Here is a 57671-nt window from a genome sequence, read left to right on the forward strand (position 1 = left end):
TCCAACGGCCGACCCAAGAAGGACCGGCGATGATGTTTAATCAGGTCAAGGGATTTGCTGGTACCCGGGTGTTGACGGGATTGATGGCCAGCCGTAAACGTGTCGGGCTGATGTTCCACCACGATGCGCGCACGCTGGGGCAATTCTTAAATGACGCCGTGGAACATCCCGTGCCGCCGGTGATGGTCGATGACGCACCGGCGCACGAGGTCGTGCATCGGGCGACCGACCCGGATTTTGATATTCGCAAGTTAGTGGCGGCGCCGACCAATACGCCAGAAGACGCCGGCCCGTACATCACGGTGGGCGTGGTGCTGGGGTCGAACAAGGCCAAGACTATGAGTGACGTGACGATTCACCGGATGGTCTTAGAAGACAAGGACAAACTGGGTATCTACATTATGCCGGGCGGCCGCCATATTGGCGCGTTTGCCCAAGAATATGAGGATGCCAATGAACCGATGCCGGTGACCATCAACATCGGGTTAGACCCGGCCATTACCATCGGTTGTACCTTTGAGCCGCCGACCACGCCGCTGGGCTACAACGAACTGGGCGTCGCCGGGGCCATTCGCCAAGAGGCGGTCGGCTTAACACCCGCACTGACGGTCGATGAAAATGCGATTGCCCGTTCTGAATTTACGCTGGAAGGCGTCATCTTGCCCCACGAGCGGATTCAAGAAGACATCAACACCCACACGGGCAAGGCGATGCCGGAATTTCCAGGCTATGATGGTGATGCCAACCCAGCACTGCAGGTGATCAAGGTCACGGCCGTTACCCATCGGGAGCATCCTATCATGCAAAGTGTCATCGGTCCTTCCGAAGAACACGTCAGCATGGCCGGTATTCCTACCGAAGCCAGCATTTTAGAGCTGACCAACCGCGCCATTCCCGGCAAGGTGTTGAACGTGTACAATCCGCCGGCTGGTGGTGGTAAGCTGATGACCATCATGCAGATCCACAAGGCAGATGCGGCCGACGAGGGGATTCAGCGGCAAGCGGCGCTCCTGGCATTTTCGGCCTTTAAGGAGCTAAAGACGGTCATTTTGGTCGATGAGGATGTCGATATCTTTGATATGAACGACGTGATGTGGACTGTGAATACGCGCTTCCAAGCAGATCAGGACTTGCTGGTCTTACCCGGGATGCGCAACCACCCGCTCGATCCTTCCGAACGGCCGGCCTATGACCCTAAGTCGATTCGGACCCGGGGAATGTCGTCCAAATTGGTCATCGACGGCACCGTGCCGTTTGATATGAAGGACCAATTCGTACGCGCCAAGTTCTTGGACGTGCCGGATTGGCAGAAGTATTTAAAGTAAAGGACTGATCGGAAATGAAGAAGATTGTAATTGGCGTGACCGGTGCTTCCGGAACGATTTACGCGCTCGACCTGTTGAAAAAATTGCAGGCGATGCCCGACGTGGAGACCCATTTGGTCATGAGTGCCTGGGCCAAACAAAATTTGGCGTTGGAAACGGACGCCACGTTGGCCGACATCAAGAGCCTAGCCGACGTCGTTTATAGTGACCGCGACCAGGGCGCTGCGATTGCCAGCGGGTCGTTTCTAAGCGACGGCATGATCGTCGTGCCCGCCAGCATGAAGACCGTTGCCAGTATCGCCTATGGCTTTGGTGAAAATCTGATTGCCCGCGCGGCCGACGTGACCATCAAGGAACAGCGCAAATTGGTGATTGTTCCCCGCGAGACGCCGCTGAGCGTGATCCATTTGGAGAATCTGACCAAGCTGGCTAAGTTGGGTGCCCAGATCATTCCACCGATCCCCGCCTTTTACAATCAGCCGCAGACCATTCAAGACCTGGTCGACCACCAGACCATGAAGGTGTTGGATGCCTTTGGGATTGCTGTGCCCCAGGCCAAGCGTTGGGAGGGAGATTAACCGTGCCTAAATTTCACGTGACGCAAGAAAATTACACGATCACCGCGGAGCTGACCGTGATTGGCCAGGATCTCCTCATCGTGGTGACCGGTGGCAGTAACCCCCACATCGGTGACGTGACTACGTTGACCCGCACCACGCCGCTGCACACGGTGAAGTTTCCCAGCCATGATGGCCGCTTTCACAAGGATAATTTTGTTGGCGAGCGAATCGCCAGGGTGGTGCAACCGGTGTTGCCGGGCAGCTGCACCATCACTGCCGGCATTCACGTCAACCAGATCACCAAGGCCCAAATTGCGGCGTCGGCACCGATGGGAGAAGCGTTGGGCCACCAAATCGTGGACTGGTTGGCGACACATCCGGTGAACGCCCCCGCGCCGGAATACTACAGCGATTCGGAGCAGCCCCAGTGAGATTAGTGGTCAATCTGTAACACACCTGCCCGCCGACCAAGCGTATAATTGGGAGTAACAAATGGGCTGGACCCGTTTGCCATCGGGGAGGATTCAGATATGAAAAAATTGTTAATGGAGCTGGCCGTGCTGGCCACTGCGGCTACGGTCGGTGGCGGTCACCTACTGACACCCACCACGGCGCAAGCCAAGGCCAAAACGACCTTAAAGGCGCTGCCGAAACGCTACCGCCACACCTGGTATCACTACGCCAACGGGAAATTATCCACGCTGAAATTTAGCGCGAAAGCAATTTCCGGGCGGACCTACTACGCCGGCGAGCACCACGCCGTCAACTATCTGGCGCACATTCACGCGCACAAGCTGACGACCACCAAGTTCCGGCGCCACTTCACCTGGAGCACGGCCACCACGGTGCGGGCTCATCGCAGTCAGTGGCTCAACGTCCGGGGCTGGAATCAGGTCATGGGCGACGGGGACTTTTACCGGGTCATGACCAAGACGGTCGGTGGCAAACGCGTACCAGTCCTAAGCCAGGCCGGGGGTGCCGGCGTCTGGACGGCGGCTCACTATTACACCAGCAAACACGTGGCCAAGCAGCGGGGCACCAAGCATTTTAGCGGCGAGGTCTATTACAAATAAGCATTGCGGTATAATTTTGTTGCACTGGCTGATAGGGCAGTTGGCGGACGGTAGGTGACCAGCTCAAGTTGTGTTGCGGAAAAGAATTAGTTTCAGCATAATGTATCAGTGAACGCCATGCCAGCTGGGATGGCGTTTCGCTGGATTAAGGGGGAATTTTAACGTGCGAGTGAACGTTTTACAACAGACGCCGGACGAGGGCCCGGGTGCCATTCAGAGCTGGGCCAACGCCAATCGGCATGAACTTTACGTTTACCACCCGGCTGAATTCGGCCAGCTGCCGACCGCCACGCAAACGGACCTGTTGGTGGTCTTGGGCGGACCGATGAGCCCCAACGATGACTTGCCGTGGATCAAGGCGGAACGGCAGCTGATTCAACAGCTCCTGGACGCCCACAAGCCCATCTTCGGCGTCTGCTTTGGCGCGCAACAAATCGTCAAGCAACTGGGTGGGGCCGTTCATGCGGCGCCAGCCAAGGAAGTGGGGTGGGCCCCGGTCACCCGGCAGAGTACCGTGATTCCAGGTGTTCCGCCAACCGTGACCGTCCTGCACTGGCACGAAGAGATGTTTGACCTGCCGCAAGGCGCGCAGTTGCTGTTCTCCAGCGCGCACCTGCGCAATCAAGGTTTCCTGTTGGGCGATAACGTGCTGGGTCTGCAGTTTCACCTGGAGCCCTTAGCAAATAACGTCCGAGAAATGGTGGTCAACGACGGTGATTACGCGGCGGGCTCCGTCTTGAACCAGACGCCGCAACAGATCTTGGATTATCCGGAATCGGTTGAAACGGAGTCGCTGACTTTTCGGCTATTGAATTTTATTACCAAACGGCATGCGACGGCGGGAAACGGCGTACTGAGCTAATTTGCAAACGCAATTGATCTTCATAAATAGACTAGCGGCAACCCTTTCAAGTGGGTTGCCGCTTTTGTAAACAAAAGAAAAAGGTAAAAATGAGCTTGCATTCACATCCCAATGTGCTATATTAATGGTGCAGTGATTGAGCACTCACTCAACTTTATTAGTTAGGGGATGATCTCATGCGGCAAAAGACTTATCGCACCTTTCATGATGATCTGGTAACTAGTCGCCATCAAGATTGGCAACTGCCGGCTGACTACGATTGGCGGTTGCCTGGACGAGCTTGGCAGCGGCGGTGGTTTCGGCGACTGGCCAAGGGTATCAGCCGGTTATACGTTCACACGCATGCCATTACGATCAAGAACGGGTGGCGGCTGACCACCGCTGGTCCCTGTGTGGTTTATGGCAATCATACCCAACCGACCGGCGACGTGTTATTGCCGTTGTATCTGGGGGCAACCCAGCGCTTTAATGTGTTAGCTAGTCCAGCAAATCTAGGGATTCCGGTGATTGGGCCGTTGACAGTATTCGGTGGGGCCGTGCCTACGCCGCAAACGCTGACCCAGATGCGGGCGTTTCGTCACGCGGTTCATCAGAAGTTGGCAGCGGGGGAATGGTTGATGGTGTATCCCGAGGAACATGTTTGGCCTTACTATCCCGGCATCCGACCGTTTAATTCGGGGGCTTTTCATTTCCCAATCGGCGAGCGGGTACCCGCTTACACCATCACTGTGACCTATCGTCGTCGCTGGTTACGCCACCCGCGGCAGGTCGTGTACGTTGACGGTCCGTTTCGACCTGATCCGCGGTTGTCACCGAAACAGCAACAGCGACAACTAGCGCAGATGGTCACGGCTTGCATGGCCAAACGAACCGCCACGACCAACGTCAGTTATGTACATTATGAGGAGGTGTCGCGATGAACATTTTATACTGTGGGGATGCCCGGATGAAACAGGGGCTGTTAATTTCCATTTTGTCACTGCTGAAACGAGTGCCGGAACCGCTTAACATCACCATTTTGACGGCGCACATGCACAGCGATACCCGTCAGTTTTTACCACTGACTGCCACTACGGCCGAAGGGCTGAATCGGTTGGTCAAACGTACGAATCCAGCTAATTGTGTTACCCGTGTCGATGTGACGGCATTGGTGCGTCAAACGCCACCTACCGCCAATCGCAATACGATCTTTACTCCGTGTTGTGTGTTGCGGTTGTACGCAGATCAGGTGCCGAGCTTGCCGGATCGCCTATTGTACCTGGATACAGACGTGATTTGTCGGCAAGATCCGCGCGCAATGTACTACCAAGACTTGAGCGGCATTGAATTTGCGGGTGTGCTGGATCATTATGGGCGGTGGTTTTTCCATCGCCACTGGCCGCGTGGGGATTACGTCAACTCGGGCGTCTTGTTGTTGAACTTGGCAGAGATTCGACGAACGGGGCTATTTGCCCGGAGTCGGCAGTTGTGCCAAGTCCAAGAAATGTTCATGCCGGATCAGTCAGCGTTACATCAACTGGTCACGCGTCAGCGGTTATTGCCGCGTCGCTACAATGAACAGCGACGCCTGCACGCCGAGACCATTTTTCAGCACTTCACCACCAGCTTCCGGTTCTTCCCCTGGGTCCACACGTTGACGGTCAAGCCGTGGGAGGTCACCGCCATGCATGATCGACTGAAGCTACATGAGTACGATGATATTTTAACCGACTATCAAAAAATAATTACTAACTTGTAAAAGGAGTCCTTCCCAATGACAACGACCACAATTCCTGTTTTCTTTTCCATCAATGATGCCTATGCCCCTTACCTTTCCGTTGCGATGACGTCGATCATTGCCCACGCCGACCCGACCAACCACTATGAGTTGATCATTCTGTGCGATGATCTGTCTACCGCTAATCAAACAAAACTGGGGCAACAGGCGACAGCCAACGTGACAATCCAATTTGTGCCCATGCAAGATAGCTTAAAGGCGCAACTGGGCGGTGAACACATGAAACTACGGGGTGACACCTTTACCCTAACGATTTATTTCCGGTTATTTATCGCCGCCATGTTCCCGCAGTATGACCGAGGCATCTATTTAGACGCTGATGTGGTTACGACCACGGATCTGGCCGACTTGTTTGACCAGCCGCTTGGGGATAATTTAGTAGGGGCCGTGGCGGATACATTTGCCGCAGACAATGCTCAAAGTGTGGCCTATGTGACCCAGCATTTAAAGCTGCCGATTGCGGATTACTTCAACTCGGGCGTGATGTTACTGAATCTAAAGCAAATGCGCGCAGAACATTTTAACGAAAAATTCGTCCATTGTCTGACCGACTACCGGGTTGATTTTATTGCGCCTGACCAGGATTACCTGAATCTCTTGTGTCGCAACCGGGTCTTGAAAATCGACCGTGCCTGGAACGTCATGCCGACGAGCCAGACCCGCGTCAGTGTGCCTAAGTTGGTGCACTACAGCCTATTTGGCAAACCCTGGTACTATGCCGACGCCCAAAACGGAGATTACTTCTGGGACATTGCCCCACAATCCCCGTACTATGCCGAAATCAAGGCGATTCAGCGGGCCTACACGGACGCTGATCGGGCTCAAGACCGTGTCACTGAACAAGGATTGTTGGGCCAATTAGAAACATTTGCCAGCCAGAATCGCAGCCAACTAGACCAAATGGAAAGGGAGTTGAGCTAAATGATAATCGGTGGGATGAAACAACAAGTGGTGGCTAACATTGAGCGCGACGCCGCGGCGGGCCAATTTAACGCCAAAGTGGAGGTGGCCGATCCCACCTTGACCAAAGATCAGCAACAAGACCTCTTGCGTCAGTACTTGGCTCGGCGTGACACACTGACGTATCGCATGAATAATCACGTATCCCGGCGTGTCGCCAATCTGGCCACGCGATACTTCAATCGACGCACGAAAATCCACGGTCTGGAAAACCTGCAAGGGGTAACCGGGGGCGCTATTGTCACCAGCAATCATTTCAATCCCTTGGACAACACGGTTGTGCGCAAGACGATGCGGGCTGCCGGGCGAAAGCGGTTATTCATCGTCAGTCGCGATACCAATCTAGAAATGGGAGGACTGATCGGGTACTTGATGACCTATTACGATACGATCCCCATCAGCGATGATAAAGAATATGCTGGACGCGTGTTCCCGCAATTGGTCGAACAGGTGCTAGCCAAGCGGCAATTTCTGTTGATCTATCCGGAACAAGAGATGTGGTTCAACTATCGTAAGCCCCGGCCAGTCAAGCGCGGCGCCTACTACTACGCGGCTAAGTTCGGCGTGCCGGTCGTTTCGTGTTTCGTGGAGATTCGCGACCTGCCATTGGTGGACAACGCCGAATTCGACCAAACACGTTATGTGATGCACGTACTGCCGACCATTTATCCAGACCCGCACTTGTCGGTTCGTGAGAATAGCCGGCTCATGATGGCGACAGACTATCAACAAAAGAAGGCCGCTTATGAAGCTGCGTATGGCAAGCCTCTGACCTATCAAGCAGAACCCGATGACATCGCTGGCTGGCGGGGAAAGCGGACGTGGCTAGCCGCTAGTCAATCAAAAACGGTATAATGAGTTAAATAACACCGTTGGACGGTTAGCAGAAGATGGAGCGACAGTCATGAAAAAGAGTGAACAACAGCGACAAAATATTATCGACGTGGGGCGACGATTATTTGCCCAGCAGGGGTACGCCGGAACGTCGACGCGACAAATCAAGGAGCAAGCAGGCATCGCAGAGGGCCTATTGTATTATTACTTTCCTAAGGGGAAGCGCCAACTGTTGGATGCCATCGTGCACGAAGGCGTCGATCAGCGGATGCGTGTGGCCAATGCACTGCTGGATGATTGGGACAATACACATATCGAAGAACACATGATGGCTTTGTTCGATGGCATAACCCAAGTCGTTCAGGACGAAGTGGGTTACCAATCATTGTTAATTACGGTGCGGGAGCGGCAGTTGTTGTCAGATGAGCAATCTGCTTGGCTAATTCAGGCCTTTGATGGTGTGCAGACGCGACTCACGACGGCACTGCAGAATCTTGAGACGAATCGTCGTCCAGCGGACCTCGCAACGTTGGCTCAGACCTTGATGTCGCTTTCTGTCAAGGCACTGTTCGAGGAGTTGTTGTTGCGCAATCACCGGTATCTGTCAGCTGCCACGCGCGACCAGGTGGCCCAGCAGGTTCATCTGGTACTGCAAGTGCTGTAGCTTAAAAAAGTCCCTCAATTTTACAAACGAAATTCACTGGTCATTTGTGACCGCTTTTTCGTGAGTTTAAGGAATTCTTAGCATTTCACACAAAGCAAAAAATGCATCGGTAGCGTCTAGAAACGCTGCGGATGCATTTTGGTTTACCCAAAACTAAAGGGTGAAAGATAAGAATTGGCTAGAAGTATTGTTACTGGGCGACTCATGGCATTGGGATTAGTTGTTGACCGCTTCATGTTAGGACCTGGCCGCCGCAGGCACCTAGTTTCACCAATTTCAGGTGTCAGAACCCCGCCATTCTGGCAATTAACGCTTTAATTTCAGGTTCAAACCTCAGTTAAGGACTTATACATTGCGGTAGCAGTGCGGGCCACGTGGAAAACTTCAGGATTGTGAAAAAAACGAAAAAGGGTTGCCCCCCGTGGCTAAGGGGGTCGCGCGTCGTCAAGCACCCAATTTTAAAAGAGTGGTCCAAGCAGCTGGCCTCATTTCCTGGTATAATTTCTACCGGTACCGACAAGAAATCCGTAAAATCGCAAAAAAACGCTATTGGTAGTACAAAAAAGGACTATCTTAACAAGATATTGTGGGTTTGTCGCGGCTAAAAATGATAAGATGGAACCCTGGAAAACGGTTTCAGAAAGGCGGTGAACGGGGCAATGCGTGTGGGTATCTTTGACGAATTAACTTTTTTCAGTCGGTTACACCCCTTGGTGGCGGCCATTTATTTCGTTGAACTCTTCACATTATTGCTGATTTTCAACCACCTGGTGCTCACGTTGGCGTTGTTTGTGGGGCTGTGCGGCCTGTGCGGCTGGTATTTTGATTGCCAAAAGGTCTGGCGTACCCTCAAAGGGGTCGGGTCGCTGATGGCGATGATCTGGCTATTCAACGTCATCTTGAATCAGACCGGGCGCCCGTTGTGGGTCGGTCACCTGGGCAGCTTCACGGTGCGCATCACGCAAACCGCGGTGCTCTACGGGGTGACGATGGCCTTGTCGCTGGGGGGCATGATTCTTGCTTTTGTCTTGTTCAATGGCGTGATCACCACGCCCAAACTCAGCTACTTGCTGTTTCCGGTGGTGCCGCGCTTGGCAATGCTACTAACGATTTCGCTGCGCATGGTCAACCTGTTTACGCAGAAATTTCGGCGGCTGGTCATGCTGCAAAAGACCCGCGGCATCGTGGTGAGCGAAGGCGCCTGGCGCGGGCGGCTGCAAAAGACCGGCCAACTGCTGCGCATCCTGCTGATCGACTCCGTGTCTGCGGCCATGGAAACGGCGGTGTTGATGGAAGCGCGCGGCTTTGGCGCCAAGAAACGCAGTCATTACCAGACCTTCCGTTGGCAGGCAATGGACGCCGTCTTTGGCGTGGTCAGTCTGATCGTCTTTGCAATCATCGTGGGTCTGCGCCTGCACGGTTGGGGCTGGACCGGCGACATCACGCAGTTTGGCGTGTTGGGCTCAGGCGATTGGTGGGCCGGCTTAATCATGATTGGCTTTATTAATTTACCATTGATGGGTGAGGTGGGATACCGACTATGCGAGAACTAATCAAAAGTACACACCTGACCTTCACGTATGCGGGTCAGACCGTGCCCACGTTGACCGACATTTCCCTGGACATTCATCCGGGTGACTTTGTCACGGTGGTCGGCGCGACTGGGAGCGGCAAGACCACGCTGCTCAAACAATTGAAGACTGAACTCAAACCGGCGGGCATTCAGCAGGGCCAGGTGACCTACCAGGGGACGCCAGTAGCGGATTTGACCGGCGACGTGAGTGCACAACAGCTGGGCTACGTGGCCCAGGATCCTCAGGTGCAGCCCATCATGGCGACCGTGATCGAGGAGCTGGCGTTTCCCTTGGAAAATCTCGGGTACGCGACGGCCGCGATGAATGGTCGAATCGCCGAGGTGGCTAACTTCTTGGGCTTGAATTCACTCTTACATACGCCCGTGCAAGACTTGTCGGGGGGACAACTCCAGCTGGTCAACCTGGCCTCAGTGCTGGCATTGAAGCCGCAGGTCATTTTGCTAGATGAACCGACCGCGCAACTGGACCCGACCACGGCGCAAAATTTCCTCAATATTTTACAGCAGGTGCATGACGAACTGGCCATCACCATCATCTTGACGGAGCACCGATTGAGTCGGGTACTGGCGTTGGCTAACCGGCTGGTGTTGTTGGAACACGGCCGCTTGGCCTACGACGGCCCCGTGTCGGCGGGGTTGGTCCGCATGCACGCGGAGCCGACGTTGCGACCGTTCGTGCCGCCGGTGCCCGCGTTTTTCCTGGCGCATCACTTGCCAGTGGCCGAATTGCCACTGACGGTGACGACTGGGCGCCAGGTCATCGCCCAACAGGCCTGGCGGTTTGCGGCGGTGCCGTCACCGCAGCCCCAACCCAGCCCGCCGTCCAGCGACTTCAGTCTGACGGCCAAGGGCGTGTCCTTGCGTTATCCGACGACCGGCGACATCTTGCATCAGGTCGATTTGGACGTCACGCCGGGTAGTTGGCTGGCGATCATTGGTAAAAATGGCTCGGGCAAGTCCACGTTGCTGAGTGTCTTGGCGGGCCTGCGCAAGCCCCAACATGGTAAGGTCAAGCTCGACCAGCAGGTGGTTTGGAAGATGAAAAATCACGACCGTCTGCAGCGGCTGAGCTTCCTGTCGCAGAACCCGACGGAGCAATTTAGCGGCGAGACCGTCACCGAGGAATTGACAGCCCAGGCCAAATTGGTGGGAGTCGACGCAACGGAGCGGGTGCCGCAACTGCTCACGGACCTGCAATTGACCGCAGTGGCCGACCACAACACGTTTGACCTCAGCGGGGGGCAGCAACAGCTGGTCGGCTTGGCCTTGGCGTTGATCACCCAGCCGCAAGTCTTGTTGCTAGATGAGCCGACCAAGGGATTGGATCCGGCGACCAAGCAGCTGGTTGGGCGGTTCTTGCAACGCTTCCACGAAGATGGGCTGACGATCATCATGGCCAGTCACGACATGGATTTCTGCGCGGCATTTGCGGACACGTGTACGTTTATGTTTGACGGCCGGCTCAATCAGCCGCAACCGACGCGGCAATTCTTTACGGACAATTTCTTGTCCACGACGGCGATCAACCGGTTGTTGCGCCAGCAGGTGCCGACCGCCTTGTTCAGCCGCGACGTCACGCAAGTCGCCATGAAAGGAGGTGAGAAGGATCGAACAGCGTAGTTGGTGGAAAAATAGTTGGACCCTAGTCGTGCCGGTGGGCTTGATGCTGCTGGTATTGGCGGGGATGTTGCTGGTGAAAGGCCATCACTTTGTCATCTTTAGCTTTGCCTGCTTGGCTTGCAGCCTGTTGCCAGCCTATTGGCACTTTGAAAAGCGGCAAATGGGCACGCGCCTGTTGGTGTTTCTGGCGGTGATCGTGGCGCTAGGGGTCATTGGCCGGGTGCCGCTGGCGGCAATTCCCAACGTGCAACTGACCAGTTTCGTGGTCATCGTCAGCGCGATTACCTTGGGGCCAGAACTGGGCTTCGTTTCGGGGTCGATGATGGCACTGGTCTCCAACCTGTTCTTGGGTCAAGGCCCGTGGACGCCGTGGCAAATGTTGGCCTGGGGCCTGATGGGCCTGACGACCGGTTTGATTGGGCGGACGCCGCTGAAAAATAAGGTCTGGGTGATGGTCGTCTGGGGCGCCTTGTGGGGCTTTTGGTTCGGCTGGATCATGGATCTGTGGTATGCCCTGGCCTACGTTCGGCCGTTGCGTCCCGCCAGCTTCTTCCTGTCGTTTGCTGCCAGTCTCATGTTTGACGCGCTTCACGCGGCAACCAATGCCGTGAGTCTGTTACTGTTGTATCACCCGTGGCGAAAACTGATGGATCGGTTAGTCACGAAATATAATATTTTATAAAGGGGATATTTTTCATGTTGAACAATAAGTTAATTGCTGCTTCATTGACCGCCGTTATGGCTTTAGGGGCCGTCGTACCTGTCATGGATGTCAACGCCGCTAGTGTCAAGGTCGCTTCCAAGAAATCACAAAAGAGTAAACAAAAAGCGCTCTATACATACGCGAAAAAAATGATGAAACAAAACAAGGATGGGGTCAACGGCACAGCCAAGATCTTTAGCAAGTCCGCTTTCCCAACCACGGGGGCCGCTTCGGGTTACTCTGATTTCCTGTTAGGCTTGAAGAAGCAAGGCTACAAGTTCTCCAAGGCCAACAAAAAGTTGATCAAGAAGAACCTGGTCATCAACAGCAAGAGTGATCCCGCAACCTTGGCTACGGCCATCATTGGCCTGCAAGCTATTGGCGTTAACCCGACTAAGTACAAGCCAGCTGGCGCCAAGAAGAACATGAACCTGGTTAACAAATTGTACAAGCAATCCATGTCCAAACAAACGGTCAATGTGCAAAGCCAAGCCTTGATAGCCGTTTCTTCCAACAAGACCTTCAAGAAGCCTAGCAAGGCCAAATTCTCCAAGAACTCATTGAGCTTGAAGATCGCTAAGAACAAGCAATCCAACAACGGTTGGGCTTACAACAACACGGCTGCCAGCGTCGATGCTGATACTACGGCCACGGCAGTGACTGCCATGATGATGAGTAAGAGCAAGAACAAGACGGTCAAGAAGGCCGAAGTGGCTGGTCGCAACTATTTGAAGAAGAACATCTACAAGAGTGGGGCCTTTGGGTACACTTACAACGGCAAGGAAAATCCTAACGCCAACTCGACGGCCGAAGGTATTTTGGCGTTGAGCACGACCAAGACGTCTTACAAGTTCGTCAACAAGAAGGCCATCAAGAAGGGCCAAACGGCAACGCCTTTGAAGGCCATGTTCAGTTACGTTAAGGCTGACGGGTCTATCAAGGATGCTTACAGCATGGTCTTGGCTTACGGTCAAGTGAGTGTGGCAGCGAGCGCTTACCACAATGGTAACTACAGCAAGAAGTTAGTTTACACGTTCAAATAATCAATCATAGAGTTAAGGGGTAGTTGGCATGAAGAAGACCAGGTGGATCATCGCGGCGGTCGTCGCCACCATCTTAGTGATCGGCGGCGCGCTGGCGTTTCAACAGAGTCGCCAAACGCAAGCGGCGGAACCGGACACGGCGGCAGTCGCCACCAGTTCGTCATCAACGTCGTCGTCATCAGCAAGTACGACGAGCAGTTCGGTAGCGAAGAAGGAGCATCAAAAGGCGTCGTCGTCCAGCAAGAAGGCGGCTACCAAGGCGAAGACAACCTCGTCATCAACGGCGGCCACGACGCATCACGCCACGGCAGCCAGTTCGTCGGCGGCCACCAGCGCCAGTGCAACGACGACCAGTAAGCGGGCCACTAAGCACCACACGAGCTCGCCAGCACGGACGACCAAGCACCACGCAACTACGGCCACGACAACCAAGTCAGCCACCAAGAAGAAGAAGTCATCAGCAGCGACCGCACACTTAGTGGTCAGCGGCTACAAGAAGACCTTCTTCGATGGTAAGGTCAAGGTGAACAGCAAGTCCAACGCGTTCACGGTGCTCCAATCATCCAAGCTCAAGATCAAGGCCCAACAAGGCGTGGTCGTCTACGTCAGCAGCATCAACGGCCTAGCCGAAAACGACGTCAAGGTCGGCAGCGGCTGGAAGTACCGGGTCAATGGGAAGTTTATTGATCAGGCGGCTAATAAGAAGGCTGTTAAAGCCGGGGATAAGGTGCATTGGTACTTTACGACTAAGGGATACTGAGTAATCAATTAAGTTATATTCAACTAATAAAGAGGCTTCCGAACAGTGCTTTGACCCGTTCGGAAGCCTCTTTAGTTAATGTAGAATCATTTTAGTGGGCATAGTTCATGTAGACCCATTGAATCACTGATTTATTTTGGACCGAGACCTCATCAACGGATTGGAGGAGCTGTTGACCATCGACGGTAAACACCCAACCACGAGTGCCGGCGGAATCGGTTAAGTCACCGATCTGGGTCACGTAAGTCGTACCATCGTCGGTGTCCGACCGGTAGATAATATCGCGGCGCTTGAAGTAATTACGGGTGACATCGTATACCGAATCAGAGGATTGCCAGTCAAGATCACGGGGAATCGTGTAAACCTTTTGAATGGCATGGTTGCGCTGCCGAAATTCGGACGGCGTTAAGTGCGTTTTGCGTTTGAATATTTTGGTGAAATAGCTGGTCTGCGCAAATCCCAATTGAGCAGAAATCTGATTGATGGGAATGAACGTGAGGGCCAACTGTTCTTGCGCCAAGGCAATCTTTTGGTTGTTGACGTATTCAACGAAGCTCACGTGTAAATATTTTTTGAACAAGCGACTCAGATACGACGGTGAGAGGTAGGCGGCCTCCGCGACTTCATGTAGAGACAGGGCATGTTGAATGTGTTGATGAATGTATGCGACCGCTAACTTAATGCTTTGGTAGGCATCGTCATTGCTAATGGGCTGGCCATCGATCATGGCTGTGGCCATGGTGAAATCGGCCGAGGTCGAACGGGGGTGGCTGTTGGCCGGAAACATTAAATGGTTAAAGTAGTTCAACTGCTTGATTTGATTGGGTTTAAGTGGTTCCCAGACTTGGATGGGCACATCCGCTTGAGCAAACGCCTGATGCAAGACATCAGTGAGGTAGGTCCGTGCCAGTTCAAGTCGTTTTTGAGACACGCTGCTGGCATCGCACAGCATTAGTCCCCAGAGCTGGTTTTCCCAACTGATAGGGAAGAGGGCAAAGCTGGTCAGATCCTCGTCGGCCAGGTTACTTCTGATGGCGGAATCATTTAGAAAAACCAGATTATTTTTAAGTAAAATACCATTGAACCCGTAGCACAAGGTCTTGATCTGCGTAAGACTGGTGAATTTGGCCAAAGCTTGGGCCAGGTCACGATAGTTTTCTTGAGTTGGTGAAAAATTAGGCATAAAAGACCCTCCTCGGTAAAGTGGTAGAGTCCCCATTGACTCAGCGATGTATCCGTTAACATCTAAACAAATTGTAACGAAAAAATAGTACTATTTCAAGATTTTACAAAATAATGCTGGTACTTTCTTGTATTGGTGGGCAAAAAGTACCAATACGAATAGTTTCAAGCGCCACGTGAAACAAATAGAGAGTCAATCCAATATGTTTTGGATTTGACTCTCTATATTGAAATCTGAAATGAAATACAGTATTTCAAAATAATCTCAAGGTTAGGGAGGATAAAACTTTCCGGTGAACAAATGAGATTTCAGCAGGTAACGCATGAAGTACTGTCAAAAGGTACTTAGTAGGCTACAGGAGTATCAGCTGGTTTATTATTGATTAAATTACAGTTATTATCGAAAGCCTTTAGTACCATGTTCCGTACAGCATGCGTCGTGTAAAATGCCGTATGTGGTGTTACCAATACATTAGACCGGTGAATTAAATTTTCTAGACGTTTGTCAGGGAAATCTTTGTGGCGCCAATCTGCATTGAAGATACCAACTTCATCTTCATAAGTATCCATAACAAAACCGAAGATTTTGCCACTATCCAAAGCCTTGATAACAGCATCTGTATCAACTAAAGCACCACGTGAACAATTGACTAAGACAACATCATCTTTCATCTTACTAATGGAATTGCTGTTAATCATGTGAGTGTTATCTTTAGTGGCAGGGACATGTAGAGAAATAACATCGGATTTTGCGTAGAGCTCATCCAGCGTGTCAACGTAATAGCCTTTTTGCTTTAATTCCGGATTCTGATAAGTATCGAAAGCGATCACTTTGGCACCAAAGCCTTCCATGATTTGCATGTAGACACGACCAATGTGTCCCGTTCCGATGACGCCGACAGTTTGATCACGAACTTCTCGACCAATAGTTGGCGCCCAGCGAAGATCACCATTTTCGATTTTTTCATCCAAGACCTTTGTCTGACGTAAAACTCTAGCTGTTTGAATTGCTGCATGTTCAGCAATAGCGTTTGGTGAGTAGACAGGAACGTTGGTGATTTCGAACCCAAGTGCCTTTGCCTTATCTAAATCAATATTATCAACACCGACATTACGAAGTGACATCTTAGTAATGCCTAGATCAGCCAAAGCTTGAAGGGTCTCAGCAGTGTAAGAAAGCTGTTGATAGACAACTACTCCGTTAGCATCTTTAGCATATTTAGCAGTTTTTTCTGTTAATAATTCATCCGTGTATCCTACTTCGATTTCTGGATGAGCCTTTGCCCATTCCTTAACGTAGGGTTCTTCATCTTTACGAATACTAAAAGCGAAAATTCGTTTCTTTCCATTTGAATTAAAGCTTTTAGTTTCTGGTTCATCAACCTGTGATTTTGATTCAGAAAGGACTTGTTTAACGACTTCTCTAATAAGATCTTCATTTATATCTGACATTAAATATTCCTCATTTCCATTGTTCACTTGATATTGGATCGAAAGTGAACAATTTTAAGTATAAATATTAACTGTAAATCAATAAGATATCGGTAAGGGCAAGACATTCAGCAAGTAAGAAAGGAATTCTCTAAATTTGCTGAGATTACTCTAATGACAGCTATTATCGATTATTGTGCCGTGTAACCACCGTCAACTAAGAACTCTGACCCAGTGCTAAATGAGGATTCATCAGATGCTAAGAAAAGAGCCATGTTTGCTACTTCTGACGGTTCGGCCAGACGCCCCATTGGATGTAGTGAAACTAAATGATCTTTAACCTTAGGATCAGTCTTCTCGAGGTTTTCAACTAATGGTGTATTTACGTATCCAGGATGAACCGAATTGATTCGAATAGCATACCCCTCACGTGCGCAATGCAGAGCAGCCGATTTAGTCAAAAGGCGAACGCCACCCTTAGAAGCATTATATGCAAGTAAATCGGGATCACCGATCAGTCCTTCAACAGAACAAAGGTTAATAATGGAGTTCTTTTCATGGTTGTTCTTCATGGATTTAATACCATATTTCACACCCCACATGGTACCTGTTAAGTTAACGCCGATCGTGGAATTCCAGTTCTTTTCATCCATTTTTTCAATATCAGAAAAGACACCAATTCCGGCATTATTGACGATGATATTGATTTTACCAAATTTATTGATTGTAGCTTTGATAATGCGTTCCCAGTCATCCTTTTTGGAAACATCTTGTTGCATGAATACTAGACGATTAGGGATTAACTCTTTTTCTAGTACGTCACCAGCTTCTTTTTCGATGGCAGTGAAGACAACCTTTGCGCCTTCTTGAGCAAAGCGTTCGACAATAGCCTTTCCAATACCCTTTGAACCACCGGTTACTAATGCAACCTTACCTTGCAAGCGTCCCATTATAAAGCCTCCGTTCTATAGTTTGTTACAAAGGTATTATATAGCATGCAATTATCGTATGTAAAGCGCTTTCTTTTCCGGTATGTCAGGCATTTCTGTAAAGTAACTATAAGAAATTATGATAGAAATTGACCTGAATACTGCGTAAAGCCTTGGAGAAGGGGAAAGTAATAAGTTAAAATGTCAAAAATTTTTGAGGTGCATAACTTCACTTGCAAGAGATATTTATTTCGTTAGTTATGGAATTTGCTTGCAATCAATTAGCGAATTTATTCACGTTACTAGGCCGAAAGAATAATTATTCGGGTAAAATGTGCAATTAACTGACAATTTAGGAAATATGAATGTAAATCCACTGAATAACAGTTTTATCTTTGACGTAAAGTTCACTTGGGAAGATGGGAGGTTGAATACCATCAACAAGAAAAACCCACCCGCTAGCGTTTCCAAGTGATGAAAGATCTTCAATCGCGACAATACATGGACGACCATTAACATCTTTTTCTTTTAAATCGATTCCTTGCTGTTGAAAGAAACGTTTTGAAGCTGCATAGACAGAAATATTGTCGTTCCAAGTCAAGTCACGATAGATTGTGTAAATTTTTTTAGAGCCGCTATAGTGTTTACGGAATTGTAAAGGAGTGAGATTTGTGGTTTCTTTGAAAACCTTATTAAAATAGTTTGCCCTAGAAAATCCTAAGTTATTTGCAATGCTATTAATAGATTGCGTAGTCGTCATTAATTTGTTTTGAGCTAAGGTGATTTTTCTAAGTCGAATGTAGTCAGAGAAATTGATCTTAAAATTTTCCTTGAATAGGCGGCTTAAATAAGCTGGAGAAAGGTAAGCATTGTTGGCCACGGTGAGTAGGGTAAGCTTTTTTGTGATGTTCTGATCTATATAATTTAAGGCAATGTCAATGTCATTAACACCTTTGTTTCGGGCAGTAATGGGAGATGTACTGTTCTTAATCGGTACCAGAGGGGTAGCGTTATGTGAATTGTTGATGAGCAGATTAAATAATTGTAGATTTTGATTAATTTCATCTTTAGTTAGGGGGGACAGTATAAGGACCCGTTGATAATATGTGCTCAAAACCTCATTTGCGACGCTTTCCAATGATTTTTGATTTAATGATAGCATATTGACTGTAATATCACTCTTGTCAGCAAGGAATAAGCCATTGAGTCGATCATTAGTCACGATGGGAAAGAAAATCAAATTCTTTTTCTTTTCAAAGTAGTTGGTTGAGTTAGTTGGATCAGCGAGAAGGCCCTCGCTGGTTATTACATGAAGCGTAGGGTCGATAAAAGCAATACGAATTTTAGTTAATTGAAAAAATAAAGATATAATTTGTTTTATTTGGGTGTATTGCTTTTCTTGTGAATTTAAATTCATAAGAAAATCTCCTTTCGTTGATCACTAGCTTTGTTACTATCTACACAATAAGATATTTTTAATTTTAAAGCAAATAATTGTCATAATTTAAGCTGAATATTTGTAAACTTGCATATTATATATCCTAATCTGTTCAGGAAAATTTGAATCACTTGTTATATAATAGCCGTGTAGCAAAAAAGTAAGCGCTTTCAAGCGTATTGACTTTAGGAGGGTTTCCTTATGGAACAAGAAGCACTTGGAATGATTGAAACAAGAGGTTTAGTACCTTCAATCGAAGCAGCGGATGCTATGGTCAAAGCAGCAAATGTTAGTTTAATTGGCCAACAAAAAATTGGAGCTGGTCTTGTAACTGCCATGGTTCGTGGTGATGTTGGTGCTGTGAAGGCTGCTGTAGATGCTGGCGTTCAGGCAGCAGGAAATGTTGGCGAAGTTGTTTCTAACTACGTCATTCCACGTCCTCACACAGACGTTGAGAAGATTCTTCCACGTAAGGAATAAAGAATGATCTAGTGAAATTGGTTCTTATTTTGTTTGAGTGGAGGACAAATAAGGACCTTTTTAGTAATAAACGTTATGTCTGAAAACTCCCTGTTACAAATTATTAGGAGGCAGTCTCATGATTGACTTTTTGAATTCCACCAGCGTAGCACCAGAATTTGTGGGTGCAGACAAGGCTGGGGATACGATTGGGTTATGCATTCCCAATGTGGATCCGCTACTCCTTGAAAAAATGCATGTGAAGAAAAAGTATTCAGTTATTGGTATCGTGAGTGATCGTACCGGTGGTGGCCCCCAACTATTTTCGATGGATGAAGGGATCAAGTCAACAAATACAGAATGTATTGATGTTGAATGGACAAATGATACTAAAGGTGGAGGCGGCCAAGGTTGCATGATTGTAATTGGTGGCTATGATCCATCTGATGTTCGTGAAGCAATCAAGGTTACATTTAAAAACTTACACCGGTACTTCGGTGATGTTTACGGTAATGATGCTGGCTATGTGGAACTTCAATATACCGCACGAGCAGCCGGATGCTTGGTAGAGGCTTTAGGTGCTGAAGAAGGAAAAGCGTTTGGCATTTTAAACGCTTGTCCTGCTGCTGTGGGTATCGTAATGGCGGATACAGCATTAAAAACAGCGGGCGTGAAAATTATTTCAGTTGCCACTCCGAGTCATAATGGTAGCCCCTCTAATGAAGGGACATTGACTATTAGCGGTGAGTCGGGTGCCGTTCGACAGGCGATTATCGCCGGTCGCGAACGTGGATTAGAGTTATTAGGACAAATGGGAGATAAACCAGTAAATGATTATCCCTCCTACATTCAGTAAAAACTTTATTCTAAGGAGGATTACTTAATGAAACGTCAAAAGAGATTCGAAAAGCTTGAACAGCGGCCGATCAATAAGGATGTCATTGTTAAGGAATGGCCTGAAGAAGGCTTTGTTGCGATGAAGAGCCCCAATGATCCTGAACCGAGTATTAAGGTCCAAGATGGGGTTATTGTCGAAATGGATGGGAAAAAACGTGAGGATTTCGACCTGATTGACATGTATATCGCAAATTATGGGATCAATATTGCCAATGCTGAAAAGGTTATGGCAATGGATTCTACAAAAATTGCTAAGATGTTGATTGATCCTAATATTTCTCACAAGGAAGTTTTGAAATATACAACGGCTATGACGCCGGCCAAGGGCCAAGATGTTATTAATCAATTGGATTTTGGCGAGATGATTATGGGTGCCAAGAAGATGCGTGAGCGGAGAAAACCTGCTAACCAAAGTCATGTCACTAATTATATTGATAATCCAGTTGAATTGGCTGCCGATGCAGCTGAAGCAGCTCTTAGAGGATTTGCTGAAGAGGAAACGACGACTGCTGTTAGCCGGGACGCACCTTTCAACGCGCTTTCTGTCCTAGTTGGATCGCAGACGGGACGTCCAGGTGTTTTGCATCAATGTTCAGTCGATGAAGCTACGGAGCTACAATTAGGGATGCGTGGATTGACGTCGTATGCTGAAACTATTTCTGTTTATGGTACGGATCGTTCGTTTACTGATGGGGATGACACGCCTTGGTCTAAAGGATTCCTGGCATCTTGCTATGCCTCTCGGGGAATTAAGATGCGTTTCACATCTGGTTCTGGTTCAGAAGTATTAATGGGATATCCTGAAGGTAAGTCGATGTTGTATCTAGAAGCTCGTTGTATTTTGTTGGCAAAGGCTTCCGGAGTTCAGGGATTACAAAATGGCTCACTTAGTTGTATCTCAATCCCTACCGCTGTTCCGAATGGATTGCGCGAAGTATTAGGTGAAAACTTATTGTGCATGATGTATGATCTGGAATCTGCTACTGGTAGTGACCAATCGTTTTCACATTCTTCAATGCGTCGTACTTGGAGATTTATGGGTCAGTTCATTGGTGGTACTGACTTTATTTGCTCTGGTTATGGTGCAGAACCTAATCCGGATAACACGTTTGCTGGATCTAATGAAGATGTCTACGACTATGATGATATTCACTTCCTATCACGGGATTACGGTCAGTCATTTGGGATCCATTCCATTAAAGAGGAAGAAGCGATTAACGTACGTCGGAAAGCTGCTAAAGCCTTACAGGTAGTCTTTAAGGGACTAGGATTACCGTCTATTACTGATGAAGAAGTTGAAGCAGCAACTTATGCGGATGTTCATGAAGATATGCCAAAACGTGATAAGGTCGCTGATATGAAAGCGGCACAAGACATGATGGACCGTGGTATTACTGCTGTTGACGTAATTAAAGCATTGGCTGATGGTGATGTTAACGACGTCGCTGAGGCTATCCTTAATTTACAGAAACAAAAAGTGGTTGGTGATTATTTACAAACCTCGGCGATCTTCGATGAAAACTGGCATGTTGAATCTGCTGTTAATGAGGGCAATGACTACATGGGACCAGGAACTGGTTATCGGTTGTATGATGATCCAGATGAATGGAAGAAGGTAACAGATATTCCTCAAGTTATCGATCCAGAACACTTTGATATGTAGGAGAGGAGGGTTATTTTATGACTGATATTGATGAAAATTTAGTTCGTAAAATTGTTCGTGAGGTTTTATCACAGACGCAGACTGATCAATCTATTGATTTTCAAAAGAAAGCACCAGCTGTGACGGATGCTGAGAATACATCTAGTAACGAAAGTGCAGTTCCAGAAAATAATGTTGACTGGTTTCAACCGGTAGGCTTGGCCCAACCAGGATATTCCAAGGATGAAATTGTAATTGCAGTGGCTCCAGCCTATGCAACGGTTCTAACTAAGACAGAATCGGGAGTTTCTCACAAGGAAGCTTTGCGTCAGGTGATCGCAGGGATTGAAGAGGAAGGCCTTAAAGCACGAGTGATTAAAGCTTATGATACGTCTGACGTTTCATTTATGGCGGTTGAAGCCGATCATTTGTCTGGGTCTGGTATCTCAATTGGTATTCAGTCAAAAGGGACGGTAATTATTCATCAGAAGGACCAAGAGGCGTTAAACAATTTGGAACTATTCCCAGAGGCTCCTGTCATTGATGAAAAGATGTTCCGTCAAATCGGCAAGAACGCAGCGCGTTATGCAAAGGGTGACTCTCCAGAGCCAGTTTCTCAGCCAAATGATCAAATGGCGCGACCTAATTTCCAAGCAATTTCTGCCATCTTACATATTCGTGAGACCCACCAGGTTGTTGCTGGTAAGTCGGCAGAAGAGATTAAAGTCACACTTTAAGGAGGGATATTGATGAGTGATATTAACGATTTAGTTAAGAGTATTTTGAAACAAGTTAATCAGTCGGATGGTGTGACGACCACAACTGATTCTCATAGCGAAAAGCAGTATGGTGTTGAAGATTATCCGTTGTATGAACAACACCGCGATATCATCAAGACGCCTTCTGGTAAGTCACTTGGCGAAGTAACTCTGGATGACATTAAAAATAATCGAATCGACCGGAAGGATTTACGGATTACAGCTGAAGCACTTAAGATGCAAGGTGATGTAGCCGGAGATGCTGGACGTAAAACGCTTCAGATGAATTTTGATCGGGCGGCTGAGCTAACTAAGATTCCGGATGATCGCTTATTAGAGATGTACAACGCTTTGCGACCATATCGTTCTACAAAGGATGAATTATTAGAGATCGCCGAAGAACTGAGATCGAAATACGATGCAACTATTTGTGCAAATTGGTTTGAGGAAGCTGCAAAGTATTACGAGAGCCGTAAGAAGCTCAAAGGAGATAAGTAGTAGAAAGCCGAAAAGGGTGTTTAGGGATGGCAATGGAAAATGTGATTGGCGTTGATATTGGAAATTCATCAACCGAAGTTGCACTCGCTCGTGTTTCTGATAGTGGTGAGGCTAGCTTTATTGGCTCTGGTATAGCTGCAACGACAGGGATTAAGGGTACTAAGGAAAATCTCGTTGGTATCCGTGATGCACTTAATCAGGTGCTGGATAAAACTAATTTGTCAATTCATGATATTGATTTAATTAGAATTAACGAGGCTACTCCAGTAATCGGAGATGTAGCAATGGAAACGATTACTGAGACAGTTGTTACGGAATCCACCATGATTGGCCATAATCCTGATACGCCGGGTGGCATTGGAACGCAGTCTGGTATTACAATACCAATTTTAGAATTGGCTAAGGAACAAGATAAGGATCGAAACTATATTGTTATTGTGCCAAAAGAAATCGATTTTGAAAATTGTGCAAAGTTGATTAATGCATATGTTGCTGCTGGGTACAAGGTTGTTGCGGCAATACTTCAAAATGATGATGCGGTTCTTGTTGATAACCGCTTAACCAAGAGAATTCCAATCGTTGACGAGGTTGCTTTGATTGACAAGGTGCCAGTTCATATGCTAGCGGCCGTTGAAGTCGCCGGTCCTGGTCAAGTTATTTCTCAGCTTGCTAATCCATACGGAATTGCCACGTTGTTCAAGCTGGACTCAGAGGAAACTAGAAATATTGTTCCAGTTTCGCGAGCACTCATTGGAAATCGGTCAGCCGTTGTCATCAAAACGCCCGCGGGCGATGTGAAGGCACGAGTCATTCCTGCCGGAAATATTGTTATAAATGGTGAAAATGGAAAAGAAGAAGTCGGCGTCTCAAGAGGCGCTGAAGCGATTATGAAAAAAATTTCTAATTTTCGTCATATTAAAGATATTACCGGTGAATCTGGGACAAACATTGGTGGTATGTTAGAAAAAGTTCGCCAAACTATGGCAACTTTGACCGGAAAGCAGAATAAGGATGTTGCAATTCAAGATCTATTGGCAATTGACACGCAAGTACCAGTTAAAGTTAAGGGAGGACTGGCTGGAGAATTTTTAAATGAGTCCGCCGTTGGTATCGCAGCAATGGTTAAGTCTGATCACTTACAAATGGAAGTGATTGCAAAGTTAATTGAAAAAGAACTCAACGTTAAGGTCGAGATAGGTGGAGCTGAAGTAGAGTCAGCGATTCACGGTGCTCTGACGACACCGGGAACTTCAAAGCCGATTGCCATTTTGGATTTTGGAGCTGGCTCAACAGATGCATCTATTATTAATAAGGATGATAAAATGATCGCAATTCATCTGGCAGGGGCTGGAGATATGGTGACCATGATTATTAATTCTGAATTAGGATTATCTGATATTCATTTAGCTGAGGATATCAAGCGTTACCCGTTGGCTAAAGTTGAGAATCTGTTTCAATTGCGGCACGAGGATGGCTCAGTTCAGTTCTTTGAAAAGCCGTTGCCTTCTGAATTGTTCGCTAGAGTTGTTGTCATTAAGCCTGAGGGATATGTTCCAGTAACGGGTAATCCAAGTATCGAAAAAATTAAATTGGTACGTCAAAGTGCGAAAAAGCGTGTCTTTGTGACTAATGCAATTCGGGCGCTTAAGTATGTAAGTCCTACTGGAAATATTCGCGATATTCCGTTTGTCGTCATAGTGGGCGGATCAGCGCTTGATTTTGAAATTCCTCAGCTTGTTACAGATGAGCTCGCTCATTATAATTTAGTATCAGGTCGAGGAAACGTTCGAGGAATAATGGGCCCACGAAACGCTGTTGCTACTGGTCTAGTTCTTCGCTATGCAGCAGAAAGAAGGCAGCAGTATGGCAAATGATCTCGAACGTCCAACAATAGTTATTGGTTCAATTGACCGAGATGGCTTAGGAACAGAATGGTTGAAACCGTTGCTGAATGGTATTGAAGAAGAGCAAATTCCGTTCTCACTGCAAAGTATTGCGGTCAAAGATACTGTGTCACGAGCTTACCAAGCAGCATTAGCATCGCGATTATCTGTTGGGATTGCCTATGATAATAAACGTTATGTCATTCATTACAAGAATTTGCCTGAACAAGAACCGTTATTTGATGTAACTGTAGTAGACGCCAAACAGCTCCGAGCGCTTGGTGCCAATGCCGCTAGGTTAGTGAAGGGAATACCCTTTAAGAATTTGTCATGAATGGGGATTAAATTATGGAAGCGTTAGGATATGTGGAATGTAATGGCCTGTCTAGCGCAACTGTTGCCGCTGATCGTATGCTGAAAACGAGTGATGTGAAGCTTAGTAGAATTCGCAATGCAGACAACGGTTGGATTACGCTAGAATTTACAGGTGATATAGCTGCTTTGAAAGTTGCCGTTGAAACAGTTAAGCAAACTTTATCAGAGAGCTATGTTGCAGGTCTGGTTATTGGGAGCCCAACTGATGGATTAGATCAATTGGGGAGCTCAGGAGCTACCGATGTTGATCCGCAGAACTTCAATCCAGAAAAATATAATTTGGATGGAACGATGAAGAGATCAGCGATGTTTGGCCCTCGTCCAGATTCTGAAGAGCAACAGACTTCGGTAGCAAAAACGAGTGTTGATGTAGAAAAACAATTGGAAGAAAAATCTGTTGAGAATGTTTCTGATGATCAGGTTACTTGTAATTTATGTGGTGATCCTAATTGTCCACGTAAATTAGGTGAACCGCATAATAAGTGCATTCATTACAATGATTAAGAAAAAATAGATTGATAAGAATTTAGGAGGAATTTAAAATGAATAACGCTTTAGGAATGATTGAAACTAAAGGCTTAGTACCTTCTATTGAAGCAGCAGATTCAATGGTTAAAGCAGCCAATGTTGAACTGACTGGCCAAGAAAAGATTGGGGCAGGATTAGTAACGGTCATGATTAGAGGAGACGTTGGAGCGGTTAAAGCGGCGGTTGACGCAGGTGTTCAAGCAGCACAAACGGTCGGAGAGGTTGTATCTTCATATGTAATTCCACGGCCACACAGTGAGGTTGAAACCATTCTGCCAGCTGTATCGGGTACCACTGCAGAGTAAACGCATAATTAATTCTTGATGAACTGGGGGTGGGGTTATGGATGACTTGATCCAAAAGGTTATTGCAAAGCTGAGGAAAAGACAGGCATCCAATAAAGTTCTTTCTCTCAACAGCTTGCCATCTCCATTAGATAAGCAATTATTTATCGATTACGGTTGTATCATTATTGATGATGTTTCTGTGCAGTTGATTAAGAATTTATATTCCCTGCGGTCTAATGATGCTCTGGTGTCTTGGATATTAAGTGGTCTCAATTATGATGTTCAATTTTACTTAAATGTGAATGAACGCATCGTTAATTTCATTCCACGTACAATGATCTTAGACTGGCCGGTCAATTTTATTGTTGGTCATAATTCACTGGTTGTGAGTGACTATCACAAGATTATCTCAAGAAGAGAAATTGCGGTTTTGCCGGACAATGCTGTACTTATTAAAACAATAGGACAAGTATTAACGGATGAGGGCTTAGAAATCTGTGACCGGAAAAACATCAAAATAAAGGTTAGGACTGAAGAAAATTGTATATGGCTAGAGTAATTGGTAGCGTAGTTTCAACTCAAAAGGATTCATCGTTGGTTGGAAAAAAATTGATGATTGTTCGTCCAATTGACTCAGACCAGAAAGAAATCCGTTTCGAGCAAGTGGCTGCTGATACAGTTAATGCAGGTATTGGTGATAATGTGTTGGTTGTTAGAGGTGCCGGTGCTAGGCGAGCTGACGGTGAATCTGGAAATGAGTCGGCGGACGTAAATGATTGTACAATTGTGGGGATTATTGATCGATTTGATAAGTAGTGTGGTCTGAGGAGGTATGATCCTAGTGGCTATTTATACTAAAGGCGGTGATAAGGGTAAGACAAGCCTGTTTGATGGATTGAGAGTTGAAAAAGATTCTGTTCGTGTCGCAACCTATGGAACGTTTGATGAATTGAATGCCAATATTAGTTTGGCAGATAAGTTTTGTAAAAGCGATAGGAATCAAAAAATTTTACATGCTGTCGAATATCGCATGTTTTACCTGCAAGGTGAAATTGCAACGCAGAATTCTGAGCAATTTTTAAAACAGAGTCAGTTCATAACTGATGATGATACGCATATGCTAGAATCGGTGATTGATAGCTATACTAAAGAATTGCCAGAGTTGCATAGCTTTATTTTACCAGGAACAAGTGTAGCTGGTGCTCAGCTTCATGTTTGTCGAACTATCTGTCGTCGGGCTGAACGTTCATTTGTGAAATTATCAAAAGGTGTTCAATTTCGTCCCGAGTTAGAGAGATATATTAATAGACTGTCAGACTTTTTGTATATTATGGCTCGCTCGGAAGACTATGAAGATTTGGTTGACCGTGTGACGAAGCAAGTCGTTGAGTTTTATTCAAGAGTTAAGGATGGCCATTAATATGAACGAAGAACAGTTGAAACATGTAGTTAAGAGCGTTATCGAAAAGCAGCAAACTAGTTACTTTTCTTTAGATAGAATGGAACGTGTCATTCATTCCGCTGTGCAAACCGCTAAGTCATTTGGTATTGGTGTCACAATAGTTATTATGCGTGAAGACCAAGTTGTTCAAATGAGTTATCACATGCCATCGGCAAACTTGGTTAGTAGTACATTGGCGCCAAAAAAGGCTTGGAGTGCTCTTGCAATGAAGCAACCGACCATTCAGTTGTCCAAGCTGGTGCAACCAGGTGCAGAATTATATCAAATTGAAACAATGATGGGTGGCCAATTAGCCACTTTTGGTGGGGGAATACCATTGGAAGTGGATGGTCATATTATCGGGGCCATTGGCGTTAGTGGTGGTGCTGTTGCAGAAGATCAGGCCATTTGTGAAGCGGCAGTTAATGCATTTATGAAAGAGAGTGATTAGACTTATGGATCAAGGAAAGATTGAATCGATTATTCGTAATGTGTTAGCACAAGAGGTTGGTGCTACCGAAAGCGTTAATCATGCTACTAATAGTATGCATAGAGACGAAATGTCGCCCTTATTAAAAGATGTGCGTGATTCTGTGCGAGCAAAGATCCAGGGGGAATCAGCTGATGTTGATAATTCTCCTTTGTTAGAAAATATCAAGCATGAGGTTGAAAAACTAGTCTAAGTCTGTGAGGGATGTTTTATGGGACGTAATATTGAGCGAACAATTCAAGAATATGTTCCCGGTAAACAAGTGACGTTAGCACACATCGTTGCGAACCCAACACCGGATATTTATGAAAAGCTAGGGATTCAAACGCCTAAAAATGCATTAGGAATTCTAACAATTACGCCCAGTGAAGCAGCGATAATTGCAGGCGACATTGCGACTAAGTCTAGTTCTGTTAAGTTGGGATTTATCGATCGTTTTAGTGGCTCCGTTGTAATTGTTGGCGAGGTATCTGAGGTTGAATCAGCCTTGAATGCAGTGATTGCTAAATTACATGATTTGTTAGGGTTTGACATTCCTAAGATTACAAGGACATAAGATTTAGGGCCACAGCGTTAGGCCGTGGCCCTTTTCTTGTTGCTTGGTGAAACAAAAGTCTTGCCTTGGAAATTATTTTGGAGGGGACAAATAATGGTTAAGGAAATCAGACTAAAACATGGTTTTAATTGCCGTGATTTAGGTGGTTATAACGCTCTTGGTGGTGCCTCAATTAAGTATGGAAAATTAGTCCGTTCTGGTTACTTAACCGAATTAAATGCCGTAGATCAGAAAGAACTCTATGATTATGGTATAAGAACGGTGATTGATCTGAGGTCTCCACGAGAAGTAACGCTTTATCCTGACCAATTGGATTGTCGGATTGTGTATTTGAAAATTCCACTCTCAAGACAAAACTTAACGGATGGTGAAACCAAATTCAGTGAGCTGAAAGGGCCGTTGGCTGAACGGTTAACTGGTTTTAGACAGATGATGAAGGGGTATCAAAAGCTAATTTGTAGTGGTGAGGCGCAACACGCGTATCGTCAATTCTTCGATGCTTTACTTGAGTCTCCGGCTGGTGGTGTACTATTTCATTGTTCTACTGGGAAAGATAGAACGGGAATCATTACCATATTACTTTTAAAGTTATTAGATATACCAATAAACGTAATTAAGCAGGATTATTTGTTAAGCAATTATTTTTTATCACGAAGGATTAATGAACGGCTAGTTGAAGCTAGAATGATTAATACACAAGATGCTTTTTTACAAAGTATATTTGACGTTTCGAGTGTGCGAGAAGATTATTTTAATCAGGTGCTCATGCAAATTAAGCAAGACTATGGTGGTTTTGATCATTACTTTCATAATCAATTAAATCTTCATGATGAGGAAGTTCAGTTATTTAAGGATCGATTCTTGGCGTAGCCGATACAAGACGGGAAGTGTTTGATTATGGCTAATATTGGAGTGCTCGTGGGAAGCCTTAGCACCCGTTCATATAGTCAAAGAATTGTCAATTACTTGGAAAGGTCACAGTCGTTTCTAAATCTGGTTCAACTGAATTTTGATATTTTACCACTTTATAATCCAGATTTAGAGCAAGTTCCTGTAGTAGAATGGCAGGTCTTCAGAAACGTTGTGGATCAAATGGATGCGTTGCTCATCGTGACACCAGAATATAATTTTTCAATTCCTGGGGGATTGAAAAATGCTATTGATGTATTATCCGTACCATTGCCACAGGCGCATATTGAAAAGAAACCAATTTTAGTTATAACTGATTCGTCAGGTGAGCGTGGAGGCGTTGTTGCCAATACCCATATTCAGCAACTTCTGCGATATGCTGGAGCAAATGTGATGAATGAGTTGATTGCGATTGGTAAGGTACAGGACATTTTTGACCATAATGGTGAATTACAAGATTCACAGGTAGCTACAATGTTGGATAGTGCAGTTAAAAATTTTGCTGATTTTGCAGAAACTTAAATGTAGGATAATATTTAGATGTAAAGGTGAGTGATGAAATGAGTCAGTCGCAACTTGATTTAATAGTTAGGGCCAATAAGCAGATTAATCAACTTGCAAAGATTGTAAACGGCAATAAAGCAGTTCGGCAAGTTCAAAAAGGTGAAGAGCTACGAGTGGGTATTGATCTTGGAACGTCAAGTATCGTACTTATAGTGCTGGATGGAAAGAATCACGTCCTCTATGGAAATTTTGAATATGATCATGCAGTTAGAGATGGGCTAGTAGTGAATTTTATAGATTCAGTCCGAATTCTAACCAAGTTGAAGGATCGGGCAGAAGATGTTTTAGGAACTCGATTGACCACGGCTTGTGGAGCGATCCCACCTGGAACAGGTGCAGGTAGTGCAAAAATTGTAAGCAATGTTATCGAGTCAGCTGGCTTTGTTTGCAGATCAGTAATTGATGAGCCAACAGCTGCTGCGTATTTTCTTCAAGTTCAGAACGGAACAGTAGTTGATATCGGTGGAGGAACCACAGGTGTCAGCGTATTTAAAAATCAGAAATTAGTACAAGTGAGTGACGAGGCTACAGGTGGATTTCATATGTCATTGGTACTAGCAGGGCATTATCATTGGGATATGGAGACTGCAGAAAAGGCAAAGCGAAATGCTGCTCAGGAAAATGATGTATTTGCGGTTATTAGACCTGTGGTTGAGAAAATGGCAGCGATTACTAGATCAATTACTACGGATAAAATTCAAGAACCCGTTATTGTAGTTGGCGGGGCTATCAATTTCAAAAAATTCATTGATACGTTTAGTTCTGCTTTAGGCGTACAGGCGTATAAACCAGATTATCCGCAGTTTGTGACACCAATCGGTATCGCTATGCAAGATCATGAATAAAATAACTGAAAATATGAGTTTTTATTTGCGGTTTTATTTTAGCTATTTTAATTTGGCATTGAAAGGTACACTGATTTGTTTAAATAATTGAATACTATTTTGCTAAAAGCATATCGTGAAAATATGAGGATCCAGCAGGTGAAGGAGATTTGAGAATGCGGCGATCAATGTTTATTGGGGCGATTGGATGTGGAAAAACGACCTTGCTGCAACGGTTAAAGGGGATGGCTATCCACTATAATAAGACACAATCCATTGAGTTCTATCAGAATATTATCGATACGCCGGGTGAGTATATAGAGCATCGGCGTATGTATACAAGCTTGGCAACAACAGCAATGGATGTTGACTTAGTTGTGATACTCCAAAGCGCAATAGATAAGCGACTTGTTTTCCCGGAAGCCTTTAGTACAATGTTTAGTAAGCCAGTGATAGGTGTTGTAACAAAAATTGATGTGGCTAATCATGACGACATCAATTTGGCCAGAGAACAGCTTGAGCGGGCAGGTGCCAAACAGATATTTGAAGTGTCAGCCCTATATGGGGATAATACTGAGGATCTCCAACTGCTTTTAAATGACTGATATATATTGGTAATACTTCAAATGTGAAGCTAGAGTTGAGGGAATAGATCTGAATATTTTTGACTCATCTTTCGGTTTCTTAAAGTTATCGCGCAAGAGTTTGGGAAGTTTTAGACCCAGACTCTTTTTATCTTATCCAAAGTTAGCTAAACTAGGGAGTATCAACAATTTACGATACAGGAGGTCCAGCCATGACGAAATACCGGTGGCAAGCCAGTGCCCTAGTGCTGGTGACGTTTATGTTGGGGTGTAATGAATTTATGGTAGTGGGTGTGATTTCAGATATCGCGCGCTCACTGCGAGTGACGGTGGCGACGGTGGGGTATTTGGTAACCATCTTTGCGATTGTTTATGCGATTAGCACACCGCTGATCACGATTTTGGCCAATCGTTTTAGTCGTTACAAGACGCTAATGGTCTTACTGCTCATCTTTTTGATTGGCAATACCTGGAGTGGGTTTGCCACGAGTTATGGGTGGTTTCTGGTATCACGAATGATGACGGCTGCGGTTGCCGGGGCCATCGAGTCGTTGGTTATTCTGTTTGCCAACGACATTGCTCCTCGCCACAAGCGGGCGATGTTGATCTCTTGGATTGCGGCCGGCTTTAGCATCGCTTCGGTCGTCGGCGTGCCAGTGGGGACGGCCATCAGTACGGCGACCAGTTGGCACGTGGCCTTTCACCTGATCTCCGTACTCAGTCTATTGACTTGTATCGTGATGGCGCTGCTATTGCCGCGGCATTTACCGCAGACGCCCGGGGGCATCAAGGACCAACTGGTGTTGCTGACGGATAAGCGCGTCTACTTGGGCGCAGTGTTGATTCTCTTTTCCGCGGCGGCCCTATACGCCTACTATACGTACATTCGGCCGTTGTTGACTACCGGACTAGGCTTTAGCACCACCGCGTTGAACTGGTTACTGTTTGTGTTGGGAATCATGAGTATCCTGGGCAATCGGTTATCCGGGACAGTGGCGGAACGGAACGGGTTGAAGACCATGCCGCGGTTTTACGTCGTCGATATGCTCTTATTGCTACTGTTGCCAGTGGCTATGAAAAATCCCATCACCGGGTTCGGCGTCTTTTTGGTGCTGATGCTGATTATCTCAGTGGTCAACTCACCGATTCAGCTCCATTTCTTAGACGTCGCCGAGGCGGACTATCCGCAGGCAACCTTGCTGGCCTCGTCGTTAAACGCCATCTTCTTCAACATTGGCATTTCGATCGGGTCCGCCACGGCATCCCTCGTGTTGACGCACGGCGGGCTTAACCGATTAGGTCTGGGCGGGGCTGCGTTTGCCGGGCTGTCGCTAGTAGTGGCCGTCTGGTTGAACCACGTGGTTGCTCGGCACCGGGCGACCAGTGCGACCGTACGCTAAATTTACGAGTCATTTCGTACCCGGTTTAGTGCGAAACCAGGTAATCTATAACTAATCTACGAAAAACAGAGGAAAACAGTTATGAACAAGTATCGTTGGCAAGCCATCGTGTTTGTCCTAGTGGCGTTTATGTTAGGGTGCAATGAATTTATCGTCGTCGGAGTCTTGTCTGATATCGCCCAAGAATTTCGGATCCCCGTGGCAACGGTCGGGTATCTGGTGACCATCTTTGCCACGGTCTATGCCGTTAGCACGCCGTTTATCACGATTTTGACCAACCGGTTCAGTCGGTATAAAACGCTGATGACCCTGATGGGCATCTTCCTGGTTGGCAACACGCTCAGTGGGTTGGCCATGAGCTTTCCAATCTTGCTGGTCTCGCGGATCATCACGGCTGTGGTCGCTGGCGCCATTATCTCGTTGATCATGACCTTTGCCAGTACCATTGCCCCACGGGAGAAGCGGGCCGGCTTGGTGTCTTGGATTTTTGCCGGATTCAGCATCGCCTCCGTCTTCGGGGTGCCGATTGGGACGGCCATCAGTACCAGTTACAGCTGGCACGACGCCTTTTACCTGATCTCCGTCATCAGTGCCATCACGTGTGTCTTACTGGGTTGGTTGCTGCCGCGTCAGGTCGAACAGGTGCAGGGGAGCGTGAAAAACCAGTTGGTCTTGTTGAAGGACCGGCGCGTTATCGTGGGCATTGCCCTGGTGCTATTTACCGCGGCCACTATGTATGCGTACTACACCTACATTCGACCGCTGCTGACCACCGCCCTGGGCTTTAGCACGACCAGTTTAAATTGGCTGCTGTTCCTGATTGGGATCATGAGCATCTTGAGCAATCGGTTCTCGGGGATGCTGGCCGAACGCAGCGGGCTACGGGTCATGCCGCGGTTTTACATTGCCGACGTCATCTTACTGGCCTTGCTGCCGTGGGGCCTCTCCAGCAAGGTGCTTGGATTGGCGATGCTACTGGTCTTGAGCCTGATTGTGACCATCTTAAACTCACCAATTCAGATTCATTTTCTAAATATTGCCGAGGCGGACTATCCGCAATCCACGGTCTTGGCCTCGTCGCTGAACTCGATTTTCTTTAACTTTGGGATCTCTCTGGGGTCCGCGACGGCTTCAGGGATGTTGGGAACGGTCGGCCTCAAGCACATTAGCTGGGGAGCCGCCGGATATGCGGCCATCTCGCTGGTCTTGGCTATCGGTTTGAACCGGGTGATCAAACACCATCGGCAGACAGCATAATTCACATCTCGAATCGGTTGCGGTAAGCTGGGACTATCAGCTGTTAAGCTCGAGGAGGCTTTCTAATGACAACAATTCCAAACGTGACCTTAAATGATGGTTACCAAATGCCAGCCATCGGTCTGGGTACTTTTCAGGTCCGGGGCGGCCAAGGCGTCAATCAGATCCTAGCGGCCATTCACGATGGCTACCGCAGCCTGGACACGGCGACCAACTATGACAATGAAGGCGCCGTGGGTGAAGCGATTCGGCGTTCGGGGATTCCCCGTGCCGAGTTCTTTGTGACGTCCAAACTGCCGGGAAAGTACCATCAATACGCCGATGCGACCATGGCGATTCAAGAATCGCTTTACCGCCTGGGACTGGACTACCTGGATCTCTACTTGATTCACTGGCCATTGCCCAAGCGGGACCACTACGTCGAAGCCTGGCAGGCCATGATCGACGCCCGGCAACGGGGATTGATCCGCTCGATTGGCGTGTCGAATTTTGAACCGGCGCATTTAGACCGGCTCATCAACGAAACCGGCGTGACGCCAGCGGTCAATCAAATCGAAATCCATCCCTACTGGGTCCAAAAAGCCATGGTCGCCGCTGACCAACAACGCGGCATTGTGACTTCAGCTTGGAGCCCACTGGGACGCGGTAGTGCCGCACTCCAAGAACCATTGATTCAACAGTTGGCTCAGAAATACGACAAAAATGTCGGTCAGATCATCTTACGCTGGCACGTTCAGCGCGGCATCGTGCCGATTCCCAAGGCCCGCAATCTGAACCATCAACGCACCAATTTGTCACTCTTTGATTTTGCACTGACGCCGGATGAGGTGGCCGCCATCGATGGCTTGAATCGGCCCGATGGTCGGTTGGAAGGCCAAGACCCCAACACCTATGAAGAATTTGATTAACTGGCACTGGGAGTAAATCACTCGTTGACTTATTCTATTGAACGCGTAATCGTAATGATTGCGCGTTTTTTGTCGGCTAAATGGCGGTATACCGGCATTAGTGGATGATTGTTTGGCGGGTTAGTCAACCAAACAACGCTTAAACTTGTGGGTTGGGTGAATAATTGACGAAAATGACTGCCGGTGAATTGAAACACTACCTCCTTCCCGCTAAAGGCGCCTATAGTGATTACAGGGTGTGAGATAGACAGGAACATTTAGTTAGAATTTTGGATTGGGGGAGGATTACAGATGCGAAGGAAAATCTATCGGGCATTCATTGGCCTGGTCGTGACTGTGGCCGTCTTCCTGTTTGGGGGATTTCTCTGCAACAACGTCACGGCCCACGCTTCAGCGGTCTCAACTTCTGGCCTTCAGGCAGGCGACGCTACCATCACGGATGTGAACGGTAACGCCATTGCCAACGGTACGCCATTGGACAAATGGACGAGCTATTCCGTGCATTATGACTGGGCAATTCCGGATGGCGAGCCAATTGCGACTGGCGATACGGCCACGGTTCAGTTGCCAACGGGTGCCGTGGCGGAACACGATACCACGGTGTCAATTCTCGATGACACGGGTCGTGAAGTTGGAATCTTTACCATCGAGGCCGGTGCGACGACCGGGAGTATCATGTTCAACGACGCGTTTGCCTCAGTTGGGACGAACCGCCGCGGGACACTGCAGTTCTATGTCAAAGGTACGACCATTACGGCCGGTTCCGGCGATGACTGGGGATTAAACAAGATCGGCTGGATCAGTGAGAAGAATCCGGACGGCTCGCCAGCCAAGTTGACCTGGAATATCGCCTTTAACCCGACTGGCCAAGACGTCGGCCATGCAGTGGTCACGGATACGTTAGGCGCTAATCAGGAGTACATTCCGGGGTCCGTCGTTGCGCAAACGGGGGAATACGTTACTAAGAGTGACTTTGTGGCCAGCGGCACGACCACGCCAACCGTCAGCCAGGATGGTAACACATTAACGTTTACCTTTGACAATGTCACCACGGCCATCAACATGACTTACCAAACGCGACCGACGACGCTGGACAACGGCGGTAGTTGGACCAACCAAGCCACATGGGACGGTAAGACGGTCGGCTCACAGATTGCTTGGGGTGGCAGCGGTAGCGGTGCTGGCGACAGCGCGACTGGTGAAGTCATCTTGAACAAGCAGGCGCTGAGTAATGAGGAAATGTTGGCTGGTGCGGTCTATCGGTTACAAAAGGCCGATGGGACCGTTGTTGCCAGTGATTTGGTCACCGATGAAGACGGCCAGATCATTTACCAGAACTTACCCGTTGGTGACTATGAATTTGTAGAAACGACGCCACCAGCTGGGTTTGAGCTTGATGATACGCCGTTACCATTCACCATTGTGGCCGGCCAAACGACTCCCGTTGAAGTCTTTGCGACTGACAAACGGGAAAATAGCGAGGCCCCTGGCGAAGATGGTGGCGGTACCGAGACACCAGGTACACCGGGTGGCGGTGGCACTGGTACTGAGACGCCAGGTACGACGCCTGAAAATCCTGGTACCACGACGCCACCAACCACGCCAAGTGAACCGCAGACACCTGAGGAGCCCCAGAAGCCTGAGGTGCCGCAAAAGCCTGAAGTGCCCCAGAAACCCGAGGTACCGCAAAAGCCTGAAGTACCGCAGAAACCTGAAGTACCACAGAAACCAACGGTACCACAACAGCCACAGAAGCCAACGGTGACGCAGCCACAAAAGCCGCAAAAACCAACGGTGACGCAACCGCAACAGCCGACGACCCAGCAGCCGGGACAATCGGGTTCTGCGACTGAGCCCGCGGGCAGTGCGGCTGGTTCGAGTGTTGCTGTCGGCGGAAGTGCAGCAACCTCAGCTGGTAGTGCTAGTGGCCAAGGAACCGCTGGTGTCGGCGGTCAGTCGTCAAGCCAAGCGCAAGGCCAGACGACTACCGGAACCGCGTCATCAGCAAGTGCGCAGCGGCTTCCCCAAACCGGAGAACAACACCATCCCGTTGTTTTCTGGATTGGCCTTAGCTTGTTGCTGATCAGTGGATTCGGTTATCTGACCGTTCGTCGTCATGATTAGGGTGGAGAAAGGCGTCATCTGGTATTGCCAGGTGGCGTCTTTTTTATAAATACATTTATAATGGGATTAACTATCCTTGGTGATGATTATATGCTATGATAGTCAGCGAAGCAAGGAAAATCTTTCGCTGGTCGTCAATTGCGTCTCCCACGATTGATGCCAGGTCACTCCCCGTTTATTTTGCCGGCCATTCACGGTATAATAACTCCAAGACGCTAAAAGGGGAGTTACACTATGGTAAAACGACGGACATTATCGCGGGAACAGGTATTGGATCAGGCCAACGACATCATTGCTACCGAGGGCTTGAGCCAACTGACGATTCGGGCTTTGGCCAACCGGCTCGACGTGCGACCGCAATCTGTGTATAACTATGTGGATAGTTTAAACGACTTGCTGGATCAGGTCGGGTTGACCTTTGTCAATGAGCTGGCGGATCGCTTGATGCGGCGACTGGTGGGGGTCGCCGGCAAGGAAGCACTGTGGATTTTTGCCCATGAGTTTCGGGCAGGATGCCTGCAACAACAGCACTTGGCACCATTATTGTTAAATCCCAACGATTTGCAGCAATTGACCGCCACGCATCAGGCCCTGGTCGACTTGTACCAACAAATGTTCAAGAGCCTCCATTTAGATGAAGCGGATAACTCGGCGCTAGTGGAATCGTCCCTCTACCGCTCGGCGTTATTTGGTTTCATTGTCCAGGAGATTGGCGGCTTCTTACGCCTGTCGCCCCGTAAAATTGACCAGCGCTTCGATCAAACGATGCAGCTGGCTATCGACCAATTCACGACGATCAATTAATTTACTGAAGGTTGAAAGATGGAATTAGCTGGAACTACTGTTAGCATGCGACTTCTGACGTTAAAAATAGTCGTTTACAGCCTCACAAGGCGAACTGGGCGCCTACCGTTCGCCAAATATGGGTTGGAACGCTGGGGCGCGAGGACGTGCCGAGCCAAAAGGCGGTCTCGACGCCTCGCTTTGAGCCGAAAAACACGTCTCAAAGACGCCAGTTGCCTAAGCGGCATGAACCGTGCCACTAAGGCAACTCCCACGGCTGAACCCATATTTGGCGAACTTTCAGCTACGGTAGTGCGTAACAATAACAGTCGCTTTAACCCCAGGTAGTAGTTATATTGACAACTAGTCTTTCACTAACACAGTGTTGCTGATAGACGTCAACCTTGCCGGAGGCAGCTAGGGATGGCCCCATCTGGGTCGGCGGTGTTGGCTGAGGTTTTTCTCAGCCTACAGCGCGGGACGACTTGAGAGACTGGCTGGTTTTGCCAGGCTTTCAAGCGAGGCGGAAGACCGCCCCTCAGGCTGGAGCCGTTCCCCAGAGCAGTCGGAACCCTGGCTGACGCAGGCGTCTGGTTTCACCAAATTTAGGTGTCAGAATACTGTCATTGCAGCAGTCAGCGCGTTAATTTCACTTTCAACCTTCAGTTAATTTAAAAAATAGTGTCAAAACCCCTTGCCTTAGAGTGCACTTGAAGGTGTTTACTGGTCTTGTTAGCAAGTTAAGGAGGCACAACATGGCAGAGAAACGTTACCGCATTGGCGAGTTCGCCAAGCTGGTGGGCCTGTCAGCGTATACGTTACGGTATTACGAGGATCAAGGCCTGATTTTGCCCCAGCGTGACGACAACGGCGTGCGGTTTTACACGACGCATGACATCCGCTGGGTCGGATTTATCCTTCATTTGAAGGGAACCGGCATGCGGCTAAATGATCTGAAACGCTACGTCCGGCTACGGGCCGCGGGTGACAGCACCATCCCCGAACGCCGGGCGATGCTTCAGCAGGTCAAGGATGATGCCGAAGCCGACATCGCCGAACTGCAGATGCATTTAAAGGTCTTGAGCCACAAGATCGACTGGTACGACGGCAAAGTTGACCAGACAATTGCGGATTCTGAGAGCTTTCATGACTACTTGCAAAAATTTCAAGATAGGGGCTAAAGCAAATGGCAAAAAATGAAAATGTTAAAGACGGCGTGATTTTTCCCGTCGGTGACAAGAACGTGGCGTATCAAGACGTCTTCACCGGCCAAAGTTACCTCCAAGGGTTAGTTAACGATCCCGATGTCAGTGTGGGCGTTGGCAATGTGACCTTTGAACCCGGTTGCCGGAACAACTGGCACATCCATCACAACGGCTTTCAAATCCTGCTGGTCACCGGTGGCGAAGGCTGGTACCAAGAAGACGGCCAGCCCGCTCGGCGGTTACATCCCGGCGACGTTGTCGTCACCAAGGATGGCGTTAAGCACTGGCACGGTGCCACCAAGGATAGCTGGTTCAGCCACGTGGCCATCACCGCGGGCACACCAGAATGGTTGGAACCAGTTGATGACGCGCATTACGATACGTTGGATTAGGGGGTAAAACTTATGGCAAAAAAACAAACTGCTGGTCGCGACAACTTAGGTGATTTTGCACCAAAGTTCGCGGAACTCAATGATGACGTGTTATTCGGCCAAGTGTGGTCACGTGAAGAACAATTGTCCGCGCACCAACGCAGCCTGATCACCATTTCTGCGCTGATCTCCGCCGGTAACTTTGAACAATTACCAGCTCACCTAAAGATTGGCAAGGGCAATGGTATCACCAAGGATGAAATCGCCGAGGTCATCACCCATCTGTCATTTTACGTGGGTTGGCCTAAGGCGTGGTCTGCATTTAACATCGCCAAGGAAATCTTCACGGATTAATGGCTAGCAAATCAAATCAGACATTCACGAGCCTGGGACCAAACCTTCCAGGCTTTTTACATAGCCGAAACGTGCGTCCAAAGGCAGTCGGTTCCGCTTAAACCTGAAAACCCAGCAATCCAAGATCGGGATTATTTGGTCTTCGGCCTTCATGCTCGCCGACTAACCACCTTTTGACCCACTCTTTTTCTATGACGCGGTATAATAAACCTATAAAGCAGAAAGGAGTTCACACCATGAAATTACATAAGATGATCACTGGTCTCGCCGTGCTGTGCGGCTTGACGGTCGGGGGCGTCGCCTTGACCCAACAACCCGTGACGGCCCACGCTGCGTCGGCCACGACGTTGTATAAGCAGTGGCAAAAGGCCTACGTGGGCGGCAAGACGCAAAAATACGTCAAGTCCAACAACGGCCAGGGCGCCACGACGGCCTTGTCGGAAGGCCAGGGTTACGGCATGTTAGCCGCGGTATTGGCTGCCAAGAAGGGGGTCAACACCCACGCCACGTTTAATCAGTTCTACAAGTATTACCGCGCACACCGGGTCTCGACGAAGACGCCGTTGATGCAGTGGCAACAGACCAAGCGGGGCAACAAGATGACCAGTACCGGCCAGCAGAAGAATTCCGCGACCGATGGTGATTTGGACATTGCTTACGCACTGATTCTCGCCGACAAGAAGTGGGGCAGTAAAAAGGTCAATTACAAGGCCGCGGCCAAGAAACTGATCAAGGCCATCAAGCAAAAGGAAATCAATCCGACGACATCGCTGCCAACCATGGGCAACTGGGCGACGAGCGCTTATGATCGCAGCAAGTTGCGAACGGCGGATCTAATGACGGGGTACTTCAAGACATTTGCAAAATACACCCACGACAGCTCTTGGAACAAGGTTGCCAAACGCAGTCAAAGCGCCGTCAAGAAGCTGAGTGCCCGCCACAAGACGGGATTGTTCCCCGACTTCATTTTTGTGACTGGCAAGAGCCTCAAGCTCAAGGCCGTGCAGCCGTATGCTATCGAATCCGGGACGGACAACCAAGTCGGTTACAACGCCTGCCGGGTACCGTGGCGGTTAGCCCAGACTTATAAGTTAAAACATGACAGTGTGACCAAAAAGGCGCTGAACAAGCAGTTGAAGTTCTACAACCGCAAGTCAAAGATCACTGCGGTCTACACGTTGGGTGGCAAGGCCGTCAACAGTTACGAAAACACGGCCTTCACCGCGCCCGTCAACTACGCGGCCCGGGTAATGAAGCGCACGGCCTTGAAAAAGAAGACGGCTAAGCAGCTACCGAAGTCAATTGAAAAGAAGAACTATTTCTCAGCGACCTTGCAAGTGGTTACGGCGTTGAGTTAACAGAAAAAATGCGTTTGGGACGAGTGCCCAAGCGCATTTTTTAAATGACCGAAAGTAATAATTGCAAGTTAAACACCGTGATGACCGCCGTTAATCCATAACCCAAAATGGCGGTGAAGCGGCGATTGACGTGGTTGCCCAGCAAGGATGGTTGATCCGTCAAATGGATCAGGGGGAAGAGCGTAAACGGCAGGGCGATGCTCAAGACCACCTGTGCGTAAACAATCAGGGCCTCGAAGGTGTGGTCGTTAAAGCCCACCGCTACCCCAATCAAGATGATGGGCACCAAGGTCACGAACCGTGTCAACAGGCGCCGTTGCCAGAGCGGCAAGCGGATGTGGATATAGCCTTCCATCACGATTTGCCCGGACAAGGTGCTGGTGATTGACGAGATCAGTCCGGTGATCAACAAAGCGACCGCAAACAACCAGCTCATCACCGGACTGGCCAGTGCGCCCACAACGGCGCTATTTTTAAGGCCCAAATAGACGGCCTGCAGACTGGAGAGTTGACCAGTCTGGCCGAAGAACAGGGTGCCGCCCAGAATCAAGAGCAGCGCATTGATCAGCAGCGCCGCCAGCAAGTGCACGGTGGAATCCCAGCGGGCAAAGCGTAAAGCCTCGGTAACCTGCGCAGGGTCATGTTCGTCGTAGCGGCGACTTTGCGCCAGCGCCGAGTGGAGATACAGGTTGTGGGGCATGATGGTCGCCCCGATGATGCCGACGCTCAAGATCAACTTTTCATGGTTGGTCAGTAGACTCAACGAAGGCACCAATCCCCGAGCGATGGCACTGGGGACGGGCTGGGCGCGCCAGACCTCGATGGCAAAGATGAGGCCAACGGTCAAAATGGCGACCAGCACGATGAATTCGATCCGCCGAATCCCAAAGCGAAGGAACAACAGGACGATCAACACGTCAGCCACGGTCAATAGAATGCCGTAGACTAGCGGTAAGTCAAAGAGTAATTTCAACGCGATGGCCGTCCCCACCACGCCGGTCAGGTCAGTGGCCATCATCGCCACTTCGTTGAGCAACCATAAGGTGATCCGCACGGGTGCGGGGACCTGGGCCGCAATGGCTTGGGCCAGGTCTTGGCGCGCGACCACGCCGAGTTTGATGGCCAGGTCCTGCATGAACATGGCGACCAGAATCGCCAGCACCAGGACTGCCAGCAGTTGATAACGGTACTGGCTGCCCCCGGCCAGCGACGTCAGCCAGTTGCCGGGATCCATGTAGCCAATCGCGACCAGGGCGCCCGGTCCACTGTAGGCCAAGAACTTTTGAAAAAAGGAGGTCTCATAGACACTAGGCACCGGCACGCTACGGTTGACCTCGTCTAGGCTGGGACGCGTGGGTTCAGGCATGCGCATCACCCGCCTTGGCGAGCTGTTGTTGCGCCAGGTCGGCCAGAAAGCGGCCAAAGCGCGGATCGTCGTTCATGGGCGGGACGAGTTGGAAATTGTCGCCGCCGCTGGCCTTGAATGTTTGGTAATTTTGCACGTAGTCTTCCTCCAAGGTCTCCAGACAGTCGACGACAAAGGACGGCGTGACGATCAAGACGTTGCGTTTGCCCAGCTCAACGAGTTGCATCAGGGTGTTTTTGAGATACGGTTTTTGCCAAGGCATGGGGCCAAATTTGGACTGGTAAACGGTCTGGACCTTATCAGCGGGGAGGTCTGGCAGCCGATCCAAGACGCCTTGCGTGGTAGCCTGACACTCCGTCGGGTAAGGGTCACCGTGGCGAACCATGGCGCTGGGGATGCTGTGGTAGCTAAACAAGACGGCGTCGAAATCGGCCTGTTGGTAAGCCTGCCAAACCTGATCGGCCAAGAGGTCCAGGTAGGCCGGCTGATCGTAAAAGTGGCGCACCGGCGTCACGGCAACACCGGTATCTTGGGCCTGCTGGAAGATGCCCCCGTGCGTACTTTGCGTGTACTGCGGAAAGAGCGGCAGTAAAACGATGTGGTCACAGGTCTGCGCCAGCTGGGTCAGCGTCGGTCCAATTGCCGGTTGCCCGTAAGTCATGGCGTAGGCCACGTGCCAGTCGGGCAGTAGCGCCTGCACCTGCTCGGCCATCCGCTGGGTATACACGACGAGCGGCGAGCCCTCCTGGGTCCAAATGTGTTGGTAAAACGTCGCCGAACGCCAGGAACGCGTGGGTAAGATGATGCCGCGCAACAGCGGTTGCCACAGGGCAGGCGGCATTTCGATCACGTGGCGATCACTGAGAAATTGTTGTAAGTATTGATGGACGTCCGCCGTTGTAGGTGAGGCGGGCGAGCCGAGATTGACTAAGAGTAAGCCATTCATGAAAATCCCCCCAAGGGTTTATGTTTAAACTAATCTTAGCATAAATGAACCGCTTACAGCGTTGCCGGACGGCGATTTTTCGGGAAATCGGTGAAAACAAAAAAGGAACCACAATCCCAGATTGCAGTCCCTAATCAGATGAGAATTTTGTTTAGTAAGTCGTGACAAACGCCTTGTTAGCCGTGACGTACTTGCCGTTGTTCAATTGGAACCGGTAAGCGCCCTTGCTATTCTTGGTGATTGCCTTGACAGCGACCTTCTTACCAGCTGTCAACTTGGTGCTGCGTTGACCCTTGGTAAATAACGTACTGTTGTATTCGTAAACGTTCTTGTCGATCTTGATGCCCGTCACGTTCTTAACGCTCTTGTAGTAGCTCGCGGTGCTGTGGGCAGAAGTGCCGGCGAACCAACTCTTAACGACGGAATTGTTTTGAATCTTGTTCAAGTCGACGTTGCCGCTGATTCCGGAAACGCGACCGGTACTGGTATATTGCCACAAGTCGATGGACGTTCCAGTGACCTTAGGCTTCGTGGAGCTGTATTTGGCGATCCAAGAACCGTCAAACTTGGAGAAGTCCAGCTTATGCGCGTTGGCGTAGTATTCACCAGCATACATGATCAGCGGCTTGTCCGTCAGACTCCGCATGGTCTTTAACCAAGCATTGACGTAGGTTTGTTCAGACTTCTTGGCACTTGGCATCCGCTTTTCTTCATCTAAAACGAAGAACTTGGTGTGCGCGTTACTGCGCTTGTAGAAATCCTTGGCTTCTTGCTGGGCATCCTTCACACTCGTGAATTCGGCGAACATGTATTGGCCAAATGGCACGCCAGCCTTGTAAGCGCCGTTTGCGTTGACGTTACGCTTGCTGTCGACCATGTAACCCGCGTCGCCCTTACTCCCGTGTTGGACCCGGATAATGGCGTACTTTAAGTCCTTGGACGCCTTGGTCCAGTTGATATTTCCTTGATATTGAGAAACATCCGCAACTTTACTGCCGGCTGCTTGTGCCGTGGTCGTGCTCAACCCAATACCTACGGCTAAGATCGCAGCTGCAGCGGCCAACCCGGCCCCTAATTTACGAAACTTAATTTGCATGAATGATATCCTCCTCAGTCTTTGGGTCCATTGTACACGGTCTGACTTGCGAGGAGGTTACGGACAATTTACAATTGATTACAGTTCGATTGCAGAAAAAAGTTGCCCACCAAAAAATAATGGGCAACTTTTTACGGAGTTGATCAGTGAACGGCCACATAAATCTTCAGCGCTAATTTGGCGCGCTTGGTATCGGTCTTGGTCACTGGGGTGTATTTGGAAAGGCCAGCCTTGACCTTCTTGTAGCTGTAAACATTGGTGCTGCCGCTTTCAAAGTACATGAGATCTTTCTTGTTGGGGGAGTGGTTGAGCCCCATTACGTGGCCCAGTTCGTGGGCAATCGTGCTGGCATACTCGTACATCCGGCCTTCGTTAGCCAGCTTGGTTTTGACCAGTGTCACGTCTTTTTTCAAGACGGCGTATTCTGGCAGACTGGTTTCGATTTTGCTAGCTTCTTGGTTGAAGAGGCTTGAGTAACTGGTATCAGTGGTGCTAATGCCCTCCGCTGCAAGATTTGCCTTGGCCTTGGTTTCAATCTCACCAGAATACTGCTTGTAAAAGGCGTCATTCAGCTGATTGGTCATGGCAATGCCGATATTTTGCTTTTCGGCCGTGTAAAAGGATTGCCGAATCTGTAACTGCTTCTTAGCGGGCGTCCACCAGGCATCGCTTTGATCGCTCTTCGTGGGGGTCGACTTGGAAACTGAGAACGTCAGGTTGTGCTTTTTCTTGGAACCGAGGGTAAATTCCTTCTTACCAAGCTTCTTGTTCCAGTAGGCCATCGCGGTGGTGACACTCTTCTTGAGCGTCTTGTCTTTGGTTTTGACGTACACCGCGGTCTTCCCGTTTTTCTTCAGGGCGGTCTGGGCATCATAAGCCAACTTGTATTTCTTCCCCAAAGTCTTGGCGTGCTTTTGGTAATAGCCCTTAGACTTCTTCAACAATGCACTAGACGGGGTTACGCTGGCGGCCGAAGCCGTGACGGTACTGGTGGTGACGACGGGCGTCACGATTAGGGCTGCCGCAACGGCCGTAATCAGTGAGCGCGCCTTGAGATGGTGTGTTCTACGCATAGTGATAACCTCCTCTAATCCCCAAAACATATCGTGTTTACAATAGCATAGGCCATTCGGGGCAAAGGGTCAAGCAAAATTAATTACTGAATCATCAGAGGAGTTAACCCATCAAAACGGCATTGGTGACGTTTTCATGAAATAATAAATCGAACATTTGTTTGGCTTTCAAATCAGAATCTGGTATAGTGAATTTAACGGAAAAATGGGAGGAATCGTCATGGTTAAACGATGTGATTGGGCTACAGGCTCGCCGGTAATGGAACGGTATCACGATGAGGAATGGTGTCGCCCGCAACACGACTTGCAAAAGCTCTTTGAAATGCTGTGTTTGGAGACTTATCAAGCTGGCTTGAGTTGGCAAACAGTCCTTAATAAACGCGCAGCCTTTCGTCGGGACTTTGACGATTTCGACATCGCCAAGGTCGCCGCCATGACGCCCGCAGACATCGACCGCTTGTTGACGGATACAGCTATCATTCGCAACCGCCGCAAGCTAGAGGCCACGGTCAACAACGCGCAGGTCTTGGCCAATTGGCCAGCAGGACCGGACTTTGCGACCTGGTTGTGGGCCTTTGTGGGCGGCCAACCGATTCGGCATGCCGTCCAATCGACCGACCAGATCCCGGCCACGACAGATCTGGCGCAGCACATCTCTCGAGAAATGAAGAAACGCGGGTTCAAGTTTGTGGGGCCAACTACAATTTATGCCTTCTTGCAAGGGGCGGGATTGGTAAACGACCACGTGCTTAGTTGTGATTGGGCACCGGAGAACAAGTAGAAAGAAGGAAACGACTATGCGCTTTTTACATACAGCGGATTGGCATATTGGCAAGAAGCTTCACGGCTACGACTTGATTCCGGAACAAGAAGAGGCGTTTCGTCAGATTGAAGCCATTGCCCAAGAAGAGCACGTGGATGCAATCGTGATTGCGGGGGACCTCTACGACCGCGCTTTGCCCAGCGAGCCGGCCGTGACGGCACTTACGCAGATGTTAGTGACCTTAAACCGGCAGGATAAATTCCCGTTGCTGGCCATCAGTGGCAACCATGACTCTGGTGTGCGATTGGGTTACGGCGCGGAGTGGTTTTCGAGCACCGATTTTTTCTTGCGCACCAAATTGGCGGACGCCTTAACGCCCGTGACCTTAGGAGACACGCAATTTTTCCTCTTGCCGTATTTTGAGCCAATCGCGGCGCGGCAGTTCTTTGACGACGACCAAATCAGAACGGTCAACCAAGCCATGGAACGGCTGGTGGCTGCGATGCAGGAGAAGTTTGCGCCAGATAAGCACCACGTTTTGATCGCGCATTTCTTCGCGGCAGGCAGCCAACACACGGATTCGGAGACACAGGTCCAGGTGGGGGGACTCAATGCCGTACCGGTCGACCTGTTGGCGCCATTTGATTACGTGGCGTTGGGGCATCTGCACCGTAAGGAAGCTTTGCAAAATGAACCCACGGTCAAGTACAGTGGCTCGCCGTTGAAGTTTTCGACCAGTGAGGCGGCCGACACTAAGGGCGTGTGGATCGTGGATACCGACACGACGCCGGTCACGGTGACCTTTAAACCGTTGCGGCCGTGGCATAATCTGGTGGTCTTGGAAGACAGCTTTGAACATCTGCTGGACTCCAACCACATTTATCCGGTGACACCGGCAGACTTCATTGCCGTGAATCTGACGGATACCACGCCGATCACCAACGTCATGCAGCGGCTCAAGACCCGTTTTCCGCGGGTCATCGAATTGAATCGGGTCAATCAGTTGGACGTCACGCCCGACACCCTAGATGTGCAGCAGGTGCAACAGGATCCGGTCACGCTCTTACAAGATTTCTTTGCCCAGGTCACGCAGCATCCCCTGAGTGACCAACAACTCATGTGGGCCAAGCAAGCCTTGCAGCGCGCGGAAAAGGAGGAAAATCAATGAGTCCAGTAACCTTACATCTTGAATATTTTGGTCCTTACCGCGATGAGACCATTGACTTCACCAAGTTTGCCGCCACCCCGCTGTTTCTGATCAGCGGCAAGACCGGGAGTGGCAAGACCACCATCTTTGACGGCATGTGCTATGCACTGTTCAACCAGACCTCGGGCGTGGACCGTGAAGCCAAGTCGATGCGCTCGGATTTTGCCACGATGACCGACACCACGCGGGTAACGTTTACCTTTACCCATCGCGACCGCCGCTACAAAATCGTGCGTGAACCCAGTCAGATCTTAGCCAAGAAACGCGGTACCGGGGTCCACGAAGCGACAGCCAGTGTGACGCTTACGGTATTTGCCGGCGAAGACGAAGTGACGCAATTGACCAAGGAGGGCCAAGTCCGCGACTACTTACAAGAGCTCTTACAGATGGACGGCAAACAGTTCGCCCAGATCGTCTTGTTGCCTCAGGGTCAGTTCCGGAAGTTTTTGATTGCGCCTAGTGAGGACAAGGCCGCGGTGTTAGAGCAATTGTTCAACACCACGATTTTTGCCCGGTGGACGGATCAGTTGAAACGACAATTGAAACAAAACGAGGCGGCTAACCGCCAAACGGCCGCGACCCAAGACCGGTTGCTGGACGAATTGAAATGGACGTCGGTTAATCAGGAGCGTGCGCAGACGTTGTTGGCCAATCATCAGACGCCAGACTTGCTAACGTTAATGGCCAGTCAGCAGGCCACGACGCAACAGGATGTGGCCGCCGTGCAGGCGACTCTCCAGGCGGCCGATCACCGGCACAGTGAGTTGGTTCGCCAAGATGAGCAAGAACGGCTATTTCTTCAGGACCAACAGCAATTAGCTCAGCAACGCACGGCTCAAAAAGCCCTAACGGCGCAGCAACCGGCGATGGACCAACTCCAGCAACGCATTGCCGAACTGGAATGGACCCAGCAACTACAACCGCAATGGCAGCAACGGACCCGGGCCACTCAGACCGTCGCTCAACGTCAACAGCAATACCAGCAGGCTCAACAAGCGCTCAGCCAAGCGCAAGCGCAATTGGCTGCGGCGCAAGCAGATCTGAAGAGCCAACAACCACTGGTAGCAAAGTTGAAACAGGCCAACACGACCTTGGCGCAGCAACAGGCGCTGGTGCCAGTCTATCAGCGGGTGACTGAACTGAAGCAGGCCAACCAACAAGCCCAAACGGCCGTTGAACAGGCAACTCGGTCAGTGACCAGTAGTCAGACCGCAGTGACCGCGAACCAAGCGGCTCAGAAAAAGCACCAACAGGTGATCGACCGGCAAACCGAGATCTACGCGACGCAGAGTGCCCTGACCAAACGCCAGGCGACCCTAGAGCAGCAACAGCAACAACTGACGACGTTACAGGAAACGACTCGTAAGCAAGCCGACCTGGAACAACGCCAGCAAGACTTAACGGCGCAAGCGACTGCCGCAACCGCCACGGCGACCCAGCAACGCGCCTTGGCCGAGGCGAAGAACCAAGAATTTCTGCGCCACCAAATCGTGTTGTTAAGTGCCCAGCTGACCGAGGGGAGTCCCTGTCCCGTCTGTGGCTCGGTGCACCACCCACACCCGGCACCGACGACCGGAGTCACGGCCATTTCCGAAGATGAGGTCAAGCACCTTGCGTTAGAAGCCCAGCAACGAGAACAACAGGCAACGCAGCTGACCACGGAACTTAAATCGGCCCAGCAACGGCTGGTTGAGCAACAAGCGGTCGTTCAAAAGGGGCTGACCACGCTGCGCCAGACGATGGCCCAACCCGAGACCGCAGCCTTGGCCCAACTGGCGAGTGCCTATCAGGACGCTGTCACGGCTTACCAAGCAGACGTTGCCCAGAATCGCCAACAATTGACCGACCTCCAGGCGGCGCAAGCGGCGCTCACGGAACTGCAGACCACGGCTCAGACGTTAACGGAACAACTGACGGCAGCGACCACGGCGGTCAAGGATCGCCAGGCCACGGCCGATAAATTGGCGACGGAACTGGCCACGGAGACCAAACGACTGCCGGTTGATGCCCCGACGGTCGCTGACTTCGATCGACAGTTAACGACCTTGACCCAGCAAATTAAGCAGGATCAACAGACCTGGGACGATGCCAACGCGGCGGTCCAACAGGCCAAGCAGCAGGTGGAAGTGCGCCAGGCTCAGGTGACCCAGGCGCACCAAGAATTTGACACCAGCCAAGCCGACCTCGCGACGGCACAAGCGGCGGTGCATGAACAATTAGTAGCCCAGTTCCAAGCCGCTGGCGACGATCAAGAAGCCCTGGTCACGGCCGCAGTTGCCGAGTTGCCAACGTTAGCGACCAAGCGGCAAACGTTGCAGGATTTCCAGCAACAACAAGCTCAACTGGCCACGTCGATTGCCACGCTGGTCAAACGTACGCAGGGGAAACCTACGCCGCAACGTGAACAAACCCAGGCCCAATTAGTGGCCGCCAAGGCGCAAGTGACCGACTTGCAAGAACAGCAACGGCAATTACAGAATCTGGCAGACTATAACGCCGAACGGGTGACCCAGTTAAAGCAGTTGATTGCGAACCAAGCGGCCACCCTGAAGCAGACTCAGGAACTCACCGAGTTAAGCGGGGTAGTCAACGGGGATGGCCCGAATAGCAAGCTGGGGCTGGAACGCTACGTGCTGCAAACTTATTTGCGCCAGATCCTGACGGTGGGTAATCATCGCTTGAAACAGCTGACTAACGGTCGTTACCAGTTTGTCATCGATGAGGCACAGGCCAATTCCAAGAAACGCTCTGGCTTAGAGATCAACGTCTACGATGACCATGTGGGTGAACAGCGCTCCGTTCACACGTTGTCCGGTGGGGAAAGCTTCATCGCCTCGTTAGCCCTGGCGTTAGCGTTAGGTGAGGTGATCCAACAGACCACCGGGAGTGTTGACGTGGATGCGCTCTTCATTGACGAAGGCTTTGGCTCTCTGGACGAGGATGCCTTGATGACGGCGCTAGAATCGCTGGAGACCATCGAAGGCAAGCACCGGATGATTGGTATTATTAGCCATGTCAGTGAACTGCGGGACCAGGTGGAGAACCAACTTCAAGTCGTCGCCAATGGCAACGGTGAAAGTACGATTCGTTACCACGCCGCCGAATGAGGGCAAAGATTTTGGCCAAAATAAAGAGGCTGGAGTGGTCGGTCCCAGTCTCAATGCGAAAGGCGTGTCAATACGAACGACGCTGGCTAGCGGAAAGGTTGGTGTCACGAACTGAACCACCTTTTCCTTGGGGGTCACGGACAAGCTGCTGTTTGGGCACCCTGGAAAAACTAGTCACCGATGGGCTTGCCCCAAGCCGCCTTTCTCACCGTAAGCATACCCGGACTTGGCCGAAATAGATACCGGACCAGCACGAGATGACGTGAAAATTGGCCGTTAGGTTGTCGGACTTTAAATGGTGAGCTAATTTTGTCCCCAAACGATTGCACACACACATCATCCGTTAAGTTAATCGTCAAAATAACCCCTGAAACGGTTTAGCGTGAGACTGAATTAACTGGTTATAGTTTCAATGATTATCCGTGCAAAATTGATTTTGAAGGGTTAGAATAATGAGTAACTAAATTAGAAACGGGATGATTTTCAATGTGTACGAGTTTGACTTACGAAAACAGTCAAGGCGACCATTTTCTGGCGCGCACGATGGACTTTGCTTTTGAACTAGGGGGCCAACCCGTCTTTATGCCGCGGAACCAAAAGATTCAAGGGGATGCGGGTGAATTTACCACGAAGTATGGCTTCATTGGCGCTGGCCGGAACTTGAGCCACTACATGTTTGTGGATGGCGTCAATGAATATGGTCTGGGGGCCGCTGCCCTGTACTTCCCTCAATATGCGCAATACCAAAAGACGGCGCCGGCCGATAAGTTGGGCTTGGCACCGCATGACGTCACGGCTTGGGTGCTCGGCAATGCCAAAAGTGTCGCTGACTTGCGGGAACTGGTGCACCACATTCAGATTCTCGATGTGCCCGTAGCCCTGCTGGGATTGACCACGCCACTACACTTTATCTTCAGTGACCCTACCGGCGAAACGGCGGTGTTGGAAGCCACGAGTGAAGACCTGCATCTGATCGATGATCCCGTGGGCGTCATGACCAATGCGCCGCAACTGAGCTGGCATTTGCAAAATCTCAGCACGTACGGCACGATGCAAGCGGCGGAACGGCCATTGCATGACTACATGGACTTTTCACTGAAGACGCAAGGCCCAGGAACCGGGGCGCTGGGCTTACCTGGGGACTACACCTCACCGTCGCGCTTTGTCCGCACCGTCTTCAACAAGCATTACAGCCTGAAGACGGCCGGCACACCAGCTACGCTGAACCTATTACAACACCTGTTGGACAGCGTCACGATTCCCAAAGGGGTCAAGCTCAAGGCCGATGGCAAGAGTGATTACACCCAGTACCGCGGCTACGCCAATCTGGACGAGCGGTCCTACTTCATGGAACCGTATGATAACCTGGAACTGCAAGGTATCAAGCTGACCGACGAGATGTTAACCGACTGGGATACGCCCGTGGAATACCCGTTGGACCACACCGCCCACGTCAAGTATCTGAACTAGTGAGGCCCGTATGAACGAATTTATCCAAAAGACCTTTTCTGAGTTAACCCCGCTGGAATTGTTTGAGATCTATCGGCTCCGGGTAGCCGTCTTTGTGGTGGAACAAGACTGCGCCTATCAGGAAGTTGACGACGCTGACCAGGTAGCGCAACATCTCTTTTTGCCAGATGCCGCCGGGCACGTGTTGGTCTATGCTCGATTGATTCCCGAACCTCGCCAGGTCCGCATCGGTCGGGTAGTGGTGGCACCCTCAGCCCGTCGTCACGGCGCTGGGCGTGAACTGGTGACCACGGCCATCCAAGCGGCGCGCACGACCTATCCGCAGGCGCAGCGCATCGTGATTCAGGCTCAGGCTTATTTGCAAAAGTTTTACGCATCATTTGGCTTTCAACCCGTGAGCGACGTGTATTTGGACACGGGGATCCCTCATTTAGATATGGTGTTGCCACTGGCTGATTAGCACACAAAAGCAGGCGCGACTACCAAGTTGAAATACTTGATAATCGCGCCTGCAGTCTATCTAAATTTAACTTTTCCGTTCATTGGCGGCGGCAATGAAGTCGGCAATCAACGGTGCGGGGCCGCCGAGCGCAATCACTGCGCGCAACGGCATGTTCAGAAACATTTGATCTTGCAACAGGGCCAAGTTGCCATTTTCATCGGTAGCGGCTAAGAAGTTATTCTCACCAGCGTACTTCGGGGCTAAGACGGTTGCTTGGAAAATGTCACGTAACCGCGGATCTTGAACGATGGTCGTCAGGTAGGTCTCCATGGTGACCGGGGCGGGCGAGTTCTTAAAGTCCATCGTCAACTTGGTCTGTAGCCGAATGTCTCGTGAGGAATCGCCAATCATGATTTCGTAGTCCCCAGTGTCGGCTTGCCAGCGGGCCTTGCCTTCGCACCACCAGCTGAAGTCGCGGCGGGTGAGCTTGAGGGTGACCGGCTTGGTTTCACCGGGGGCAACGGCAACCTTGGTAAAGGCGCGCAATTCCTTAGTTGGCATGGGCACGTGAGAGGCGTGGTTCGCCACGTAGAGTTGCGGGACCGCTTGGCCGGGCCGATCGCCAGTGTTGGTCAAATCAAAGCTGACCGTCGCGCCGTGTTCGTTTTCGGTGATCGCCATGTTGGTGTATTCAAACGTGGTGTAGCTCAGGCCGTGGCCGAATGGGAACAAGACGTGCATCTCGTGGGTATCGTAATACCGATAGCCCATGAAGACGCCCTCGGTATACCGTTCGTGATGTGGGTCTTGGCCAAAGGTCGGGGCCATCGGTGTGTCGGTCAACCGCCGAGGGAAGGTCTCCGCCAAGTGACCTGATGGGTTGACCTTGCCAGTGATGATGTCCCAAGTGGCTTCACCGACCGCTTCGCCGGCCAGGTAGGTTTCGACGACCGCATCGACGCTGTTGATCCAAGGCATCTCCACGGCCGAACCGTTTTGTAAGACGACGGTCACGTGGTCGTTGACCTTGGCCAAGCTACCGATCAGTTCTCCTTGATTTTCGGGGAGCATCAGCGAGGTCTTGTCAAAGCCTTCCGATTCGGTATTTTCCGGATATCCGGCGAAAATGATGACGTGATCCGCCGACTTAGCAGCTTCCAAGGCGGCTTGGGCCAAGCTGTCGTCCGTTTCGCTTTGATCGAGGCGATAACCTGGGTAGTAGTTGGCCGTCAGTTCGCTGTTTTGGAGAGCCATCAGTGGCGTGACCAGGTTGGTCGGGTTGACGTGCGAGCTACCGGACCCTTGATAACGGGGTTGGGCGGCCAGTTCACCGACCACGACCAAGTTACCGGCGTTTTTAGCCGTCAGGGGCAGTTCTTGGTGCCGGTTCTTCAGCAAGACAATACTGTCATCAGCCACGTGGCGCGCGAAGTCGTGGTGGGCCGCATGGTCGTAAGTGTCATGGTGATCTGCAGGCAACCAGTTTTCGATGATGTGGAGCAAGTGACGCACGGCCTTGTTCAGCGTGCCTTCATCCAGTTCACCGGTCTCCACGGCGCGGATGATGCTGTCAACGGAGGCCTGTCCTTGACCCGGCATTTCCAGGTCGAGACCGGCGCGCAGGGCTTGAACGTTGTTGGCAACGGCGCCCCAGTCGGACATGACGGCTCCGTGGAAGCCCCATTCGTCGCGTAAAATGCTGCGGAGCAAACGGCGGTTTTGCGAATTCAAGGTGCCATTGATCTTGTTATAAGAGGTCATGACCGTGGCGGGTAGCGCGGACTTGACGATGATTTCAAAGGTGCGCAGGTACAGCTCACGTAAGGTGCGTTGTGACATGTCGCTGGATGCCGTGAACCGCTGATTTTCCCGGTTGTTGGCGGCAAAATGCTTGACGGCGACCCCGACGTGTTGGGATTGAACGCCTTGAACGTAGGCGCTGCCGAGCTCACCGGCGACTAAGGGGTCTTCGGACAGGTACTCGAAGTTGCGCCCACCCAGCGGAGAGCGCTTTAAGTTGACACCAGGACCGAGCAACAGGCTGATCTGTTCAGCGCGGGCCTCGGTTCCTAGATGCTCACCCAATTGCCGGAGCAAATCCGTGTTCCACGAGCTGGCACTTAGCGCAGCGGCGGGGTAGGTGATGGCTTGAACTGAATCGTTAATGTTGGTGGTGCCTGAATCGGCGGTCTGCTTGCGTAAACCAGAAGGGCCATCCGTCATCATGAGAGCGGGGATGTCGAGGCGGTCAATGGCCGCGGTGTACCAACTCTTTTTTCCTGAGACCAAAGCGGCCTTCTCCGGTAACGTGAGTGCAGCTAGCGTTCGTTCGATGTCCATACGTTCAAATCCTTTCTACTAGTTAAACTTATTTCCAGTATACCGTTTTCAACCACGCGATGTTACCCTCAGTGATGTTTTTTTTACGCGGGACAAACTTATTCTTTGACAAACGTCAGCTTTTAGGTTAACTTTAATCTTGTGCAATCCACTTAATAACTAAAAATAAGTAAAGGAGGAAGATCACGATGATGAACGCTAGCCAAATGCAAGTACAACTGGCCGCATGTTGCGAATGTAACGTGTCTTTTTGCGTTGCCTCAATTCGTGATCTTCCGGCTAAACCGTAGCAGTACATAGCGCCGACTCAAGTTGGCAGTGTCTAACGGGTTACCACTTTCACGAATGTCGTGAGGGGGGTAACCCGTTTTTTCGGCTTTAAAATTAAAAATTTTGTGGATTGCACACCAAAATTTGAGGAAAAAAGGAGCAGTTATCTGATGAAAAAATGGACTGGAATTGGGTTAGTCGCCGCAGTTGTCGCACTAGGCATGGGGTTAGCTGCTTGTGGGCAAACATCATCGACGGCCAAGCCCCAACAGGAGTTGCGGCTACCCGCAACCGCGGCGCTCGACACGATCGACCTGGCCAAGGCCACTGGGTATGGCCAGACGGGGAACGTCTTTGAAGGCTTTTATCGCCTGGGGAAGAACGGGAAGGTCGCGCCTGGATTGGCAGACAAGGTGACCATGTCTAAGGACAAGAAAACCTGGACGTTTCACATTCGCGACAACGCCAAGTGGAGTAATGGGGACAAAATCACCGCACAAGATTTCGTTTATTCTTGGCGGCGCACGTTGACGCCATCCACCAAGTCGTCTTACACGACCATGTTCTCCGGCATCAAGAATGGTGATAAGATCATCGCCGGCAAGGCCGACCCCAGCACCATCGGGATTCACGCCAAGAACCAGCAGACGGTCGTCGTCCAATTGGACAAGCCAATCGCCTACTTTAAAATTTTAATGGCCTATCCGCTGTTTGCCCCACAAAATAAAAAGGTGGTCGACAAGTACGGCAAGAAGTATGCCACCAAGTCCGAGTACATGGTCTACAGCGGGCCCTTTAAGATTCAAGGCTGGAACGGGACGGGCAACACCTGGTCCTTCGTCAAGAACAACCAGTACTGGGATCACAAGGTCGTGAAGCTCCACAAGATCAATTACCAGGTGGTCACCAATCCGCAGACCGGCTTGAGCCTGTATCAAAACAAGAAGCTGGACTTTGCCCAACTGTCTAACGAACAGGTCAAGAATTACAAGAACAACAAGGAGTTCCAACAATATCCTTACTCCATCGTGATTCATCTGAAATACAACTTCCAAGACGCCGATAAGGCCAAGCGGCGCATCATGAGTAACCAAAACATTCGCCAGGCCATTGCATTGTCCATCAACCGCAGTCAGTTGACCAAGAAGGTTCTGGGGGATGGATCCGTGACGCCGACCGGGTTCGTGGCCAGTGGATTGGCCAACGATCCGAAGACGGGCGAAGATTTTGCCAAGCAACAGGCGGTCAAAAACACCACTACGTACAATCCCAAGCTGGCCAAGCAAAAGTGGGCAGCCGGCTTGAAACAACTGGGGATTAAAAAGGTCGATTTGAACATCATGGCCGGCAACGATGACGTCGCGGCCAGCACCGTGACGCAGTACCTGAAGGGCGCTTTGGAAAAGAACCTGAAGGGTTTTAACCTGAAGATTCAAAACGTTCCTGCTTCCGTTGCCCAGTCTCGGTCGACCAGCGGCGACTTTGACCTCTACCTGTCGCACTGGGGCGCCGACTTCAACGACCCGATTTCCTTCCTCCAGATTCCGGTCAGCTCTAACTCGCTGAACTACGGGAAATGGTCGAACAAGCGTTACGACGCACTGATCGACAAGGCCCAAAACCAGGATGCTGGCAATGACGAGGCCCGTTGGCAAGATATGGTCCAAGCGGCAAAATTGTTAAACAAGACGCAAAGCTTCACGCCACTGTACCAGGCCAACTACGCCTACCTAACGCGCTCCGACGTCCACGGTATCATCCACAACACGGCTGGTACGCAGTGGAGTTACAAGTACGCTTATATCAAGTAGGATTGGTGGCGCAAGTGACTAGTTTTTCGGCTAGTCAATCTGGCTAAATCACTCAAGTTCATGCTTGACGAGTGATTGGTTATGCGTAGCAAATTAGCGGTTCGGTCACTCGGGTTGTGTGGACTAACACAATATTCCTGACTGACGCAGGCATCTGGTTTAGCCCACTTCAAGTTGAAAAGCCATCCCCACAACCACGGGATGGCTTTTCTGGTATCATGGACGACAGAAGGGGGATGGCAATCATGGCAATTGGGCCTAACGACGGTCACGTCTGGGACAGCAACGGGACCCAGGAATACTCAGCTTATTTTGGGACCCCGACGCATGACGACCACGTATTGTTCGAGTTACTCACGGTCGGCGTGTTTCAGGTGGGGCTCAGCTGGCAGGCGGCCGCTAGCAAGTTGCCAGTTTATCGGCGGTTATTTGCGGGGATGGATCCGCAGCAAGTCGCCGGCTTTGAAGACGAACTGGACGGCGAGCGAATCGCTCGGGATCCCGAGATGATCAGCAATGGCCGCAAGATTCGCGCGACGATTCACAATGCGCGGGCCATCGTTCAAGTTC

Annotated in this window: 59 protein-coding genes (2 of these 59 cut by a window edge); 50 read left to right on the top strand and 9 right to left on the bottom strand. The window is 49.8% G+C overall.

Annotation, left to right across the window (positions count from 1 at the left end; all coding sequences use genetic code 11):
- The 15 genes from LKH74_RS04575 to LKH74_RS04645 all read left to right on the top strand — a co-directional run.
- A protein-coding gene (locus LKH74_RS04575; protein ID WP_287788406.1) for a UbiD family decarboxylase crosses the window boundary here: on the top strand, positions 1-1325 show its 3' portion. 142 nt of this gene lie to the left of the window's left edge; only the last 1325 of its 1467 coding nucleotides appear in the window; the start codon falls outside the window, past its left edge; it ends in the stop codon at positions 1323-1325.
- Positions 1326-1339: 14 nt separating this feature from the next.
- The gene (locus tag LKH74_RS04580; protein ID WP_287788408.1) at positions 1340-1903 is read left to right on the top strand and encodes a UbiX family flavin prenyltransferase; all 564 of its coding nucleotides are present in this window, start codon (positions 1340-1342) and stop codon (positions 1901-1903) included.
- Positions 1904-1905: 2 nt separating this feature from the next.
- The gene (locus tag LKH74_RS04585; RefSeq protein WP_287788410.1) at positions 1906-2316 is read left to right on the top strand and encodes an amino acid decarboxylase; all 411 of its coding nucleotides are present in this window, start codon (positions 1906-1908) and stop codon (positions 2314-2316) included.
- 99 nt (positions 2317-2415) lie between these two features.
- Complete coding sequence (locus LKH74_RS04590) at positions 2416-2958, top strand: hypothetical protein (RefSeq protein ID WP_287788412.1); 543 nt, start codon at positions 2416-2418, stop codon at positions 2956-2958.
- Between the two features lie 163 nt (positions 2959-3121).
- Positions 3122-3820, top strand: coding sequence for a type 1 glutamine amidotransferase (locus LKH74_RS04595; protein ID WP_287788413.1), 699 nt, complete (start codon positions 3122-3124; stop codon positions 3818-3820).
- A gap of 176 nt (positions 3821-3996) precedes the next feature.
- The gene (locus LKH74_RS04600; protein ID WP_287788414.1) at positions 3997-4740 is read left to right on the top strand and encodes a lysophospholipid acyltransferase family protein; all 744 of its coding nucleotides are present in this window, start codon (positions 3997-3999) and stop codon (positions 4738-4740) included.
- Entirely contained in the window at positions 4737-5558 is an 822-nt protein-coding gene (locus LKH74_RS04605) for a glycosyltransferase (protein ID WP_287788416.1), read from the top strand. The genes LKH74_RS04600 and LKH74_RS04605 overlap by 4 nt, the downstream gene beginning before the upstream one ends.
- 15 nt (positions 5559-5573) lie before the next feature.
- Complete coding sequence (locus LKH74_RS04610; RefSeq protein WP_287788417.1) at positions 5574-6518, top strand: glycosyltransferase family 8 protein; 945 nt, start codon at positions 5574-5576, stop codon at positions 6516-6518.
- Positions 6519-7412 carry a lysophospholipid acyltransferase family protein gene (locus LKH74_RS04615; RefSeq protein WP_287788419.1) on the top strand — a complete coding sequence of 298 codons (894 nt, stop codon included), beginning with the start codon at positions 6519-6521 and terminating at the stop codon, positions 7410-7412. It begins immediately after the preceding gene.
- Positions 7413-7461: 49 nt separating this feature from the next.
- Positions 7462-8055 (top strand): TetR/AcrR family transcriptional regulator, encoded by a 594-nt coding sequence (locus LKH74_RS04620; protein WP_287788420.1) that lies wholly within the window; start codon positions 7462-7464, stop codon positions 8053-8055.
- Between the two features lie 659 nt (positions 8056-8714).
- On the top strand, positions 8715-9608 hold the full coding sequence (locus LKH74_RS04625) for an energy-coupling factor transporter transmembrane component T (protein ID WP_287788421.1): 894 nt from the start codon (positions 8715-8717) through the stop codon (positions 9606-9608).
- The gene (locus tag LKH74_RS04630; RefSeq protein WP_287788423.1) at positions 9596-11269 is read left to right on the top strand and encodes an ABC transporter ATP-binding protein; all 1674 of its coding nucleotides are present in this window, start codon (positions 9596-9598) and stop codon (positions 11267-11269) included. Before LKH74_RS04625 ends, LKH74_RS04630 begins: the two co-directional genes overlap by 13 nt.
- Before the next feature lie 43 nt (positions 11270-11312).
- Positions 11313-11951 carry an ECF transporter S component gene (locus LKH74_RS04635; RefSeq protein WP_135367060.1) on the top strand — a complete coding sequence of 213 codons (639 nt, stop codon included), beginning with the start codon at positions 11313-11315 and terminating at the stop codon, positions 11949-11951.
- 14 nt (positions 11952-11965) lie between these two features.
- Positions 11966-13015, top strand: coding sequence for a fucose-binding lectin II (locus LKH74_RS04640; protein ID WP_287788424.1), 1050 nt, complete (start codon positions 11966-11968; stop codon positions 13013-13015).
- Between the two features lie 28 nt (positions 13016-13043).
- On the top strand, positions 13044-13775 hold the full coding sequence (locus tag LKH74_RS04645) for a DUF4430 domain-containing protein (protein ID WP_287788426.1): 732 nt from the start codon (positions 13044-13046) through the stop codon (positions 13773-13775).
- Between the two features lie 91 nt (positions 13776-13866).
- On the opposite strand, the gene LKH74_RS04650 is transcribed toward LKH74_RS04645, so the two are convergent.
- The 4 genes from LKH74_RS04650 to LKH74_RS04665 form a co-directional block, all read right to left on the bottom strand.
- Positions 13867-14958: a helix-turn-helix domain-containing protein gene (locus LKH74_RS04650; RefSeq protein ID WP_287788427.1), complete on the bottom strand. Its 1092-nt coding sequence runs from the start codon at positions 14956-14958 to the stop codon at positions 13867-13869.
- A 344-nt stretch (positions 14959-15302) separates the two neighbouring features.
- Positions 15303-16409: a D-2-hydroxyacid dehydrogenase gene (locus LKH74_RS04655; RefSeq protein WP_135366937.1), complete on the bottom strand. Its 1107-nt coding sequence runs from the start codon at positions 16407-16409 to the stop codon at positions 15303-15305.
- A 170-nt stretch (positions 16410-16579) separates the two neighbouring features.
- Positions 16580-17338, bottom strand: a complete 759-nt coding sequence (locus LKH74_RS04660) for a glucose 1-dehydrogenase (protein ID WP_135366936.1) — start codon at positions 17336-17338, stop codon at positions 16580-16582.
- A 331-nt stretch (positions 17339-17669) separates the two neighbouring features.
- Positions 17670-18734, bottom strand: a complete 1065-nt coding sequence (locus LKH74_RS04665) for a helix-turn-helix domain-containing protein (RefSeq protein ID WP_287788431.1) — start codon at positions 18732-18734, stop codon at positions 17670-17672.
- Between the two features lie 222 nt (positions 18735-18956).
- On the opposite strand from LKH74_RS04665, the gene LKH74_RS04670 reads away from it, so the two are divergent.
- The 28 genes from LKH74_RS04670 to LKH74_RS04805 all read left to right on the top strand — a co-directional run bounded on the left by LKH74_RS04670 (position 18957) and on the right by LKH74_RS04805 (position 41210).
- Entirely contained in the window at positions 18957-19235 is a 279-nt protein-coding gene (locus LKH74_RS04670) for a BMC domain-containing protein (protein WP_135366934.1), read from the top strand.
- Between the two features lie 118 nt (positions 19236-19353).
- Positions 19354-20070 (top strand): propanediol utilization microcompartment protein PduB, encoded by a 717-nt coding sequence (pduB, locus tag LKH74_RS04675; protein ID WP_135366933.1) that lies wholly within the window; start codon positions 19354-19356, stop codon positions 20068-20070.
- 27 nt (positions 20071-20097) lie between these two features.
- Entirely contained in the window at positions 20098-21774 is a 1677-nt protein-coding gene (locus LKH74_RS04680; RefSeq protein WP_135366932.1) for a propanediol/glycerol family dehydratase large subunit, read from the top strand.
- A 17-nt stretch (positions 21775-21791) separates the two neighbouring features.
- The gene (locus LKH74_RS04685; protein ID WP_135366931.1) at positions 21792-22490 is read left to right on the top strand and encodes a propanediol/glycerol family dehydratase medium subunit; all 699 of its coding nucleotides are present in this window, start codon (positions 21792-21794) and stop codon (positions 22488-22490) included.
- 12 nt (positions 22491-22502) lie between these two features.
- Complete coding sequence (locus LKH74_RS04690) at positions 22503-23009, top strand: diol dehydratase small subunit (RefSeq protein WP_135366930.1); 507 nt, start codon at positions 22503-22505, stop codon at positions 23007-23009.
- Positions 23010-23035: 26 nt separating this feature from the next.
- Positions 23036-24883 (top strand): diol dehydratase reactivase subunit alpha, encoded by a 1848-nt coding sequence (locus LKH74_RS04695; RefSeq protein WP_287788434.1) that lies wholly within the window; start codon positions 23036-23038, stop codon positions 24881-24883.
- The gene (locus LKH74_RS04700; protein ID WP_287788435.1) at positions 24873-25226 is read left to right on the top strand and encodes a glycerol dehydratase reactivase beta/small subunit family protein; all 354 of its coding nucleotides are present in this window, start codon (positions 24873-24875) and stop codon (positions 25224-25226) included. Before LKH74_RS04695 ends, LKH74_RS04700 begins: the two co-directional genes overlap by 11 nt.
- Positions 25227-25240: 14 nt before the next feature.
- Complete coding sequence (locus LKH74_RS04705; RefSeq protein WP_287788436.1) at positions 25241-25771, top strand: BMC domain-containing protein; 531 nt, start codon at positions 25241-25243, stop codon at positions 25769-25771.
- Between the two features lie 38 nt (positions 25772-25809).
- Complete coding sequence (locus LKH74_RS04710) at positions 25810-26100, top strand: BMC domain-containing protein (RefSeq protein WP_135366927.1); 291 nt, start codon at positions 25810-25812, stop codon at positions 26098-26100.
- A 37-nt stretch (positions 26101-26137) separates the two neighbouring features.
- Complete coding sequence (pduM, locus tag LKH74_RS04715; protein WP_135366926.1) at positions 26138-26641, top strand: PduM family microcompartment protein; 504 nt, start codon at positions 26138-26140, stop codon at positions 26639-26641.
- Positions 26629-26898: a EutN/CcmL family microcompartment protein gene (locus LKH74_RS04720; RefSeq protein WP_135366925.1), complete on the top strand. Its 270-nt coding sequence runs from the start codon at positions 26629-26631 to the stop codon at positions 26896-26898. The genes pduM and LKH74_RS04720 overlap by 13 nt, the downstream gene beginning before the upstream one ends.
- 25 nt (positions 26899-26923) lie before the next feature.
- Positions 26924-27502, top strand: coding sequence for a cob(I)yrinic acid a,c-diamide adenosyltransferase (locus tag LKH74_RS04725; protein ID WP_287788438.1), 579 nt, complete (start codon positions 26924-26926; stop codon positions 27500-27502).
- Position 27503: 1 nt separating this feature from the next.
- Complete coding sequence (locus tag LKH74_RS04730; RefSeq protein WP_135366923.1) at positions 27504-27974, top strand: GlcG/HbpS family heme-binding protein; 471 nt, start codon at positions 27504-27506, stop codon at positions 27972-27974.
- Between the two features lie 4 nt (positions 27975-27978).
- The gene (locus LKH74_RS04735) at positions 27979-28206 is read left to right on the top strand and encodes a hypothetical protein (RefSeq protein ID WP_135366922.1); all 228 of its coding nucleotides are present in this window, start codon (positions 27979-27981) and stop codon (positions 28204-28206) included.
- A gap of 18 nt (positions 28207-28224) precedes the next feature.
- Complete coding sequence (locus tag LKH74_RS04740) at positions 28225-28569, top strand: BMC domain-containing protein (RefSeq protein ID WP_287788439.1); 345 nt, start codon at positions 28225-28227, stop codon at positions 28567-28569.
- A 93-nt stretch (positions 28570-28662) separates the two neighbouring features.
- Entirely contained in the window at positions 28663-29439 is a 777-nt protein-coding gene (locus LKH74_RS04745) for a tyrosine-protein phosphatase (protein ID WP_287788440.1), read from the top strand.
- A gap of 27 nt (positions 29440-29466) precedes the next feature.
- A complete protein-coding gene (locus tag LKH74_RS04750) occupies positions 29467-30000 on the top strand; it encodes an NADPH-dependent FMN reductase (RefSeq protein ID WP_135366919.1) in 534 nt (177 codons plus the stop codon).
- A gap of 38 nt (positions 30001-30038) precedes the next feature.
- Complete coding sequence (eutJ, locus tag LKH74_RS04755; RefSeq protein ID WP_135366918.1) at positions 30039-30887, top strand: ethanolamine utilization protein EutJ; 849 nt, start codon at positions 30039-30041, stop codon at positions 30885-30887.
- 155 nt (positions 30888-31042) lie between these two features.
- Positions 31043-31471 carry a EutP/PduV family microcompartment system protein gene (locus LKH74_RS04760; RefSeq protein WP_135366917.1) on the top strand — a complete coding sequence of 143 codons (429 nt, stop codon included), beginning with the start codon at positions 31043-31045 and terminating at the stop codon, positions 31469-31471.
- Between the two features lie 191 nt (positions 31472-31662).
- Positions 31663-32850 carry an MFS transporter gene (locus LKH74_RS04765; protein ID WP_287788441.1) on the top strand — a complete coding sequence of 396 codons (1188 nt, stop codon included), beginning with the start codon at positions 31663-31665 and terminating at the stop codon, positions 32848-32850.
- Positions 32851-32931: 81 nt separating this feature from the next.
- A complete protein-coding gene (locus LKH74_RS04770; protein WP_287788443.1) occupies positions 32932-34107 on the top strand; it encodes an MFS transporter in 1176 nt (391 codons plus the stop codon).
- Positions 34108-34172: 65 nt separating this feature from the next.
- A complete protein-coding gene (locus LKH74_RS04775) occupies positions 34173-35015 on the top strand; it encodes an aldo/keto reductase (protein WP_287788445.1) in 843 nt (280 codons plus the stop codon).
- 291 nt (positions 35016-35306) lie between these two features.
- Positions 35307-37139, top strand: coding sequence for a SpaA isopeptide-forming pilin-related protein (locus tag LKH74_RS04780; protein ID WP_287788447.1), 1833 nt, complete (start codon positions 35307-35309; stop codon positions 37137-37139).
- A 234-nt stretch (positions 37140-37373) separates the two neighbouring features.
- Entirely contained in the window at positions 37374-37943 is a 570-nt protein-coding gene (locus tag LKH74_RS04785) for a TetR/AcrR family transcriptional regulator (protein ID WP_135366912.1), read from the top strand.
- Between the two features lie 734 nt (positions 37944-38677).
- Positions 38678-39103, top strand: a complete 426-nt coding sequence (locus LKH74_RS04790) for a MerR family transcriptional regulator (RefSeq protein WP_135366911.1) — start codon at positions 38678-38680, stop codon at positions 39101-39103.
- A 5-nt stretch (positions 39104-39108) separates the two neighbouring features.
- Positions 39109-39519: a cupin domain-containing protein gene (locus LKH74_RS04795; protein WP_287788450.1), complete on the top strand. Its 411-nt coding sequence runs from the start codon at positions 39109-39111 to the stop codon at positions 39517-39519.
- 12 nt (positions 39520-39531) lie between these two features.
- Positions 39532-39852: a carboxymuconolactone decarboxylase family protein gene (locus tag LKH74_RS04800; protein ID WP_125580805.1), complete on the top strand. Its 321-nt coding sequence runs from the start codon at positions 39532-39534 to the stop codon at positions 39850-39852.
- 236 nt (positions 39853-40088) lie between these two features.
- Entirely contained in the window at positions 40089-41210 is a 1122-nt protein-coding gene (locus LKH74_RS04805; RefSeq protein WP_287788452.1) for a glycosyl hydrolase family 8, read from the top strand.
- 40 nt (positions 41211-41250) lie between these two features.
- On the opposite strand, the gene LKH74_RS04810 is transcribed toward LKH74_RS04805, so the two are convergent.
- The 4 genes from LKH74_RS04810 to LKH74_RS04825 all read right to left on the bottom strand — a co-directional run bounded on the left by LKH74_RS04810 (position 41251) and on the right by LKH74_RS04825 (position 45691).
- The gene (locus tag LKH74_RS04810; protein WP_287788454.1) at positions 41251-42576 is read right to left on the bottom strand and encodes an Nramp family divalent metal transporter; all 1326 of its coding nucleotides are present in this window, start codon (positions 42574-42576) and stop codon (positions 41251-41253) included.
- Positions 42569-43522 (bottom strand): ferrochelatase, encoded by a 954-nt coding sequence (gene hemH, locus LKH74_RS04815; RefSeq protein ID WP_287788456.1) that lies wholly within the window; start codon positions 43520-43522, stop codon positions 42569-42571. Before hemH ends, LKH74_RS04810 begins: the two co-directional genes overlap by 8 nt.
- A gap of 151 nt (positions 43523-43673) precedes the next feature.
- The gene (locus tag LKH74_RS04820; protein ID WP_287788457.1) at positions 43674-44618 is read right to left on the bottom strand and encodes a GH25 family lysozyme; all 945 of its coding nucleotides are present in this window, start codon (positions 44616-44618) and stop codon (positions 43674-43676) included.
- A 143-nt stretch (positions 44619-44761) separates the two neighbouring features.
- Positions 44762-45691 carry a matrixin family metalloprotease gene (locus tag LKH74_RS04825; RefSeq protein WP_287788458.1) on the bottom strand — a complete coding sequence of 310 codons (930 nt, stop codon included), beginning with the start codon at positions 45689-45691 and terminating at the stop codon, positions 44762-44764.
- A gap of 220 nt (positions 45692-45911) precedes the next feature.
- Here LKH74_RS04825 and LKH74_RS04830 point away from each other — a divergent pair, with 220 nt between their 5' ends.
- From LKH74_RS04830 to LKH74_RS04850, 5 genes are all read left to right on the top strand, one after another.
- Complete coding sequence (locus LKH74_RS04830; RefSeq protein WP_287788460.1) at positions 45912-46472, top strand: DNA-3-methyladenine glycosylase I; 561 nt, start codon at positions 45912-45914, stop codon at positions 46470-46472.
- A 16-nt stretch (positions 46473-46488) separates the two neighbouring features.
- The gene (locus LKH74_RS04835) at positions 46489-47622 is read left to right on the top strand and encodes an exonuclease SbcCD subunit D (RefSeq protein ID WP_287788462.1); all 1134 of its coding nucleotides are present in this window, start codon (positions 46489-46491) and stop codon (positions 47620-47622) included.
- Positions 47619-50768 carry an AAA family ATPase gene (locus LKH74_RS04840; RefSeq protein WP_287788463.1) on the top strand — a complete coding sequence of 1050 codons (3150 nt, stop codon included), beginning with the start codon at positions 47619-47621 and terminating at the stop codon, positions 50766-50768. Before LKH74_RS04835 ends, LKH74_RS04840 begins: the two co-directional genes overlap by 4 nt.
- Before the next feature lie 486 nt (positions 50769-51254).
- Positions 51255-52238, top strand: coding sequence for a choloylglycine hydrolase family protein (locus tag LKH74_RS04845; RefSeq protein WP_287788464.1), 984 nt, complete (start codon positions 51255-51257; stop codon positions 52236-52238).
- A 10-nt stretch (positions 52239-52248) separates the two neighbouring features.
- Positions 52249-52698 (top strand): GNAT family N-acetyltransferase, encoded by a 450-nt coding sequence (locus LKH74_RS04850; protein WP_287788465.1) that lies wholly within the window; start codon positions 52249-52251, stop codon positions 52696-52698.
- Between the two features lie 66 nt (positions 52699-52764).
- Here LKH74_RS04850 and LKH74_RS04855 read toward each other — a convergent pair whose 3' ends face one another.
- A complete protein-coding gene (locus LKH74_RS04855) occupies positions 52765-55020 on the bottom strand; it encodes a glycoside hydrolase family 3 C-terminal domain-containing protein (RefSeq protein ID WP_287788466.1) in 2256 nt (751 codons plus the stop codon).
- A gap of 440 nt (positions 55021-55460) precedes the next feature.
- Here LKH74_RS04855 and LKH74_RS04860 point away from each other — a divergent pair, with 440 nt between their 5' ends.
- Both LKH74_RS04860 and LKH74_RS04865 read left to right on the top strand, forming a co-directional pair.
- Positions 55461-57101 carry a peptide ABC transporter substrate-binding protein gene (locus tag LKH74_RS04860; RefSeq protein WP_287788468.1) on the top strand — a complete coding sequence of 547 codons (1641 nt, stop codon included), beginning with the start codon at positions 55461-55463 and terminating at the stop codon, positions 57099-57101.
- Between the two features lie 245 nt (positions 57102-57346).
- A protein-coding gene (locus LKH74_RS04865; RefSeq protein ID WP_287788469.1) for a DNA-3-methyladenine glycosylase I crosses the window boundary here: on the top strand, positions 57347-57671 show its 5' portion. It continues 224 nt past the right edge of the window; the window shows 325 of its 549 coding nt (coding positions 1-325); it begins with the start codon at positions 57347-57349; its stop codon lies beyond the right edge, outside the window.

This window comes from Levilactobacillus sp. (assembly GCF_022646225.1).
Taxonomy (GTDB): Bacteria; Bacillota; Bacilli; order Lactobacillales; family Lactobacillaceae; genus Levilactobacillus; species Levilactobacillus suantsaiihabitans.

Excerpts from the sequence above, each read along its gene's own strand:
- LKH74_RS04580 (WP_287788408.1), top strand. The coding sequence starts at position 1,340 with ATGAAGAAGATTGTAATTGGCGTGACCGGTGCTTCCGGAACGATTTAC.
- LKH74_RS04590 (WP_287788412.1), top strand. The coding sequence starts at position 2,416 with ATGAAAAAATTGTTAATGGAGCTGGCCGTGCTGGCCACTGCGGCTACG.
- LKH74_RS04600 (WP_287788414.1), top strand. The coding sequence starts at position 3,997 with ATGCGGCAAAAGACTTATCGCACCTTTCATGATGATCTGGTAACTAGT.
- LKH74_RS04605 (WP_287788416.1), top strand. The coding sequence starts at position 4,737 with ATGAACATTTTATACTGTGGGGATGCCCGGATGAAACAGGGGCTGTTA.
- LKH74_RS04610 (WP_287788417.1), top strand. The coding sequence starts at position 5,574 with ATGACAACGACCACAATTCCTGTTTTCTTTTCCATCAATGATGCCTAT.
- LKH74_RS04615 (WP_287788419.1), top strand. The coding sequence starts at position 6,519 with ATGATAATCGGTGGGATGAAACAACAAGTGGTGGCTAACATTGAGCGC.
- LKH74_RS04620 (WP_287788420.1), top strand. The coding sequence starts at position 7,462 with ATGAAAAAGAGTGAACAACAGCGACAAAATATTATCGACGTGGGGCGA.
- LKH74_RS04625 (WP_287788421.1), top strand. The coding sequence starts at position 8,715 with ATGCGTGTGGGTATCTTTGACGAATTAACTTTTTTCAGTCGGTTACAC.
- LKH74_RS04630 (WP_287788423.1), top strand. The coding sequence starts at position 9,596 with ATGCGAGAACTAATCAAAAGTACACACCTGACCTTCACGTATGCGGGT.
- LKH74_RS04635 (WP_135367060.1), top strand. The coding sequence starts at position 11,313 with ATGCTGCTGGTATTGGCGGGGATGTTGCTGGTGAAAGGCCATCACTTT.
- LKH74_RS04640 (WP_287788424.1), top strand. The coding sequence starts at position 11,966 with ATGTTGAACAATAAGTTAATTGCTGCTTCATTGACCGCCGTTATGGCT.
- LKH74_RS04645 (WP_287788426.1), top strand. The coding sequence starts at position 13,044 with ATGAAGAAGACCAGGTGGATCATCGCGGCGGTCGTCGCCACCATCTTA.
- LKH74_RS04650 (WP_287788427.1), bottom strand. The coding sequence starts at position 14,958 with ATGCCTAATTTTTCACCAACTCAAGAAAACTATCGTGACCTGGCCCAA.
- LKH74_RS04655 (WP_135366937.1), bottom strand. The coding sequence starts at position 16,409 with ATGTCAGATATAAATGAAGATCTTATTAGAGAAGTCGTTAAACAAGTC.
- LKH74_RS04660 (WP_135366936.1), bottom strand. The coding sequence starts at position 17,338 with ATGGGACGCTTGCAAGGTAAGGTTGCATTAGTAACCGGTGGTTCAAAG.
- LKH74_RS04665 (WP_287788431.1), bottom strand. The coding sequence starts at position 18,734 with ATGAATTTAAATTCACAAGAAAAGCAATACACCCAAATAAAACAAATT.
- LKH74_RS04670 (WP_135366934.1), top strand. The coding sequence starts at position 18,957 with ATGGAACAAGAAGCACTTGGAATGATTGAAACAAGAGGTTTAGTACCT.
- pduB (WP_135366933.1), top strand. The coding sequence starts at position 19,354 with ATGATTGACTTTTTGAATTCCACCAGCGTAGCACCAGAATTTGTGGGT.
- LKH74_RS04680 (WP_135366932.1), top strand. The coding sequence starts at position 20,098 with ATGAAACGTCAAAAGAGATTCGAAAAGCTTGAACAGCGGCCGATCAAT.
- LKH74_RS04685 (WP_135366931.1), top strand. The coding sequence starts at position 21,792 with ATGACTGATATTGATGAAAATTTAGTTCGTAAAATTGTTCGTGAGGTT.
- LKH74_RS04690 (WP_135366930.1), top strand. The coding sequence starts at position 22,503 with ATGAGTGATATTAACGATTTAGTTAAGAGTATTTTGAAACAAGTTAAT.
- LKH74_RS04695 (WP_287788434.1), top strand. The coding sequence starts at position 23,036 with ATGGCAATGGAAAATGTGATTGGCGTTGATATTGGAAATTCATCAACC.
- LKH74_RS04700 (WP_287788435.1), top strand. The coding sequence starts at position 24,873 with ATGGCAAATGATCTCGAACGTCCAACAATAGTTATTGGTTCAATTGAC.
- LKH74_RS04705 (WP_287788436.1), top strand. The coding sequence starts at position 25,241 with ATGGAAGCGTTAGGATATGTGGAATGTAATGGCCTGTCTAGCGCAACT.
- LKH74_RS04710 (WP_135366927.1), top strand. The coding sequence starts at position 25,810 with ATGAATAACGCTTTAGGAATGATTGAAACTAAAGGCTTAGTACCTTCT.
- pduM (WP_135366926.1), top strand. The coding sequence starts at position 26,138 with ATGGATGACTTGATCCAAAAGGTTATTGCAAAGCTGAGGAAAAGACAG.
- LKH74_RS04720 (WP_135366925.1), top strand. The coding sequence starts at position 26,629 with ATGGCTAGAGTAATTGGTAGCGTAGTTTCAACTCAAAAGGATTCATCG.
- LKH74_RS04730 (WP_135366923.1), top strand. The coding sequence starts at position 27,504 with ATGAACGAAGAACAGTTGAAACATGTAGTTAAGAGCGTTATCGAAAAG.
- LKH74_RS04735 (WP_135366922.1), top strand. The coding sequence starts at position 27,979 with ATGGATCAAGGAAAGATTGAATCGATTATTCGTAATGTGTTAGCACAA.
- LKH74_RS04740 (WP_287788439.1), top strand. The coding sequence starts at position 28,225 with ATGGGACGTAATATTGAGCGAACAATTCAAGAATATGTTCCCGGTAAA.
- LKH74_RS04745 (WP_287788440.1), top strand. The coding sequence starts at position 28,663 with ATGGTTAAGGAAATCAGACTAAAACATGGTTTTAATTGCCGTGATTTA.
- LKH74_RS04750 (WP_135366919.1), top strand. The coding sequence starts at position 29,467 with ATGGCTAATATTGGAGTGCTCGTGGGAAGCCTTAGCACCCGTTCATAT.
- eutJ (WP_135366918.1), top strand. The coding sequence starts at position 30,039 with ATGAGTCAGTCGCAACTTGATTTAATAGTTAGGGCCAATAAGCAGATT.
- LKH74_RS04760 (WP_135366917.1), top strand. The coding sequence starts at position 31,043 with ATGCGGCGATCAATGTTTATTGGGGCGATTGGATGTGGAAAAACGACC.
- LKH74_RS04765 (WP_287788441.1), top strand. The coding sequence starts at position 31,663 with ATGACGAAATACCGGTGGCAAGCCAGTGCCCTAGTGCTGGTGACGTTT.
- LKH74_RS04770 (WP_287788443.1), top strand. The coding sequence starts at position 32,932 with ATGAACAAGTATCGTTGGCAAGCCATCGTGTTTGTCCTAGTGGCGTTT.
- LKH74_RS04775 (WP_287788445.1), top strand. The coding sequence starts at position 34,173 with ATGACAACAATTCCAAACGTGACCTTAAATGATGGTTACCAAATGCCA.
- LKH74_RS04780 (WP_287788447.1), top strand. The coding sequence starts at position 35,307 with ATGCGAAGGAAAATCTATCGGGCATTCATTGGCCTGGTCGTGACTGTG.
- LKH74_RS04785 (WP_135366912.1), top strand. The coding sequence starts at position 37,374 with ATGGTAAAACGACGGACATTATCGCGGGAACAGGTATTGGATCAGGCC.
- LKH74_RS04790 (WP_135366911.1), top strand. The coding sequence starts at position 38,678 with ATGGCAGAGAAACGTTACCGCATTGGCGAGTTCGCCAAGCTGGTGGGC.
- LKH74_RS04795 (WP_287788450.1), top strand. The coding sequence starts at position 39,109 with ATGGCAAAAAATGAAAATGTTAAAGACGGCGTGATTTTTCCCGTCGGT.
- LKH74_RS04800 (WP_125580805.1), top strand. The coding sequence starts at position 39,532 with ATGGCAAAAAAACAAACTGCTGGTCGCGACAACTTAGGTGATTTTGCA.
- LKH74_RS04805 (WP_287788452.1), top strand. The coding sequence starts at position 40,089 with ATGAAATTACATAAGATGATCACTGGTCTCGCCGTGCTGTGCGGCTTG.
- LKH74_RS04810 (WP_287788454.1), bottom strand. The coding sequence starts at position 42,576 with ATGCCTGAACCCACGCGTCCCAGCCTAGACGAGGTCAACCGTAGCGTG.
- hemH (WP_287788456.1), bottom strand. The coding sequence starts at position 43,522 with ATGAATGGCTTACTCTTAGTCAATCTCGGCTCGCCCGCCTCACCTACA.
- LKH74_RS04820 (WP_287788457.1), bottom strand. The coding sequence starts at position 44,618 with ATGCAAATTAAGTTTCGTAAATTAGGGGCCGGGTTGGCCGCTGCAGCT.
- LKH74_RS04825 (WP_287788458.1), bottom strand. The coding sequence starts at position 45,691 with ATGCGTAGAACACACCATCTCAAGGCGCGCTCACTGATTACGGCCGTT.
- LKH74_RS04830 (WP_287788460.1), top strand. The coding sequence starts at position 45,912 with ATGGTTAAACGATGTGATTGGGCTACAGGCTCGCCGGTAATGGAACGG.
- LKH74_RS04835 (WP_287788462.1), top strand. The coding sequence starts at position 46,489 with ATGCGCTTTTTACATACAGCGGATTGGCATATTGGCAAGAAGCTTCAC.
- LKH74_RS04840 (WP_287788463.1), top strand. The coding sequence starts at position 47,619 with ATGAGTCCAGTAACCTTACATCTTGAATATTTTGGTCCTTACCGCGAT.
- LKH74_RS04845 (WP_287788464.1), top strand. The coding sequence starts at position 51,255 with ATGTGTACGAGTTTGACTTACGAAAACAGTCAAGGCGACCATTTTCTG.
- LKH74_RS04850 (WP_287788465.1), top strand. The coding sequence starts at position 52,249 with ATGAACGAATTTATCCAAAAGACCTTTTCTGAGTTAACCCCGCTGGAA.
- LKH74_RS04855 (WP_287788466.1), bottom strand. The coding sequence starts at position 55,020 with ATGGACATCGAACGAACGCTAGCTGCACTCACGTTACCGGAGAAGGCC.
- LKH74_RS04860 (WP_287788468.1), top strand. The coding sequence starts at position 55,461 with ATGAAAAAATGGACTGGAATTGGGTTAGTCGCCGCAGTTGTCGCACTA.